The sequence below is a fragment of the Streptosporangium oxazolinicum genome (genome assembly GCF_039537505.1).
GTDB classification, from domain to species: domain Bacteria; phylum Actinomycetota; class Actinomycetes; order Streptosporangiales; family Streptosporangiaceae; genus Streptosporangium; species Streptosporangium oxazolinicum.
On sequence record NZ_BAABAQ010000001.1, the window covers coordinates 963,291 to 1,017,757 of the forward strand.

Genomic DNA, 54,467 nt, shown 5'->3' on the forward strand with positions numbered 1-54,467 from the left:
TGCTCACCGACCCCGCGGGCTGGCGCGCGGAGCCCGTGGGCGAGTGGCCCCAGGAGGTCACCTCCGCCCTCGCCGTCCCGCTCCGGCCCGAGGCGGGTCCGGGCGCGGGCCTGGGAGCGGGTTCGGGGGCGGGTTCGGGCTCCGGTCCCGGTCGCGGCGCGGGCCCCGGTGAGGGATCAGGAGCGGGCGCGACCCCGCCGGGCGCCACGCCGGTACGCCGCGGACGCCGCGGCCTGCGCAGGAAGACGGTGATCGTCGCCGCGGTCGCGGGGTGCGCCGCCGCGGTCGGGCTGGGCGCTCTCGCGACCCGCGAGCTGGCGAACCGGCCCGGTGACAGCGAGCCGGGAGAGCCGGTCGTACGGTCGAGCCCGGCCACCACGTCACCGACGGCCCGGCCGACGAAAAGCAAGCCCTCGACGAGCAGACCGCCGCTCTCGCCGACGAAGTCGGCCCGCCCCTCGGTCACGCCGTCGGCTACGGTAAGCACATCGGCCACGCCCACCGCAAGGCCGAGTACGTCGCCACCGCCCAGCCCCAGCCCGACGACTCCCACCCCGACACCCGCCACCCCGACGGTGACACCGAGCCCCACACCGAGCACGACTCCTGAACCAGGTGACACAGACCCGCCGAATGAGGAGACGTGATGCGGCAACGGGTCGATGATGGACACCGGTGGCCCAAGAGCTCACCGGCACCCAAGATGAACGGTAAGGGACAGTGCAGGAAATGACTCAGCCCCGACGCCTCGGCGATCGCTACGAGCTTGACGGCGTCGTCGGGCGTGGCGGCATGGCCGAGGTCTATCGCGCCCGAGACATCCGGCTGGATCGGATCGTCGCCATCAAGACCCTCCGCGCGGACCTGGCCAGGGACCACATCTTCCAGGCTCGCTTCCGCCGGGAGGCGCAGTCCGCCGCGTCACTGAACCACCCGTCCATCGTCGCGGTCTACGACACCGGCGAGGACGTCTCCGAGGGCGCGCCGGTGCCCTACATCGTGATGGAGTACGTCGACGGCCGCACGCTGCGCGACCTGCTCCGGGCCGACCGGCGGCTGCTGCCCGAGCGCGCCGCCGAGCTGGTCGACGGGATCCTGCGGGCGCTGGACTACAGCCACCGCGGCGGCATCGTGCACCGCGACATCAAGCCCGCGAACATCATGATCACTCGCAACGGTGACGTGAAGGTCATGGACTTCGGCATCGCCCGCGCGATGGCCGACTCGGCCGCGACCATGACGCAGACCGCCCAGGTGATCGGAACCGCCCAGTACCTCTCGCCGGAGCAGGCCAGGGGTGAGCGGGTCGACGCCCGCAGCGACCTCTACTCCACCGGCTGCGTGCTGTACGAACTTCTCACCGGGCAGCCGCCGTTCACCGGTGACTCCCCGGTCGCGATCGCCTACCAGCACGTGCGCGAGGAGCCGATCCCGCCGTCGCAGATCGACCCCGACATCCCCCAGTGGGCCGACGCCATCGTGCTCAAGGCGATGGCCAAGGACCCGGCGCACCGCTACCAGAGCGCCGGGGAGATGCGGGCCGACATCCAGCGGGCGATGTCCGGCATCCCGACGGACGCCCAGACGATGGCGCTGAGCGCGAACCACAACTACGCCCCGGCCACCCGGACGATGCAGGCTCCCGGGCCCGGTGGCCCGGCCACCCAGCGCACCACCGCGGTCCCGGCGTACCAGTACGGCGAGGAGGGCGGGGGGCGCGCCGGCGGGGGCGGCCGGCGCCGGCAGCAGAGCGGCGGGAACACCGCGGTCAAGACCGCGGCGTGGATCCTCATCCCGCTGCTTGTCATCGGAGCCTTCATCGGCGTCGGCTACATGTTCCTCAGCTCGCCGGGCACACCCACCGCCGCGAGCAAGGTGACGATCCCGCCGCTGGCCTCGCAGACCGAGGAGGCGGCGACCAAGGCGCTGACCGCCCTCGGCCTGAAGGTGAAGACGGCCCAGGAGTACAACGATGAGATCCCGAAGGGGTCGGTGATCGGGACCGACCCGGCGGCCGACACCGAGGTCGAGAAGAACGCCGAGGTGACGCTCACGGTCTCCAGGGGCATCGAGAAGGTCGAGGTGCCCGCCGTGCTCAACATGACCGCGGACGACGCCAGGAAGGCCCTTGAGGACGCCGGCTTCGAGGTCAGCCTGCAGACCAAGGCCTCCAGCCGCAAGCAGGGCATCGTCTTCGAGAGCGTGCCCGAGGCGGGCAAGAAGGCCAACAAGGGCAGCACCGTCCGGATCTACGTCCCCAAGGAGGCGGTGGAGGTCCCGGGCGTGGCGAACCTCACGGTCGAGGACGCCACGAAGGCGCTCAAGGAGGCGGGATTCAGGGTGAAGACCTCCGAGCAGCCGAGTGACCTGCCCAAGGGCACCGTGCTGAGCCAGTCTCCCGAGGCGGGCGGCAAGTATCCCCCGTTGACGACGATCACGCTGATCGTGTCGAGCGGGGCACCGCCCGAGCCGACCGAGCAGCCGACCTTCCCCGAGGAGCAGCCGACCGTTCCCGAGGAGCAGCCGGAGGAGACCTTCCCCACCCAGCCCGACGACGGCACGATCTTCGACGAGTCGCCGCAGGACGGGACCTGACCTTCGACGAGACACCGCCTGACCTGAACACCTGACGAGAGGCCCCCGCGACCGCGCGGGGGCCTTCCTCGTTTCCCGCCGCTCACGGATCTGGAAGACGGGGAGGCCCCGGAAACGGGGAAGAGTCCTTCCGCCACTCGGGGGCGATGGCGGAAGGACTCTCACTGGTCAATCGCCCAGGACGGGTCCCGCGTTACAACAATCTTTCGAGCCAGTTTCCGAGCAGCCGATGACCGTGTTCCGAGATCACCGATTCGGGGTGGAACTGCACGCCCTCGACGGGAGCGCCGCGGTGGCGCAAGCCCATGATCACACCGTCCTCGGTGGTCGCGGTGACCTGGAGGATCTCGGGAACCGTTCCGGGCAGGACCGCCAGCGAGTGGTAGCGCGTCATGGTCACCGGCGACGGCAGGCCGGCGAAGACGCCCTGCCCGTCGTGCTCGATCGCGCTGGTGCGGCCGTGCACCAGCTCGGGTGCCCGCCCCACGGTCGCCCCGTGGGCGATGGCGATGGCCTGGTGCCCCAGGCAGACGCCGAGCAGCGGGATGCCGTGGGCCTCGCAGTGGCCGACGAGCGGGACGCTCACCCCCGCGTCCTCCGGGGTGCCGGGGCCGGGGCTGATCAGGACCCCGTCGAAGCCACGGGTGTCCTCGACCGCGACCCGGTCGCGCGGGCGCACGTCACAGGTGGCGCCGAGCTCGCGGAGATACTGGACGATGGTGTGGACGAAACTGTCGTGGTTGTCGACGACGAGGACGCGGCTCATCGGCCCACGACGGCCGGGTCGAGGGAGATGCGGGGTTCGATCCAGGGGAACACGACATACCAGAGTACGGCCGCGACCAGCCCGGCCAGCACCAGGGCGGTGAACGCCCTGGTCACGAGGTTTCCGGGAAGCATCCGCCAGATCCAGCCGTACATGGGACCCACCTTCCTGCCGATCCTGTCATTCGAGCCGTACGGGGTGTCTCTCACGCCCTTCCAGCTCACCGGAGACGATGAGCCGCTGGGCGGCCGAGTACTCCGGATGGCAGGTGGACAGGGTGATCAGCGCTCTGGTCGGCTCGCGGTCCGGCCGGTCGGGGACCGGGGCGACCACGCCGATCTCGGCGGGGTCGACGACGCGCTGACCGGTGACGCGGTAGGTGTAGCGGACCCTGCGGGTGTCGACGAGGATGTGATCGCCCTGGCCGAGCTCGTCGATGCGGTTGAAGGGCGCGGCGTAGGTGGTCCGATGGCCCGAAAGCACGAAATTACCGATTTTTCCTGGCATGGCGGTTCCGGGGTAGTGCCCCGGGCCCATCCGCAGCCGATCCTGGTCGACACCCTCCACGATGGCGTACCGGTAGTCGTCACCGAGCCTGGGTATCGTCAGCATCGCCACCGCACCGCCCAGCCGGACCGGCCCGCCGTGCCGATATCCGGCCTCTCCGCCCGGCGGGATCTCCCGCAGAAGTTCTCTCCGCAGCAGCACCTGCTGATCGGCGGTGTAGGAGCCGGTGCCCCACAGCAGATAGGCGCAGAAGAGAAGGACGACCAGCCCCGTGGTGACGCTCAGGTCTCCCAGAACCCTCAGCGCTGCTCTCATGGGGGCAGGGTAGTGACGAAAAAGGCTTTAGCGGCGGGCCGGAACACCGGCCCGGCATAACATTTGCCACAGGATGGTGCCCCGCGGAATCGCCATGGTCCACCTGCGCGGACTATCCTTACACGGGACTTCACCCACTAGCGACTACGCTAATCGATACGGCCTGCGCACGATCCAGATCGCGCAGGGTTGACGCAGGAGAAGAACCCCAGTGCCCAAGCCCAAGACTCGCAAGAAGCCGGTCTACACCCCGCCGCAGACGACACAGCAGGTCAAGATCAGCCCGCGCTGGCTGGCGCCGGTCATGGTGACCTGCTGGATCGTCGGCATCCTGTGGATCGCCGTCTACTACGTGGCGCCCAACGCGCCCCTTCTCGGCGACCTCCAGAACTGGAACCTGCTGGTCGGGTTCGCGTTCATCATCCTCGGGGTGGTCCTGTCCACCCGGTGGCGCTAGCTTTTCCACAGGCGCTGTCCACACCCTGGGGAAGCATCAGGGTGTGGATCAACCGAAGATCCCGAGTTCGGCCTGGACGGCGAACGGCGGCAGCCCCAGCACGAGCGCGACCAGGACGACCAGCACCGCCGCGCAGCCTCCCCACTGGATTGCGCTGCGGTTCCTGGCGGGAGCGAAGGCGAAGATCGCGGCGACCAGGGTGCCGGTGATCAGGCCACCGAGGTGTCCCTGCCAGCTGATGCCGGGGACCACAAAGGTGATCAGGGCGTTGGCACCGATCAGCCAGAGGACGCCCTGGGCGTTGTAGCCGAGCTTCTTGGCGAGCACGAACAGGGCGCCGAACATGCCGTAGATCGAGCCCGAGGCGCCGACCGCGGCGATGCCGAACAGGTAGATCGCGACGGACCCGCCGAGCGCGGCGAGAAGATACAGCGCCAGGAACCTGGCCGACCCGAGGCGCCGCTCCAGCTCGGGGCCGATGGCGTAGAGCGCCCACATGTTGAACACGATGTGGGTCAGCGCCCAGCTGGAACCACCCAGCGGCTGGTGGAGGAAGGCGCCGGTGATGAGGCGCCACCACTCGCCGTGATAGCCGACCTCGTAGGCGTTCATCGTGAAGTTGGCGAGCACCCAGTTGGTGCTCACGGTCTCGGCGGCGTACGCCAGGATGTTGACGATCAGTAGCGCCCAGGTGACGCGGGGCGTGGTGACCGCCCGGCCGCCGAACACCGACCGCGCCTGCCGCATGCCCATGTTGCCCTCGGCCACGCACTCGGGGCACTGGAAGCCCACCGAGGCGTCGCGCATGCAGTCGGGGCAGATGGGGCGGTCGCAGCGCTGGCAGCGGACGTAGGTCTCACGTCCCGGATGCCGGTAACAGGTGGGGACAACGGTGTCGGGCTCGTTGGACGGCTGGGTGGTCATGTGTGTGGCTGGCCCCTTCGAGCGTGCTGTTATCCCACAGACTGCCAGCCTATTCACGATCCCGAGCACCCGTACACCCGCGAATGGCGGTCGCGCCCCCCGGACGGGGCGAGCCCAGGGCGTCCTCTGGCTGATCGGGACCGGAGAGGAGCCGGGGCCGGGGTGGAGGAGCGAGGCGGGGGCGGGAAGGCGCGGGGACGCGAACGGCGGCCTCCGGGGAGGCCGCCGGGCGAGAGATCAGCTCTGGACGCGCTCGATGGTCACCGACTCCAGGACCACGGGCTCCGTGGGACGGTCACGGGCGTCGGTGTCGGTCTTGGCGATGGCGTCGATGACATCCTGGCCCTCGATCACCTCGCCGAAGATGGTGTGCTTGCCGTTCAGGTGCGGCGTGGGCACCACCGTGACGAAGAACTGCGAGCCGTTGGTGCCGCGGCCGAACTGGACACCGGCGTTGGCCATGGCGAGCAGGTACGGGCGATTGAAGTAGAGGTCCGGGTGGATCTCGTCGTCGAACTTGTAGCCGGGGCCGCCGACGCCCTGACCCAGCGGGTCGCCACCCTGGATCATGAATCCCGAGATGACCCGGTGGAAGATCGTGCCGTCGTACAGCTTGGCGTTGGACTTCTGGCCGGTCTCCGGGTGCACCCACTCGCGGGTGCCCTCGGCGAGCTCGACGAAGTTTCTCACGGTCTTGGGCGCGTGATCCGGGAAGAGCTGGATCTTCACGCTACCGCGGTTGGTGTTGAGGTTCGCGATCAACTTCTCAGCCATGATCGGACTGCCCCCTTCAAGGTCGTAGGCAATACCTGTGCAACGTATTGCTTTTATGGCGCTTTGACGATTTCGGCCGTGGCCGCATCCCCAAGCATCCTCCCATGGGCCGTCATGATTGAGCCGCCATCGAGCGGGAAGGGGTGGCGACGGGGCCCCAACGAATGGGGAGGTTGTTGTGCCTCTAGCACTGTTTGGAAAGCGCCACATCAAGATCGTGGCTCCGGAAAGGCGGCTGCGCCACGTGAAGGCTCAGGCCGTCCGAGCCGCGGATCGGGTCGGCCCAATGGCCAGCCATGCCCGTGACGCGGCCAGTCATCACGCACATGACGTAGCCGTCCAGGCTCGCGACGTGGCCGGTCACGCCCGCGAGATGGCCGGTCAGGCCCGTGAAGTGGCCGGTCAGGCTCGCGACGTGGCCAGTGAGAAGATCATCGTGGCACGTGGGTGGGCGGCACCGAGGCTCGACGCCGCCGCGCACTCGATCGAGGAGCAGCTCGCGCCGAAACTCAGCGCCGCGCTCTCCCAGGCCGCCGCGAGGATCGATCCCACTCCCGCGAAGTCCAGGAAAACGCCGATGCTCCTGCTGTTCGCGGGCGTCGCGATCGCGGCGGCGGGCTACGTCCTGTACCGCAGGAACGCCGACCAGTGGACGGACACGCTGAAAGAGAGCGCCTCCGACGCGTCCCAGTGGGTTGGCCAGAAGACGGAGGCGGCGGCCGGGAAGGTCTCCGGCGCGGCGGACGACGTCGCGACGAAGACCGGCGAGCTCGGCGCCAAGGCCGACGCCAGGGCGGAGCACACGTCGCACACGTCCAAGGGGCAGCCCTAGGAGCCGGGTGCGCCGCCGGGTGAAGTGGGTTCCGATCGGCCGAACGAACGTCGAACGGACACGACGTACGACACCGGCCGTACGGCACCGGCACGGAAGTACGGCCCGCACCGCGAAGGTGCGGGCCGTACTTCCGTGCGGCGGCACATCGGCCGATGGCCGCGCTTCCCCGCCCGGGTTTCCCGGATCGCTCCCGAGGCCGTGCTGCGAACCGGCCAGGGTCATTCCCGCACGGATGCCCCGGCCGGTTCGCAGGTCTTTCCGGGGGCGCCCCCGCTCTCAGGGGCGCGCCCGCGATGTCACTCCCCCTCGGCGTTCTTCGCGCAGGTGACGGTGGGCGCGCCGCCTTCGGAGGACTTGCCCGCGACCCTGACCTCGGTGACCGAGGCCCCCTCGGGAGCGGGCACGGCCAGGGAGAGCGTGGCCGCGTCCGATGGCTTCCCGGCCTCCACGGGAGCGGGTGCTGTCATGATCTTGATGTCCTTGGGCGGGGCGGGCGGCTCCGCGCCCGGCCGCACCGCCTTCAGGTCCTCGGTGATCATGACGCGGCCGGGCTCGGCCTTCTTGAACTCCCCCTTGACCTCGCCCTTGACCTCACCGCCCTGTCCGGGCTTCCTGAGCTCACCGTCCTGCCCGAGCGGCAGGGCGGGAACGGCGGGCACCGCGGGAGCGACCCCGGACTCCTTCATCTCCTTGAGCTCGGCCTCGGTGAGCGAGCGCGTCACCAGGGTCACCTGGCCGCCGCCCTCGCAGGCGATGAGCACGACGCCGTTTCCGGGAGTGAGGGTGGGGACGGGAGCGGGAGTGGGTGTGGCGGCGCTGGCGGCTCCGGTCAGCGTGGCCATCAGAGCCCCCGCGGTCACCACGGCGACGGCGAGCGTGCGAATACGCATGTGTTCTCCTTGTCGGACGAATCGGTGAACGGATCGGCAAGCGGACCGGTAAGCGGACCGGCAGGTGGTTTCGCGGATCACAGGTTCCCGCCCGTTGCCTGAACCCAGGCTGAAGACACCGGAAATCGTCTTCAGGTTGGCTTTAGGCGCGGTACGGCACGCTGGACGGCATGCGCGTGCTGCTGGTTGAGGACGAGAAGCGCCTGGCCCATCTCCTGAAGGAGGGACTGGCGGGCGAGGGATTCGCCGTCGACGTCGCCTACGACGGGCGCGACGGGCTGTGGATGGCGACCGAGAACCCGTACGACGTGATCGTGCTCGACGTCATGCTGCCCCGGATGAACGGCTACACCGTCTGCGCCAAGCTCCGCGACGCGGAGAACTGGACGCCGATCCTGATGCTGACCGCCAAGGACGGGGTGCACGACGAGGCCGAGGCCCTGGACACGGGCGCGGACGACTTCCTGTCCAAACCGTTCTCCTACGTGGTGTTGCTCGCCCGGCTGCGCGCGCTGGTACGCAGGGGCGGCGGGGCGAGGCCGGTGTCCATCGTGGTCGGTGACCTGACCGTCGATCCGGCGGGGCTCCGCTGCCGCCGGGGCGATGTGGAGATCTCCCTCACGCCCAAGGAGTTCGCGGTCCTGCACGGCCTGGCGCGCAGGCAGGGCGAGGTGGTCTCCAAGAGCGAGTTGCTGGCCCAGGCGTGGGACTTCTCCTACGACGGCGACCCGAACATCATCGAGGTCTACGTCAGCGCGCTGCGCCGCAAGATCGACTCTCCGTTCGGCCGCTCGTCACTGGTGACCGTGCGCGGCGCCGGCTACCGGTTGGAGGCCTGAGATGGCGTCACGCCTGTCCGTACGGCTCCGGGCGACCCTCGCGGCCACCGCCATCGTCGCGGTCGCGCTGGGGGTGGCGTCGGCGGTGCTCGTCGGCGTGCTGACGGGAAGCCTGACCCGGAGCGCCTCCGACGAGGCCGCCCGCCGCGCCGGCGCGACCGCCGACGTGCTCGCCGGCGGCGGGATGATGCTCGACATTCAGGCGTTGGACGCCACACCGGCCGCCGTCCCGGAGCACGCCACGGCGACGATCGGTGCTCCGCCGGTCAACGTGGTGACCGTCACCGGGCCGCGGGACAAGACCGCCCAGCTCTCGGAGCCGGCCCTCCTCGACCCCGACATCAAGATCTTCACGCGTCCCGTGTGGACGGCGCCCCTCGGCCCGGCGTACAGCGGGAGGGCAGTGGCGTTGCCCACGACGGTGGCCATGAAAGGCGTGGCGGGCAAGGCGGTGGTCCAGTCGGCCGAGACGGCACGATGGGCGCCGGACGACTCCTTCGCCCTGGCCACGATGCCCGTGAACACCGCGAACGGCACGCTGTTCGTGCAGGCCAGGGCTTCGCTGGAGCCCACGGGGGAAGCCCTGAAGTCCCTGCACGGCCTGCTGCTTCCCGGTATTCCCGCGCTGCTCCTGCTGGTCGCCGCCCTGACCTGGCTCGCCGTCGGCCGGGCGCTGGCACCGGTCTCGGCCATCCGCGCCGAGATGGCCGACATCACCGCCAGCGACCTGCACCGGCGGGTCCCCGTACCGAGGTCGCGCGACGAGATCGCCCGCCTCGCCGAGACCATGAACCGCACGCTCGACCGCCTGGAACTCGCCGTCAGCCGGCACAAGCGCTTCGTCGCCGACGCGGCCCACGAGCTTCGCAGCCCGCTGGCCATCCTGCGGACCCGCCTGGAGCTGGCCCAGCCGGGGCCGCTCGCGGCCGAGGCGCTGACCGACGTGGAGCGGATCCAGGCGCTCACCTCCGACCTCCTCCTGCTCGCCCGCCTCGACGCCGGTGAGCCCGGCTGTCACGAGGAGGTGGACCTCGGTCAGGTGACCGCCGAGGAGGCGGCCAGGTCGCGTCCCAGACCGGAGATCAGGGTCACGCTGGAGGTGGCGGCCGACACCGTGGTCCTCGGCTCCGCCGGGCAGTTGCGCCGCCTGGTGGCCAACCTGGTCGACAACGCCGTACGTCACGCGAGTTCCGCGGTCACCGTCCGGCTGGCCGCCGAGGGCGGCGAGGCGGTGCTCGACGTGCGCGACGACGGGCCGGGCATTCCCGCCGAGCACCACGAGGCGGTCTTCGACCGCTTCACCCGGCTGGACGAGGCCAGAGACAGGGACGCGGGCGGTGCGGGTCTCGGGCTGGCCATCGCCAGGGACATCGCGGTACGGCACGGTGGTGGCCTGCGGGTCGCGGGGAAGGATCGCGAAGCCTGGCTACAGGCCCGTTTTCCTGTGATGTGAACCCACACACGTTATCTGTCACTCCCAGGAGGCCCGCCATGCCCGCCCAGGGTGCTCTCGTGGCGGGTGTCTCGTACGGGCCCGAGCGGCTCGCGCGGGCCGCTCCCGTGGCGGGTGCCACGCGAACGGCCCGCGGGTGAAGCGGGGTCGGCAGCGGGGTCAGCGAGCCGTGAAGACGGGGACCCAGGATTCGTCCTCCTGCTGGCTGTTCTCCCGGAAGCCGCTGAGCGGGACGGCCTCCCCGCCGTTCAGGCCGACCAGGAGCAGCCGGTTGCGGAACTCACCGCCCACGCAGTCGTCGGTGCCCTTCTGCTCGCAGGCCCAGACGACGAGCCGTTCGTCGTCCGCCCACGCCACGGACTGCTCGATCCAGTAGCCGGAGACCGGGGTGAGCGGGACGGTCCTGCCGGTGGACAGGTCCTGGATTCCGACGACCGCGCTCCGGTCGGGGCTCTCCACGGCGAGCCGGGTGCCGCCCGGCGAGAGCCCGGCCTGCTGGTAGGTCTCGGCCTCCTTGGAAGGGGCCGGTCGTGCCCTGCCCTCCAGGTCGTAGTACTTCCTGGTCACCGGCATGACGGCGTGGCTCTCCCAGACCAGCGTGCCGTCGTCACTCCACCCGAAGTCGTTACGGTGGTCGAACCCCGCGTCCGGATCCACCGCCACCGTGCGGAAGACGGACCGGCCGTCGTTCAGGTCGACGACGGTGAAGCCGATACGGCTCTGCGGCATGCCCTGCTGGCTGTTGTCCACGGGAATGTAGGACTCGTCGGGGTTGGCGGAGTAGTTCGTGAGCAGCAGCCGGGTCGCGTCCGGCGACCAGCGGACGGCCGAGGCGGGACGCTCCAGGGCGATCCAGCGAACCTCCGCGCCGCGACCGGTGAGCACCCCGACCCGCGTCGCGGGAATCTCCTCCAGGAAAGCGGCCGCCTCACCACCCCTGGCGACGTCGAGCCACGCCCACGGGGTCCGCTCGTAGACGCCCCTGTCCCTGTCGTAGCGGTTCCAGGTCAGCTTCCTGACCTGCCGATCCGCGGAGATCTTCTCCTCCTTCCAGGTGTAGTAGGAGTAGGCCGCCACCTCTCCCGCGGCCACCAGGGTCTTCGGCGGTGAGGAGTCCGGGTCCGCGGCGGTCTCCCTGGACGGGTCGGGGTCGGCGACGACCGCGATGGCCGGCGCGTCGTTCCCGAGTTGTTCCCTCCCCTGTACGAGGGCCCCCTGCACGAGGGCCGGTGCGGTGACCGCCGCCGCGATGACGGCCGCGGTCGCCCCCGCGACCACCGCGAACGTCCGCGACCGGTTCCTGCGCCGCCGCCGGAGCGCGGCCCCCGCCAGATCCCCCGGCGGTACGTTCGCCTCCGCCGACCACTCCCTGAGGGTCTGCCTCACCAGCTCGTCGATGGTCACGTCGCCACCTCCCCGAAAATCGTGTGCGGCTCCCGCAGCTCCGGGGCCAGGACGCGCAGCCGGGCCAGGGAACGATGGGCGGTACTGCGGACCGTGCCGACCGAACAGCCGAGAATCCCGGCCACCTCCGCCTCCGGCAGGTCCTCGTAGTAGCGCAGCACCAGCACCGCCCGTTGCCGGGGGGTGAGCCGGGCCAGTGCCCGGCGCATGACGATGCGCAGGTCCGCGCCGGGCGTGCCGTCGGCCACCGTTCCCTCCGGCGGCTCGGCGACCACGGTCTCCCTGCGCCTCCGCCACCACGAGACCTGCTGGCGGTACATCACCTGCCTCACGTACGCCTCGGGTGTCTCCACCCGGCTCCACCCGGCGACCGTCCTGGCCAGCGCGGTCTGCAGCAGGTCCTCCGCCGCGTGCTGGTCGCCTCCGGTCAGCAGGAAGGCCAGGCGCATCAGCGCGGGCGATCGCGCCGAGACGAACTCGCGGAAACGTCGCTCCTCTGCGGCGTCCACGATCACCTCCACTCTGCGGTTACCCCTAGGACGCTCCACGGTGGGCGCCACTATGTCTCCTCGCCACATGAATCGGCGCGAGGTCGCACGGGACCGGGTGGTCTTCCCGGGACATCGGCGAAGGTTTCACGTGAATCAATGCGCTTCGCGCGGCAGCGGGGAAGGGTTACGGGCTACGACGGATCGCGCCCGCCTCCGGAGAGAAGGATGTGAGACCGGTGAGTGACATCGTCGTGTTCCGCGTCCACGACCGGACGGCCCGCCGCTCGCGTCCCCGATGAACGGTTTCAGAAATATCTTATTGATATCGCCATATAACACCGCCTGGAAATATATACATTTTTGCCCGGGAAAAGCACCTTCAAATAACCCGTGAATCGCGCGCGGATGTATAAGTCTTACTTCCTGGCAAGTAACATTACAGGGTTGATCGCGCCTGTCGGCGGATAGACGTCACACCATGCGAAGCACCGTTCGGCAATCCCTCATCACCAGCACCGCCTTCGCCCTGGCCACAACCCTCCCCTTCAGCGTCGCGCACGCCGTGGCCGACCCCACCCCCGATTCCCAGCACGTCCCCCTGCCGGACCAATTCACCACCCTCAGAACAGGCAGCAGGGGAATCGAGGTCCACAACGCGAAGAAAAGACTCAGAGATCTGGGATTTCCCCCGGGAAATCTCAGCCCCACCTACGACTCCGCCCTGCGGATGACCGTATGGGCCTTCCAGAAGGCGAACGGATTGAAACCCGTCGACAGAATCGACCCGCCGACCTGGCAGGCCCTCCTGCACCCCCGCCGGATCAGGCCCCTGGTGGCGTACGGGGAGCGGGAGAGGACCGAGATCGATCTACGGCGCCAGCTCCTCGTCGCGTGGCGGGGCGGGAAGCCCGTGCTGGTGACCCACATCTCGACCGGTGCCCGCAGGGCGTACTGCGAGAAGGGACACTGCGGGTTCGCCTCGACCCCGATCGGCGACTACCGGGTGGGAGTGCGGGTTCCCGGCTGGTCCACCGGGATCCTGGGGGCGATGTTCTACCCCGTCTACTTCAACGGCGGCATCGCCATCCACGGTTCCACCCTCGTTCCCCGCTACCCCGCGTCCCACGGGTGCGTCCGGGTCCCGCTGCACAACGCCCTCGACCTCTACCGGTTCCTCCAGCCGGGCACTCCCGTGTACGTCCGCCGCTCGGAGGCTCCCGCCGAACGCCGCCCGAAGGCTCGCGCGGAACGCCTCTCGCGGATCCCCAAGGCACGACCTCCCGAGGCTCCGCACCGCTCGTACCGTGACTCCTCACGGCCCGGACGCCCAACCGGCGATCGAGGCAGGGGCCGCCGGTGAGCCGTGGCGACGCGACCGAGGCGGGAGGTGGCCTTACCGCCACGATTCCCGGCCGATACGGCGATCGGACCGATCCCACGGGCTTAGAACCGTGCCGCGAGGTCATGATGAAGATGTCGGCAGATCATTCCGAAGGGCGTGAACCGTGATACCAACCATGATCCTGTTCGGCCTGGTCTTCGGGCGCTGGTGGCGGGCCTCTCTCCTCGCCGCCGCCGTGTTCTGGCCCGCGGTGCTCCTGGCCGGTGACGCGATCGGGCTCGACGGGTCACTGATGATGGCGGCCGCGCTGGGAGTGCTCAACGTCTCCGCCGGAGTGGCGATCCACCAGAGCGTCCTGTGGATCGTCAGGAACACGATCACGCAGCGGCCACGGGCGAAGAATCCGTAGCCGCACGACCGCCGAAGCCCGGTTCCGCGAGTGATCACTTCAACGAAATCCCCCGAGGGTACGGGCGGCATCCGGCGATCGATGCCGCCCGCGGAGGTGTCTCAGGGCCTGATCCCCGCCAGGATCACCTCGTCGAGCACGACCGAGGCGGTCGGCTGGTCGGGCCTGTCGTACTGCCCCGCGGTGACGGCGACCACCAGGTCCAGCGCGGGCGCCACGTAGATCCGCTGGCCGCCGTTGCCGAACCCGCCCGTCCACGTGTCACCCGAGTACCAGTGGTAGCCGTAGCCGGAACCCTCGTCGATCCGCACGTGCGGGTGCAGCGCCGCCTTCAGCCAGGACGAGGGGACGACGCCGCCGCCCCCGTCGAGCACGAGCCGCCCGATCGCGAGAAGGTCGCGAGGGGTGAGCCGCAGCCCGGCGGCGGCCATGGCCACCCCGTCCGCGCCGGTCGACCACTCGAAGCGCGCGATCCCCAGCGGCTCGAACAGCCTGGCACGCGCGTAGTCCGCCACCCCCCGCCCGGTGCCCTTCTCGATGAGCCGCGCCACCAGCGCCGTGGCGCCTCCGCAGTAGGACCACCGGCTGCCGGGCTCGTCCACGATCCGCTGCCCGAGGACGTAGCGGTATCGGTCGGGGGCCAGTTCCATCGCGACCTCGCTGTTGGCCGCGCTCGTGTAGGGGGCGCTCTCGTCCCACTCCAGGCCGAGCGTCATGGTGAGCGCGTGCTCGACCGTGAGCGCGGCGCGCGGGGGATCCTCGGCGAGGTCCGGATACTCGGGAAAGTGCCGTAGCAGCGGCTCGCGCGGCTCCGGTACCTCGCCGTCCGCGAGGGCGATGCCGTACAGGAGGCCGACGACGTTCTTGGTGATCGAGCGGACGTCGTGGAGCGTGCCGGGCGTGAAGCGCACCCGGCCGAGCGGCTCGTTCAGCCTGAAGTCCTCGCCCTCGCCGTAGTGTTCAAGGATCACCCGGCCGTGGCGGACGGCGACCACGCCGTGGAGGTCGGGCACCCGGCCCCGCTCCACGGCCAGGGTGAGACGGTCGGTGAGTGTGTCGCTGCTCATGATCCTGTTCTACGTCCTGCCACCGTGTCAGGAGCGACCCGGCGGGGAGACGGCCGTCCTGACCTTCGGCCCACCCCGGTCCTCAGTCCGTGCCGCTCGTCAGGCCGTCCCGGTCCTCAGTCAGTGCCTGTCCTCAGGCCGTCCTGGGGAAGCGGTCGGAGTGGTCGGCCTGGATCCAGCCGGGGTACTCGACCGGGAGCGCGCTGGCGGCGTCCAGTTCGGAGAGGTCCCGTTCGGTGAGCTCCAGGTCGACGGCGGCGAGGTTCTCGGCGAGCTGCTCCGGGCGCTTGGCGCCGATGATGACACTGCTCACGCCGGGTCGCCCGAGCACCCAGGCCAGCGCGACGCGGGCCACGCCGACCTCGTGGCGGGCCGCCACCTCGCGCAGGACGTCGATGACGTCGTAGGCGCGCTCCAGGTTCACCGGCGGGAACTCGAACCGGGTGCGGCGGGCGTCCCCGTCGCTCGTGCCGGTGCGGTCGAACTTCCCGGACAGCAACCCGGCGGCCAGCGGGCTCCAGACCAGCAGGCCGAGCCTCTGGTCGTCGACCAGCGGCAGGATCTCCCGTTCGATGTCGCGCGCCGCGAGCGAGTACTGGGACTGCAGGGAGCTGAACCGCGCCCATCCCCGCCGCTCGGAGACTCCGAGGGCCTTCATCGTCTGCCAGGCGGTCAGGTTCGAGGCGCCGATGTAGCGGATCTTCCCCTGGCGTACGGCGTCGTCGAGGGCGGCGAGGGACTCCTCGAAGGGAGTGATCGGGTCGATGTTGTGGATCTGGTAGAGGTCGATGTGGTCGGTACGGAGCCTGCGCAGGCTGTCCTCCAGCGACCGCATGATGTGCAGCCGGGACTGGCCGACGTCGTTGGGGCCGGGGGCCGTGCGCGCGGTCATCTTGGTGGCCAGCACCACGTCGCGGCGGCGTGCCCCGAGCACCTGCCCGAGAAGCTCCTCCGACTCGCCCCCGCCGTACACGTCGGCGGTGTCGATGAGGTTCACCCCGTGATCAAGGGCGGTGCCCACCAGGTGGTCGGTGTCCTTCACATCCAGCGCGCCGACCGCCTCCCAGACCTGGGAGCCGCGCCCGCCGAAGCTCATCGCCCCCAGCGAGACGCTGGAGACGAAGACTCCGGTGGAGCCGAGCTGTGCGTACTTCATCTTCCTCCTCCTTCTTCTTCCAAATGAGGGGGGCGCTGGAACGCTACAACCGGCTATCTGGACAATCCATAAGAAAGAGTCCGACATATATGCGAGATCGTCCGGAGTCACCCATGGACCCCCTGTCCGATGTCCTGACCCTGCTGAACATCCGCAGCGCCTTCTCCTCGCGCTTCGAGGCCGGTGGCCGCTGGGCGTTGCGCTTCCGGAGCTACCGGCACATCAAGATCGGCTCGATCCTGTCCGGCGCCTGCCTGCTCACCGTCGACGGCTCACCCTCGCTGCGGCTGTCGGCGGGGGACTGCTACCTGCTCACGGGCGGGCGGCCGTACGAGGTCGCCAGTGACCCGGGCATCAAGGCGGAGGACGGCCACGCCGTCTACCTCGACGCCCCCAACAGCAGGAATGTGCGGTACGGCGACGCCTCGGATCCGGAGCCGACCGTCATCATCGGCGGCAGCATCACCCTCGACGACATGACCGCGACGCTGCTGCTCGACTGCCTGCCCCCGGCCGTGCGCATCCCCGCCGACAGCCCTCCGGCCCGGACCCTTCGCCCGGTGCTGGGGATGTTGACCCACGAGACCGCGACCGAGCCGCTCGGGGCGACGGTGATGATCGAGCACCTGACCCAGATCCTGTTCGTCCAGGCCCTGCGCGCCCACCTCTCCGGCGAGGAGGACGTCCCCGGCTGGCTGGGGGCGCTGAACGACCCGCGGATCGGTGCCGCGCTCACGCTGATGCACCAGCAGGCCGCCCGCCGCTGGACGGTCGCAGACCTCGCCGCCGAGGTGGACATGTCCCGCTCCAGCTTCGCCCTGCGTTTCAAGACCCTCGTCGGGCTGCCGCCGCTGGACTATCTGCTGCAGTGGCGCATCCGGTCGGCGGCCGAGACGCTGCGTGCCGGTGACCGCACGGTCGCGTCGGTGGCCGCCGAGTGGGGGTACGCCTCGGAGAGCGCCTTCAGTAACGCCTTCAAACGGGTCACCGGCCAGCCGCCGGCCCGGTACCGGACCGCGAAGCCGCCCCCGCCGGCCGCGCCGCCCGTCCACGAATGACGACGCCCGCGACCCGCTCACGCGTGACCCGCCCCCTCCTGCCGGGCCGGGCCGGCCGGGGTGGACGACCGTGCCGAAGCTCCCGGGGGAAAGCGCGGGCGCGTCTCCGCCGGTATACGAGTTGACAGACGCGCTCAGAAACCGGTCCGATGAACGACGGAAGACGTGGCCGGTCCTCCCGTCTCGTCGCGCCGCCCGTGTGTCACGCGGTGGTCCCGCTCCCGGTCAGGAAGGTGATCCATGCGCGCCGGCAGAATGCACGCCGATGAGGTGGAGCACGATGTGCCCCTCGTCCGCCGGTTGGTGGCCACGCGGTTCCCGCAGTGGGCGGACCTTCCCGTCGAGCCGTTCGACTCTTCCGGCACGGACAACGCCATCTACCGGCTCGGCGACGACATGGCCGTACGCCTGCCCCGCAGGGCCGGTTCCGCGGCGCAGGTCGAGAAGGATCTGCGGTGGCTGCCGAGGCTCGCCCCGCTGCTCCCGGTGCCGGTTCCCGTCCCGCTCGGCGCGGGGAGACCCACCGAGGACTACCCGCTGCCCTGGTCGGTCTACCGCTGGCTCGACGGTGAGAACCCGTCCGTCGGCCGCCTGACCGAACCGGTCCCGCTCGCGAGGGACCTGGCGGCGTTCGTCGCCGCGTTCCGCCGGATCGACCTCCCCGACGGGCCGCCCGCCTACCGAGGTGGGCCGCTGGCGACGCTGGACGCCCCGACGCGCATCGCGATCGACGACCTGCGCGGGATGATCGACACCGACGCGGCGACCTCGGCGTGGGAGGCCGCCCTCGAAGCTCCCGGGTGGGCGGGTCCGCCCGTCTGGATCCACTCCGACCTGATGCCCGGGAACCTGCTGCTCGTCCGGGGGCGGCTCGGCGCCGTCATCGACTTCGGCACCGCGGGCGTGGGAGACCCCGCCTGCGACCTGATCGTCGCGTGGAACCTCCTTCCGGCCGGCGTACGCGACGACTTTCGCGAGGCCCTCCGGGTCGACGACGCGACCTGGGCGCGCGGGCGCGGCCGGGCCCTGTCCATCGCCCTCATCGCGCTCCCCTACTACCGGGACACGAACCCGGTGTTCGCGGCGAACGCGCGGCACGTGATCCACGAAGTCCTCGCCGACCACGAGAACGCCGGGTGACAGGACCCCCGGACGGCCTCTCCAGGTGAGACGGGCTCTCCAGGTGATCGGGGCGAAACCACCGGGTCGCGACGCGGCCTCGGCGAGCGCACGCGCCCGGCCGGGCCCACCGGGCGACGACACGGGTGCGTCCGCTTGCGGATAATCCAGAACGGTACCGGTTGGCTATGGTAGGGGGCATGACCGCCATGGCACCCGCCCGTACCGAGCCGGATCTGTCGTTCCTGCTGGACCACGCCGGTCGTGTCCTGAGGACCCGGATGGCGGCGGCGCTCGCCGAGATCGGGCTGACGGCACGCATGCACTGCGTGCTGGTCCACGCCCTGGAGGAGGAGCGCACGCAGATCCAGCTCGCCGAGCTCGGTGACATGGACAAGACCACGATGGTGGTCACGGTCGACGCCCTGGAGAAGGCGGGGCTCGCCGAGCGCCGCCCGTCCAGTACGGATCGGCGGGCCCGGATCATCGCGGTCACCGAGAAGGGCGCGGAGGCCGCGCGGCAGAGTCAGGAGATCGTCGACGGCGTGCACAGAGCGGTGCTGGACGCGCTGTCCGGCGACGAGGGCGAGGTGCTCGTGCGGGCCATGAGCCGCCTGGTGACGGGACATCTGGCCGTCCCGGTGGAGGCGCCGCAGGGGATCCGGCGGGCACGGCAGCGCACAAAGTAAATCCATAGAGGATCGTCTACAACAAAACTATCTGCTACGGTCGCTCCTGTTCCCCTTCGAACAGGAGGCGGCCCCATGTCGCACACCGCATCTTCCCCCCGTCCCTCCCGGCCACCCGGCACCGGCACGTCCCCGTCGCGATGGCTGGCGCTCACCGTGCTGTCCGCCGCGATGCTGATGACGATCCTGGACGGCAGCATCGTGACCGTGGCGATGCCGGCCATCCAGGCGGACCTGGGCTTCTCACCCGCCGGGCTCAGCTGGACCGTCAACGCCTACCTGATCGCCTTCGGCGGGCTGCTTCTCCTGGCCGGCCGGTTGGGTGACCTCATCGGCCGCAAGACCATGTTCCTGGCGGGGAACGTGGTCTTCACCGCCGCGTCGCTGCTGGCCGGAGTGGCCACCGGGCCCGGCATGCTGATCACCGCCCGGTTCCTGCAAGGTGTCGGCAGCGCGATGGCCTCCGCCGTCGTACTGGGCATCCTGGTGACGCTGTTCACCGAGCCCGGGGAACGGGCGAAGGCGATCGGCGTCTTCAGCTTCACCGGAGCCGCCGGGGCCTCGATCGGCCAGGTCCTGGGCGGGGTCCTCACCGACGCGCTCAGCTGGCACTGGATCTTCTTCATCAACCTGCCGATCGGGCTGGCCACGATCGCCCTCGCGATCTGGGCACTGCCGGGCGAGCGCGGGATCGGGCTCGCCGCCGGAGCCGACGTCATCGGCGCGGTGCTGGTCACCGGCGGCCTCATGCTGGGCATCTACACGGTGGTCAAGATCGAGGAGTACGGCTGGCTCGCGGCCCACACCCTCGGCCTCGGCGCTGTCTCGCTCGCCCTGCTGACCGCGTTCGTCATCCGCCAGGCGACCGCCGCGACCCCGCTGATGCCACTGCGGATCTTCCGCTCGCGCAACGTCTCGGGCGCCAACCTGGCCCAGATCCTGACGCTGTCGGCCATGTTCGCCTTCCAGATCATCGTCGCGCTCTACATGCAGAGGGTCCTCGGTTACGGCGCGCTCGACACCGGCCTGGCGATGCTTCCCGCGGCGGTCGCCATCGGCGGCGTGTCCCTGTTCCTCTCCGCCCGGCTCAACACCCGCTTCGGCGAGCGCGCCGTCCTGCTGGTGGGCCTGGTGCTCCTGTTCGGGGCGATGAGCTGGCTCACCCGCGTACCGGTGGACGCGAACTACGTCACCGACCTGCTCCCGGTGATGCTGCTCGTCGCAGGCGGCGGGCTGGTGCTCCCGGCACTCACCGCGCTCGGCATGTCCGGCGCCAGGGCCGACGACGCGGGCCTGGCGTCCGGGCTGTTCAACACCACCCAGCAGATCGGCATGGCCGTCGGCGTCGCGGTGCTGTCCACGCTGGCCGCCCGGCGTACCGAGGAGCTGCTGTCCTCGGGAGAGAGCGGGACAGCCGCGCTGGCCGGCGGCTACCACCTGGCCTTCGGCATCGCGGCCGCTCTGCTCCTGGCCGCCTTCACCGTCGCGCTCGTCGTGCTGCGGCAGCCCAAACCGGACACCACCGCCTCGGACGCGACCCCCGTCACGCCGACGGCCCAATCAGAAACCACCTGATCACGTACGGAAAAGAGCCGGGTGCCGACCTCGCGGTGACCGCCCTCTTCGGCGCGGTCGTCTCCCCCCAAGATTCCGACCGCCGGCGCACCACGGGGGCCCGGCGGTCAGAAGAGGGTCAGCGGCTCGGTGGGCATGGGCTCGGGCAGCGGCTCGACCTCCGGCAGCAGGACCCGTACGTCGTCGTGAAAGCGACGGGCGAGCGTGGGCGCGTCGGCGTTGTCGGGGGTGTGGATGAACACGGTCGGCGAACGGCCTTCGCGCAGCCAGCCGGTGACCGTGCCGACCCAGTGCCGCCAGCCCTCGATCGTGCTCGCCGTGTCGTCCCTGCCGAGGTAGCGGACGATCGGACGGTCGGTGAGGGCGACCGACCGCAGCGGCATGCGCGGCTTCTTCGCCCACGCCTCCCGTTCGCTGTCGCTGGTCGGGGGACTCCGGAAGAGGGTCGTGGTGTCGAAGGGCACCCACTCGGCGCCGACACCGGCGAGCACCCCTTCGAGAAGCCGCGCGGATCGCGCGTCGTCGAAGAACGCGCGGTGGCGGACCTCGACGGCGTACCGGTGCGAGCGGGGGAGCCGGTGGAGAAAACCGGCGAGGGTGCCGAGGTCGGTCGGGGCGAACGACCCCGGCAGCTGGATCCAGAGGGCGTGGGCTCGCGGCCCGAGTGGCTCGATCGTCTCCAGGAAGGATCGGACCTCCTCGTCGACGCCGGTGAGGCGGCCCTCGTGGGTGATCGACCTGGGCAGTTTGACCACCAGGCGGAAATCGGGCGCGGTCTGCCGCGCCCACGACTCCACCGTGCTCCTCGCCGGTGTCGCGTAGAACGTCGTGTTGCCCTCCACCGCGTTGCACCAGGTCGCGTAGGACCGCAGGCGCTCCCCGGGAGGGAGCGGATGAGGCAGGAGACGCCCCTGCCATGACTTGAGGGTCCACATCGCGCATCCCACATGAAGCCGCATGACCTCGACGCTATCCAAGGTCCGCCGGAGAGGGGGAACCGAGCGCGCCTCAGGACGGACACCCGGCCCGCCACCGGGTGGGCGCGCTTTACAGGAGCGCTACAACCCGGCGTCGTACGTTGGTTAGATCCATTGCCCAGACGGGCATTTCGGTAGATCACCGCACTCGCGACAGATGGGATGCTCCTTAATGAAGGTGACATTTCTCGTAGCAGGGGTCCTGGCCGCCCTCGTGGCGGCCCCGCCCGCAGTGGCGGCCGAGACCGGATCGGGGACCGGCGCGTCCACGATCCCTGCCTCTTTCGACAAACCGGCCTATCCCACCGAGTTCTCCCTCCCGGACGGTTTCCAGCCGGAGGGGATCGCCATCGGGCCGGGATCGGCCGCGTACTTCGGCTCGCGCGGGACCGGCGCGATCTACCGGGCCGACCTGCGCACGGGCAAGGGCCGGATCATCAACCCCGGGCCGGGCACCCCGTCGCTCGGCCTCAAGGTCGACGCGCGCGGGCGGCTGTTCGTCGCCGGTGGTACGGGCGGCGACGCCCGCGTGATCGACACCCGCACCGGCAAGGTGCTCGCGAGCTACCGGCTCGCCACCGGCGCCGCGTTCGTCAACGACGTCGTGCTCACCCACGACGCGGCGTACTTCACCGACTCGACCAACCCCGTGCTGTACAAGCTGCCGTTCGGGCGCGGCGGAGCGCTGCCGGCCGAGGCGGTGAAGGTGCTGCTGAGCGGGGACATCGTCTACACGACCGGCATCAACGCCAACGGCATCGCCCCGACCCCCGACCGCAGGGCCCTGCTCGTCGTGCAGTCGAACACCGGCAAGCTGTTCCGCGTCAACCCCTCGACCGGCGTCGCCACGCTGGTGGACCTCGGCACCGAGTCCCTGGCCAATGGTGACGGCCTGCTGCTGGAGGGCCGCACCCTCCACGTCGTGCAGAACCGCCTGAACACCCTGACGTCCTTCTCCCTGAACCGTGGCGCCACGTCCGGGAAGGTGGTCCGCAGGCTCGTGGACGACCGCTTCGACGTCCCCACCACCGTCGCCTCCTTCCGCGACCGCCTCTATCTCCCCAACGCCCGCTTCACCACGACCCCCACCCCGACGACCCCGTACAACGTGGTGGCCGTCAAGCGCCACTGATCGTTCTCTCATGACCGGTCGCCGCTGACCGGGATGCCCGTACGTCCGTGATCCCGGGTCCGCACCGGGGAGTGCCGGGGAGTCCCGCCGCTCTCCGAGGACCCGGGATTCTCGCCGTACGGCGGCGGGTGTGCTCGTCCGGCATAGCGGTCACCGCTCTCCCAGCCCGGCGACCCGGCCCCGGACCACTTCGGGACAGCATCGCCCTCCCCGCCCGGCGACCTGACGCCGGGATCACCTCGGGACGGCATCGGCGCCGTCCCCAGACGGTCCCGTCCGCGTCACACAGGCGTCAGGACGTGCCGCCGAAGTCGACGTTCTTGGTCTCGGCCGTCCCGGCCGTCCGCCCCGGCGCCGCGTGATAGGTCCAGTACAGGTTCGTGTGCGCGATGACCTGGGCCGGCGGCGGCGCTCCCCATTCCGTCTGGTCCTCCGTCGTGTGGGCGTCGCTGACAAGGGTCGCGTCGTACCCCCTGACGAACGCGCCGTGGAGCGTCGCGCGGACGCACTCGTCGGTCTGCGCTCCGACGACGACGAGCCGCCCGACGCCGAGGCCCGCCAGCACGGTCTCAAGGGTGGTCTCCTCGAAGGAATCGGCGTAGCCCTTCTCGACGAGCGGCTCGGCGTCGTCCGGGGTGAGCTCGGGGACGATCCGCCAGTCGTCACTCCCCCTCACGAACCGCTCGTCCGTTTGCTGGACCCAGACGACGGGGACCCGCTCCCGCCGCGCCCTCTCGACAAGGCCGCCGATGTTCGCGACGACCACATCGCGCTCGTGAGCCCCCTCGACGACGCCGTTCTGCACATCGACGACGAGGAGTGCGGTGTTCGGCCGGTTCTCAAGTGTGGTCATGGGCTTCCCTCGCTCACGCTGAACTCCTGTGCCCGCCCACGGTAGACACCCCCACCGACAAACCGGTCTCCCGCGTTGCGACCTGAGCGTTTACCGGCGTCGGCACCCGCGAGCCCGCGGGTGGCCGCCCACTACGCCTCGTCGGCGGGATCGGCGATGCGGTACCCCACCCCGGGCGTCGTCGTGATGATCGGCGGGCTCCCCAGTTTGCGACGCAGCCGTCCGATGGTCACGGTGACGGTGTTGGTGAACGGGTCGGCGTTCTCGTCCCAGACCTGTTCGAGGAGGTCCTCGGTGCTCAGGAAGGCGGGGCCGGCGCGCAGGAGGGTTTCGAGGAGCGCGAACTCCTTGACCGAGAGGTCGAGCTGCCGGTTGTCGCGGGTGGCCGTGCGGCGTACCGGGTCGAGCTCGATCCCGGCCGCGCGCAGTGTCCGTGCGCGGGAGGACGGCCGGCGGCGGGCCAGGGCGAGGACGCGCAGGATCAGTTCGGGAAAGTGGAAGGGCTTGGCGAGGTAGTCGTCGGCTCCCAGGGTGAGGCCGCTGACCCGGTCTCCCGGGGAGCCGGCCGCGGTCAGCATCAGGACCATCGCGCGGTCGTCCCGCTCGGTGATCATCTGGCAGAGGGTGTCGCCGTGGATCCCGGGCAGGTCACGGTCGAGGACCACCACGTCGTACGCGTTGAGATCGAGCTTCGCCGCGGCGGTCAGGCCGTCGTGGGCGACGTCGACGGCCATGCCCTGGTCGCGCAGGCCCTCGGCCAGGATCTCGGCGAGCGGGCGCGCGTCCTCCACCACCAGGATCCTCACCCGGCACCGCCTTCCGGTGCGGGCGCGAGCGGCAGCGAGACGGTGACGCGCAGGCCGCCTTCCGGCCGGGCGCGCAGGTCCAGGACGCCGTCGTGCGCGCTGACGACGGCCGCGACGATCGACAGGCCGAGGCCGGAGCCGGTCTCGGAGCCGGTCCGGTCGGCGGCGAGCCGCCGGAAGGGTTCGGCGAGCCGGGCGACCTGCGCCGGGTCGAGAATCGGCCCGTCCGTCTCCACGGTCAGCCGCGCCGAGTCGTTCCCGGTCCTGGTCGCGAGCCGGATCGAGCCACCGTGCCGGTTGTGGACGACCGCGTTGGCGATCACGTTGTTCACCATGCGGGACAGCAGGGTCGGGCTGCCCCGGGTCCACGCGGTGTCCTGAGCGAGGACCTCGACGGTCAGGTTCCTGCGCGCGATGTCCGGCGCCCAGGTGGTCAGCGATTCGAACACCAGGGCGCCGAGCGAGACCGGGGCGCTGTCCCGGAGCTCGCCGTGCTGCGCGCGGGCGAGGTCGAGGAAGCCTTCCATCAGGTTGTCGACCCGGTCGAGTTCGGTACGCAACCGGTCGGCGAGCGCCAGCGTCTGCGGTGGCACCGGCCGCGGTTTCGCCACGGCCACGTCCAGCGACGCCCGCATGGTCGTGAGCGGTGTCCGCAGTTCGTGGGAGGCGTTGGCGACGAATCGGCGCTGGGCGGCGAAGGACGCCTCCAGGCGTTCCAGCAGCCCGTCGATGGTGTCCGCGAGGTCCTTGACCTCGTCGGCGGGGCCCCGCACGGCCAGCCGTTCGTGCAGGTTGTCGGCCGAGATCCGCCGGGTCGCCGCGGTGATCGTCCGCAGGGGGCGAAGCACCCGGCCGGCCACGGCCCTGCCCAGCGGGAACGAGATCGCCGCCATCACGACCAGCGCGATCACCGAGCCCACCAGGAGCTGGCGTGACTGGATCGCGTGGACGTCCGAGAGCTGCGCCTCAAGCTGGTGGACGCGATCCTGGACGGAAGGGGGACGGTCGGGTACCGGCTGGGTCACACTCACGCCGGTGGCCAGCAGGTTGGTCAGGGCGAGCAGCCCCAAGCCGGACAGGAGGAACAGGACGGCGTACAAGATGGTGAAACGCTGCCGTACCGTCCGCCTCGATGACGCGGGGTGTCGCGGCTCGTTCATCGGTCCTCTCCCGTTCGCGTGCGGCCCTCCAGGATCTCCCGGACGTCCAGGACCTCCAGGATGCGATGCCCGACCTAACAGCGGCATGACGGGGGTGGTTCGGGCCGTGTTATGACCGGATCCGTAGAACCGGCCCCATGCGAGAAACCAGCAGAACCACCGCCGAGCCGCCCCTGACCGCACGGGTGCGACAGGAATGGGGAAAGTTCCGCACCCGGGGCCGGATGACCGCCATGGCGGCCGCGATCCTCGTCACCGTCCTGTTCGGGCTGCTCTCCGCGATCGCACTCGGCGCCGGCTCCCATTGCAGCCACGGCCCGGTGGAGGTCCCCTGCCCCACCGATCCGGTCGGGCCGCACGGCCAGGCGGTGAGCGACACGTTCTACTTCGCGCACCAACCCCTGGGCGAGAACGGCAGCATCACCGTCCGCATGACGTCCATGACGGGCATCATCACCTACCCGCCGCCCGACCACGACGAGATCGTCCCCGGCCTCGTGCCCTGGGCGAAGGCCGGAATCATCATCAAGGACGGCACCACCCAGGGCTCCTCCTACGCGGCGCTGATGCTCACCGGCTCGCACGGCGTACGGATGCAGCACGACTACACCCATGACACGGCCGGCCGCGCGGGCGGCGTCTCGGCGGAGACACCGCGCTGGCTGCGCCTGACCCGCTCCGGCGACACCATCACCGGCCACGAGTCGGCCGACGGCACGCGATGGACGAAGGTCGGCACCGCCCACCTCACCGCGCTGCCCGAGACGGTACGGGTCGGGCTCTTCGCCGCGTCCCCGGGTGACCTGACGCTCACCCCCGTCGCCCTCGGCGGAAGCCTCCCGGCATCGCGCTTCACCCAGGCCAGCGCCACCTTCGACCACGTCAGCGTGGAGGGCGGCACGCCCTCCGCCGAGTGGAGCCGCGGCAGCGTGGGCGAGATGGGCCACACCGACTGGGAGAGGTATCACCGGGCGGCCGGGCTCGTCGAGTCGAACGGCACGTTCACCGTCACCGGAACCGGCGACATCGGGCCGGCCGGTACCGCGGGCGGCCGCCCCGTGGAGAGCACCCTCGTCGGCCTGGTCATCAGCCTGATCATCGTGCTGGTGGTGGCCGTGCGATTCACGACCGCCGAGGACCGGCCCGGCGGAACCGGCACCGAACCGCCCATGACCGCCGGGTACCGATCCGGCGAGACCGGTGCCGAACCACTCATGACCGCCGAGGACCGGCCCGGCGGGAGCGATGCCGAACCGCTCACCCGCCGGACGCTGGCGGCGAAGGCCCTCGTGATCGGCGCGGTCACCTTCCTGGCCGGACTGGTCTCCGCGGCGGTCATGGTGCCGGTCGGCCCGGCGCTGCTGCGCGCCAACGGCCTCGGCGTCAGCCCGGCACCGGCCCTCACGGGCCTGCGGGTCGTCGTCGGCGTCGCGGCGATGCTCGCGGTCGCCGCCGTCCTCGCGCTCGCTCTCGGCGCGCTGCTGCGGCGGACGTGGACGGCGATCCTCCTCACGATCACGGTGGTCGTCCTCCCGTACCTCCTGGCGGCCCTGCCGCTCCTGCCCGACGAAACGGCCAGGTGGCTGCTGCGCGTCACACCCGCCGCCGGCTTCGCCGTCAAACAGACCCTCCCCGAGTATCCACAGGTGGTCGCCCACTACGCGCCGTCGGCGGGCTACTACCCGCTCGCCTGGTGGGCCGGGCTCGCCGTCCTCTGCGGCTACACCGCGGTCGTATTCGCCCTGGCCCGCTCCCGGCTGCGCCACCTCACCTGAGGCGACGGTAACGCGGGTTCGGGTCCCCGGGCCAGGCCGTACGTCCGGGACCGCCGCCGATCCGGAGCTCCGGCCCCCACGGGATACGGTCCGGCACACCAATTTGGCTGGGTCCGTGGTGTATGCGATATATTTCACCTGTAAGACGTTTCTTACAGGTGAAGGAGTGTCATGACAGGGGTCGCGCCGACCGGTGACGAACTGGTCGTGATGCTCGCGGCGCTGGCCAACCCGCTGCGGCTGCGCATCGTCGCGAGGCTCGCCGGTGGGCGTGACTACGTGAGCCGCCTGGCCCGCGACATCGGGATCAGCCGCCCTCTCCTGCACATGCACCTGCAACGGCTGGAGGCGGCCGGGCTGGTCGTCGGCAGCCTTGAGCTCTCGGAGGACGGCAAGGCCATGAAGTACTACGAGGTCACGGACTTCCACCTGCGCCTGACCGCCTCGACCGTGGCCGAGGCGGTCCGGACCCTCACCCGATCGGACCCGGAGAAGGGTCCCGCACCCAAGGAGCAGCCCTGAATGGACACGACGACCTGGCCGGGCACGGTCCTGATCCTGGGCCTGTCATTCCTGGCCCTGATCCTGCTCATCGGCACCGCGGCGACGGTCCTGGAGTTCCGCAAGCTGAAGCTGTCCGCCACCGTGCAGGAGGACCTGCGCCGGCTCGTACGCCGCTACGAGCAACTCGCCGAGAACACCATGGACGCCCAGCAGCGGACGTCGAACGACCTCTCCGAACTACGAGCGCGCGCGGCCTCGATCGAGCAGATCCTGCGAACCGTCGAATGAGAAGGACACGATGAAAGCGATCGTCCAAGAGAGGTACGGCTCCGCCGAGGTCCTGGGACTCGGTGAGGTCGACAAGCCGGTGCCCGGCGACAACGAGGTCCTGGTACGCGTTCACGCGGCGTCGGTGACCCACGGCGACCTGGTGATCATGACAGGTCTGCCCTACCTGAGTCGCCTGGCGTTCGGGCTACGCGGGCCGAAGCAGAAGATCCCCGGCCGGGACATCGCCGGAGAGGTCGAGTCCGTCGGTAAGAACGTGACGCGCTTCCAGCCGGGCGACGAGGTGTACGCCGAGGTCTCCGCCGGGGGCTTCGCCGAATACGTCCGCGTCCCCGAGGACCTGACGTGCCCGAAACCGGCCAACCTGACCTTCGAGCAGGCCGCGGCCGTCCCCTACGCGGCGAACACCGCGTTGCAGGGTCTCCGCGACCGGGGTGGGATAGCGGCGGGGCAGAAGGTCCTGATCAACGGGGCATCGGGAGGCGTGGGCACCTTCGCCGTACAGATCGCCAAGTCGTTCGGGGCGGAGGTGACCGGTGTGTGCAGCACGAGGAACACGGAGCTGGTCCGCTCGATCGGCGCCGACCACGTCCTCGACTACACCCGGGAGGATTTCACCAGGGGCGACCGGCGCTACGACCTCGTTTTCGACCTGGCGGGCAACCACTCGTTGTCCGGCTTCAGACGCGCGTTGAGCCCCGGGGGGACCCTCGTCCTGTCCAGCTCGAAAGGCGGCCGGTGGCTCGGGCCGATGGGCCGGCTCGCGGGGGCGGTGGCACTGTCGCCGTTCGTACGGCAGAGCCTGCGCCCGTACACGGCGAAGCGAAGCCAGAGGAACCTCGCCGACCTCAAGGAGATGATCGAGTCCGGGCGGATCACACCGGTGATCGACAGGACCTATTCGCTGAGCGAGGTCCCCGAGGCGATGCGGTACTTCGGCGAGAAGCACGCACGAGCGAAGATCGTCATCACCCTGTGAAGCCGAGGTCCGCGCCCCGCGAAGGGGAGTCCGGGCTCCTGACCTCCCCATTCGCGAAGACGCGCAACCGATCTTCTCGGCGAGCCGGGTGAACTCGGGGCAGGCCCGTTCCCTCCACAGGTGGGGGCAAAAGCGACAGAATGCGCGGGGCCCGATATATGTACAATGACCGCGAAACCAGCTGACCTTCCCGATCGGAAGCAGGGCGAATGACAGGGCTGCCCCCAACCGCACTGGTGCCGATTCTCGTCCTGCTCCTGGCCTTGGGGATCGACACCTGGATCTACGCCGACGCCAAGGAGCGGCTGAGGCAGGGCAATCCCGCCTCCTTCTCGTTCGGGTCCCTCAGGATAGAGACGCCCCAGGCGTGGTTTTTGGGATCCCTGATCCTGTGGGTCGTCTTCTTTCCGCTCTACCTGACCGCCACGGGGCGAAACCCTTTCCGGTGACCGTCGGCGGATCGGTGGCGCACGACGCCGACCCCGGCGAGGAGGCCGCGCAGGAAGGACCGGACAGAAAAGACCGGGCACTGACGGCGCGGCTCGTGTGAAGATGCTCGGTATGTCCAGTCGCGCACTGAGCTTCGGAGTGATCGCGGAAGCATACGAACGATTCCGGCCGGGGTATCCCGCGGAGCTTTTCGACATGGTGACGGCGTACGCGGCTCGGCCGGTTCGGACCGCCCTCGAAATCGGCGCCGGGACCGGCAAGGCGACCCGCCTGTTCGCCCGGCGAGGGATCGCGGTCACCGCGACCGAGCCCGATGGGGCCATGCTCGCCGAGCTGCGCAAGCACGTGCCGGAAAGCGTCAGGACCGTACGGGCCGCGTTCGAGGACTTGCGACCGGGCGAGAGGTACGAGCTGGTCTACGCGGCAGCGGCGCTGCACTGGACGGATCCGGAAGATCGGTGGTCGCGCATGGCCGCGCTACTGGAGCCGGGTGGTGTGTTCGCCTCGTTCGGCGGGCAGATCCAGCCGGCCGACCCGGCCGTGGAGGTGGCTGTTCGCACGGCACGGTCACCGTTCATGGCCGACGACGAGATTCCGTCTCCGGATGGGACGCCTCCGGAGAATGACATGCAGTGGCCGGGTACGGAGCTCCAGCGGTCCGAGTGGTTCACCGATGTTCGGCAGGCCGTGGTCGAGCGGCGCTTGACGATGAGTGCCCGCGACTATGTCGGCCATCTCTCGACCGTCTCGGCCTATCTCATCTTGCCGGCCCTGGAGCGAGAGGAGGTGTTCAGTCGGATCATGCGGATTCTGCCCGCGACGGTCGAGATCACCGCCGACATCACCGCCCATATCGCGCGTCGGCGCCGCGAGTAGTGCCTCGATGGTCAGACGTCCACCTCCGCGAGCGTTCCCCGCGACATCGGGCACGCGACGGGCACGCCGGCCACGGTGCCCAGCGGGCCGGGGCTGGGGAACGAACTGCCGGACCGTCAATCACCCCAGCCCCGTACGGAGATCGGTCACCCTCAAGTGATCGTGAGGCCGAATTCCATGACATAACCTGCGACGGCGAATAAATGGTCTTAAAGGTAGGGGCGAATGGTGATCGGGATGACGGGCTGGCTCGCACTGGCGGCCTTCTGGCTGATTATCGGCCTGATTCTGTTCTTCATCATCTATGGAGCCGTGAGGCTGGCGCTCAAGCATGACCGCCGAAGCCAAGGGCGCTGAGGCGACGAAGCGCGGAGCGGCTGGCGCGATCACGTTCAGCACAAACCGCTCCGAGAGGCGAGTAAGTGATCGGCCCTCATCCCGCGCTGATCGTCCGCAGGAGATGACGAGCTTCCTCGATCACACGACTGCCGCCCTTGCGCGCGGCCGTCTCCGCCAGCCCCGGCACATCGGCCCGCGCCCCCGCGAGAGCGGCGGCCTTGACCGCGACGGCCAGGAGGTCCGCCAGGCCTGTCAGCGGTCGTTCTCCGGTGCCGGGCAGCAGAGCGGGAAGCGCGTCGACCAGGATGGCCCACGTCTCGTGATGCGCCCCTGACAGCGCGAGCTCCTCCAGGGCCGGTGTGACCCGGTTGAGCTTCACGGCGTCCGCGCGGAGCCGGGAAACGACCCGACCCGGGTTACGCGAACCTGGTCGGTGAGGCCGGGGAGCCGATCAGGGTCGTCCCGGACCCTGCTTCCCTCGTCACCTCGCACGCGACAGCCCCCACGAGGTCAAGCCATGAGATCAAGCATCCCTCAGCAAGGAGCGCACCAGCTCAGTGATCTCCGCGGGAGCGGTCTTCGGCGTCCCGGCGTCGAACGGTGGCTCCGGCGCGTACTCCAGCCCGAGCTGGATCGCCATGGCCATACCCTCGCCCGCCAGCAAGGACGCGAGGTAGAGCGCCATGTCGATGCCGGCCAGCACGCCGCCCGAAGTTATGATCTTGCCGTCCCGGACGAAGCGCTCGTTGACCGGCCGCGCCCCGAACCCCGCGAGCAGGTCGTGGGCCACCCAGTGGGTCGTCGCCCTGACCCCCTCCAGCAGACCTGCCGCGCCGAGCGCGAGCGAGCCCACGCAAACCGAGGTGGTCCATGTGGTGGCCGGGTGCACCGCCTTCACGTAGCGGATCAAATCCTGGTCCGTCATGCTCCGCTTCACGTCCTTGGTACCCGGCACCACCAGGACGTCGGGTCTGGGCAGGTCGGCGAAGGAGGCGGTGGCGGTCAGCGTAACCCCCTCGTCGGCGACGACGCCTGGCCGCTCCGCCACGAAGGTGACCGTCGCGCCGGGAATGTTCCTGAGCACGAAGTACGGTCCCAAGGCGTCCATGGCGTCGTAACCCGCGTACAGGGGAATCGCGATGTGCATGTCAGCTCTCCTTGTCAGGGAATCCGCTTGTCGTGGAATCTGCGCCGGTACTCTCCCGGCGAGACCTTGAGGTGGCGGCGGAAGACGCGATAGAGGGTCTCGGGCGTCCCGAGTCCGACCCGGGTGGCGATCCGGTCGAGCGGCTCGTCGCTGCTTTCCAGCAGTCGTCTGGCCGCCGCCGCCCGTGCCCGCTCGACGTACCGGGCGGGTGACACACCGACCTCGGTCCTGAACACGCGTGAGAAGTGGCGGACGCTCATGTTCACGTGTTCCGCGAGGGCCTCCACCGACAGGTCGGCGTTCAGGCTCTCCTCGATCCACCCCTGGAGGTCGCGCAGGGGTTCACGCTTCGGTGTCCGCGCGCTCAGCGGCGTACTGAACTGGCTCTGCCCGCCTGGTCTCTGCAGGTACACGACCAGCCAACGAGAGATCTCCCTGGCCAGGTCGTGCCCGTGGTCGTGAGCGACGAGGGCGAGAGCGAGGTCGATCCCCGAGGTGACCCCCGCCGAGGTCCACACGTTGCCGTCGCGCACGTAGATGCGATCGGCGTCCACCCGCACGTTGGGATGCTCGCGGGCGAGCATGTCCCCCACCGCCCAGTGGGTGGTCGCCCGCCTTCCCTCCAGCAGGCCGGCCTCGGCCAGCAGCCACGTGCCCGAGCAGATGGATCCGACACGGCCTGACTCCCCGGCGAGCCTGCGTACCTCCGGCACCAGTGCCGCCGTGTCGGCGACAGCCGTACGGGCCGGGAGGCCGCCGACCACCAGCAGCGTGTCGATCGGGCCTTCCACGCTTCGCAGTGGCGTCTCGACGACCACGGTGACGCCGGACAGGGAGCGTACGGCCCCCGCCTGAACGGCCGTGACCTCCACCCGGTAATCGGCGCCCGGATCCAGCAACCCGGCCGCGGAGAAGACATCGGCCGGGCCCGCGAGATCGAGCAGCTGGAAGCCGTCGAAAAGGATGATGACCACGCGTTGCGACATGTCGCCATACTTGGCCCCGCGCGGCTATGGCCGCAAGGACACATACCTTGCAGATTCAGCCACGGTTCAGCATGGCGGAGCGCTGTGACCGCGTCGTTCCGGTCACCACCGAAGTCGCGAAGGAGCAGGGGCGGCCGAACACCCCCCACGGCGGACGGTTTGATCGCCGCGACGGCCGGGGGGATGGACGGCCCCTGACCGGCGGGAACGTCAAGGGGAGTCACGAACAGCGGCCCGCCTCTGAAGCGCCCCCGCCGGAGGCTTCGGTGGCTCTCCTCTCCTACCGTTCGTACCGTGGAGAACTGACCCGAGGGGAAGGTCGGAGCATGGGAAACCAGACGTGGCTTCGACCCGGGCGTCGAGAGGCTCCTGGCGCACGCCCGACGCTTTCGAGCAGGCTTCCGCGCTGTGGCTATTTGCCGGCTTCGGTTCGACGGAGCTGTGGCTGTTTACCGGCTTCGGTTCGACGAACGATCTCGTCGACGACGTGTGCGAGCGGTGCGGTGGCGTCGATCGAGATGCCGTTCTTCGGAATGTCTTCTTTCGTTCGGTGCAACCGCACGATGAGTTCTCGTTCCGCCTGCTTGCCACCCCACTCGTCTTCCGGCCGCTGGTCAAGCCGCCGGTTCAACGTGTCGAGGTCGACGTCCAGGACGAAAACACCGTCAAATAAATCGACGAACTGATAAAAATTCCTGGAACCACCGCAGAAGAACGTTACCGCCTCATCCTGGCCGGCGACCAGGGCTCTTACCCTGTCTACCTGCCAAATGTGGTGCTCGTGCGTCGCGCCACTCGTTGGTATCCCGGTTTCCGGATCGCCTTGATAAGCCAGATCGGTGTCACCGTTGATGGCGTGGTAGCCGCGTCGCCGCAATTCTTTGCAGACCGACGTCTTGCCGGTGCCGGAAACTCCCTCGATCAGATAGTTTCTGATTCCCATTGCCAGAGGATAACCGAGGACGTGTCCGTCCTGCTCGACGTCGTCATGGTTGACGGCGTTGGGAGAGCGGTGTCGCCGCCGAGAATTCGTGGCTCGCCATGGCGCACAGGGCTGTGAGCGGAGCCCCATCGGCGCGGTCGGCCGGTTACCGGTTGTCCCAGCCTTCGTGGCCGTACCAACGGTGGTCAACGCCGCCGGAATGCGCGGCAACGTTCGGGGCGGGCGGACGGCTCACGGGCGCTCGCGTTCCACGAGGCGTCGTCAGGATGCCCGGACCTGCCCAAGCGGGCCAAGCGGGACACCACCCTCGGCCGGACCTTCATCGCCCCCGATGGCAGGGTGTAAGGAGTGCCGGGGGCTATCACGGAAAGCCCTGTACGCTTTCACACCACTACTTCCACCACTCAAGCCCCATACCTTTTCAAGTATCACAAAAGGATATATCTCCTGCTCAAGGCACATACCCGGCCTTATTCGCTGGATGGAAAAAAGCGAAATAACACCTCCGTCTTGACGAAGACGTCGGATGGCGTAAGCATGGAAGCTGTTGTTCATTTTCTCATGTATGGAAACAACAGATTCGGTCAACAATTATTCGCGGGTGCGGTTTCTCGCCCGTGACACGAGTAGGGTGATGAGTGCCGATTCCCGTTCCAGGAACCAGCGACCCGAAGATCATGTCAATGAGCTGAACGGAACCGTGCTGGGATCGGCGATCCAGGCCAGGGACGTCCACGGCGGGATCCACCTGCATCAGGCGTCCACCCCCCTGCCTCGGCCGACCCAGCTGCCGGCCGGCGGCATCCTGGTCGATCGTGCCGAGACGCTCGCCCTGCTGGACGCCGTGCGTTCCGGCCCGGGAGGGACGGGGGTGCCCAAGGTCGCTGTCGTCAGCGGCCCGGCGGGCATCGGCAAGACCGCGGTGGCGTTGCACTGGTCGCACCGGGAGCGTGGCGCCTTCCCGGACGGTCAGCTCTTCGCCGACCTGCGTGGGCACGCCGTGGACGCCCCCGTGCAACCGGCGGAGGTGCTGGGGCGGTTCATCCGCGCCTTCGGGGTCGCGCCCGGACGGATCCCCGGTGACCTGGCGGAGCGTTCGGCGCTCTACCAGTCGCTGGTGAGCGGGCGCCGTCTGGTCGTCGTGCTGGACGACGTCCTGTCGGCGGCCCAGGTGAGCCCGCTCCTGCCGGCGTCCTCGGACAGCTTCGCGATCGTCACCAGCCGGTGGCGGCTCGCGGGTCTGCTGATGCGCGGGGCGAGGGGGGTCCAGCTGGACCGGCTCAGTCCGGCCTCGGCGCTGACGCTGCTGGAACGGACCGTCGGCGAAGACCGGGTGCGCGACGAGCCGGAGGCGGCAGACGAGCTGGTGGAGCTGTGCGCGCGACTACCGCTCGCCCTGTGCGTGGCCGCCGCCCGGCTGGCCACCAGGCCACACTGGCCGCTGTCGGAAATGGTGGAGGCCCTCAGCCACGAGCGGCGGCGCCTCAGCGAGCTGTCGGTGGAGGACGACATGACGATCCGGGCCGCTCTCACGCTCTCCTACCGGGGACTCTCCCCGCAGGAGGCACGTGTCTACCGGCTGCTCGGGCTCTTCCCCGGCACCACCTTCGACAGCCGGGCGGTGGCCGCGACGGTGGGGCTCCCGCTTGTCCAGGTCCGTCACCTGCTGGAGGTCCTGACGGACGCCAACCTGCTCGACGACGTGCCCGGCGGGCACTACCGCCTCCACGACCTGACCCGGCTGCACGCCCGGGAGCTGGCCGAGCAACTGGATTCCGAGGCGACCCGTGAGGAGACCGCGCGCAGGGCGCTCGACTGGTTCCTGTACACCACCTGGAGCGCGAGCCAGGTCGTGCTGCCGTACCGTCGGGTCTCCCGGGAGGCGGTGATCCACGAGCCCGCCGAGCCGGTCGTCTTCACCGGCCCGGCGCAGGCGCTCGACTGGCTGGAGGACGAGTTCGCCAACCTCAGGGCCGCCGTCCGTGTCGCGTTCGAGCGAGATCTGTTCGACGTGGCCTGGCAGCTGGTCGACGGCATCTGGCCGCTGTTCCTGTATCGCGGTCATCACGCGGAACGGCTGGAGGTCGACAGGCTGGGCCTGGCGGCGGCGCGCGCCTGCTCGGACTCCCGGGGCGAGGCCAAGATGCTGAACCGGACCGGCCTGGCGCTGCGCACCCTCGGCCGGTTGGACGAGGCCGCCGACGACTTCCGGAAAGCGCTGGAGATCTGGCGTCGCGAGGGAAACCGGCAGCGGGTGGCCGGCAGCCTGCGCCGGTTGGGCCTGGTGGAGAAGGACCGGGGGCGAATCGACGAGGCCCTCGCGCTCTTCGGGGAGGCACTCGACGGCTACCGCGCGATGGGCGGTTCACGCAAGGTGGCTCTGACGTTGTGCGACCTCGGTGACGCGATGACCGGGAGCGGTCGCCATGCGGAGGCCGTCGAATGCCTGACGGAGGCGCGACAACTCCTCGCGCCGGAACCCGACCCCTACAACCAGGCACGCGTGCTCGTCCTGCTCGGCCGCGCGCGGGCCGGAGGACCTGCGGCGGCGGCCGATCTCCTGGAACGGGCGCTGGAGGAGATGCGGCGGATCGGCTCGGACAGCGGCGAGGCCCAGGCCCTGGAAGCACTCGGAGACCTCGCTCTGGAGAACGGTCAGCGGGACGACGCTCGTGAACATTACGAGGAGGCGCGGCGGATCCTCGTCCGGCGGGGGGCCCGGAGCGGAAGGCTGGACGATCGGCTGTCCCGGCTGGGCGGAGACTGACGGCCGGGTGGTGCCTGACGGTCGAAACCGCCCCGGCGGGATGCCGGGGCGGTCCCGGCGATCAGGCCGTCCCGGCGTCCCAGCGTCCGGTCACGACGTGCGGCGAACACGCCGCTCCCAGCTTCGACAGTTCCTCACAGGTCAGTGACGCCGTCACCGGAGTGCGGGAACCGATCTTCCAGCCGGCGTGCACCACCGCCGCCCGCAGGGCCCGTACCGGATCGCCGGTGTTCCGCCAGACGTGCAGGAAGGTGGCGAACAGCGCGTCACCGGCTCCGGTGGTGTTCACGACCTCCCGTGACGTCACGGCCTCCGCCCTGACGAGCAGCCCGTCCCTCGTCCCGAGCACCGCCCCCCGCTCGCCGAGCCCGACGCCCACCACCTGGCAGCGCGGGTAGCGACGGAACATCTTCGCCATCCACCGCTCGGGCGGACAGGGAAGGCGTTCGTGGCTGCAGAAGACGATCCGCGCGGCCTCCAGCCACGGACGGTTGTACTCGCCGTCGAGATCGTGGATGAGGTGGACGTCCACGGCGATGGGAACGCCGAGCCGAGCCGCGGGCCGTACCAGATCCCGGACGAACTTCGCGTTCGTCAGGACCAGCAGGTCCGCGCCACGGGCCTGCTCCTCGAAGAGGTCCGGTGAGTACGCGACCCCGTTGACGGGCGCCAGATGCGGGAAACCCATCCGACGGCCGTCGGGCGTGACGAGTGTCACGCCCGACGACGACTCGGCGCTCTCGACGATCCCGGGTCCGAGCAGGCCCGCACGACCGAGCTCGGTCGTTATACCCGCGCCGATGAGATCCCGGCCGACCACGGTGCACAGACGCACGTCGTCGCCGAGCGTCTTCAGGGTCCGCGCGATGTGGCCCGCGGCCCCCGACACGCCGGCGCATGACCAGCGTGGCGACGACGTGGGGGCGTACCGGATCGGGAACTCCCTCACCCCCACGGACATGTAGAAGCTGACGGCACCGGCCACGAGGATCGCGCGGGTCATGCGGACATCCCTCCGGTGTCGTACGTCCGGAGGTGGGCGGGTCTGACCTGTGTCCTGCCCGCCACTTCGAGCGTTCCGATCCGGGCCGCCGAGGAGTCGGCGTACCGGCCCACGATCACCGAGGCGGTGGCCAGACTCTCGAACGGCATTCCAGCGATCCGCCAGCCGTACAGGAACGACCCGTAGACGGCGGGCCAGGGGGCGGAGCCGCCGGGAAGACCTCCCACCTCGGTGATCGCGGCGAGCCGTCCGTCGCGCAGCCCGGCCAGGAAGCCGCCTCCGGCCTCGTGCCCGCCGACCGCGACCTCGCAACCGGGATACCGGTCAAGGAGACCGGAGATATCGCGCTCTGGAACGTTCCATGAAGTCTCCTGGCTTACGAGGACGTCGGCGACCTCACACCAGATCCGGCCCAGGGGGTCGTCGAGGGTGGCGACGATGTGCGTGCCGTCGAAGACGCGCCTGCCGGGCGGCAGGCCGCGGTGGTGTCCCGCCGGAGACAGGATCATGAGGTGCGGGGCGCGGAGCGGGCCCTCGCGGGGGATCACCAGGATCGCCGGGTCACTCCGCCGCGACGCGGCGGTTCCGCGCGTGGCGGAGGTCCGCGACGGGACGGTGATCCGGGACGGAGCCGAGGATCCGGGTGGAGCGGGAGTCGCGGGTGGGGGTGGGATCCGGCGCAACCTGAGCGCGTGTTCCACCCGGAAGAGGTGAACTGAGACGAGTGTGCCGAACACGTCGATTCTCCGATCTGGGGTCTACCTGACGAGAAAGGGCGCCGGAGCCGGTGCGGTCACCGGGATGACCGAGGGTTGCCGCAGGTCCAGCGACCGGTAGATGAGCCGGCGCATGTTCCGGTCGAAACGGCCCGGCGCGGAGGTGATGCTTTCCGCGACGGCCCGGTAGTGGCCGGGCTCCACCTCCGTGGCGATCCTGACCAGCTGCTCTCGCAGCGAACCGCGAGGAGAGAGCCGGGGGGCGACGGCGGCGAGCCCGCCGAGGGCGGACGCCGGGTCGACGTCGTCCCGGGGGAAGCCGGCCAGTACGACCGGCGCCCCGGTGACCGTCCCGTACAGGGTCGCCGATCCGTGGTCCCCGATGATCCAGTCGGCCGACGCGAGGACCGCGTGCCAGTTCGCCTCCGGTGGCACCAGGCTCAGACCGCGCCGCAGGGAATCGGCGAACCAGGCTCTCACCTGCCAGATGCCGTGCCCGAACCAGATGTTGGGGTGCAGAAGCAGCACGACCCGATACTCCTGCCGGGGCAGCTCGGTGACCAGGCGGTGCAGCAGCCGGGGCCATCGGCCGAAGAGCGACGCCGGCCCCCAGGTCGAGCTGACCACGACGAGCTTCTGCTCCGGCTCGACGGCCAGCGCGCGGCGGTACAGATCTCGGTGCGGCAGGCCGGCGGCCAGCCTGTCGTACGACGGGTCGCCGACGACGGTGGCCACGGGGAGCGCGTCCGGGCAGGTCCGGGCCAGCCGTCCCAGCTCGGAGGAGTGGGAGAGCGCCACCGCCGAGGGCAGTACGGCGCCGTCGTGCAACAGGCGCTGGGGATCGAGCCCGTACGCCACACGACCGCCCACGGCACGCACACCGTCTCGTACGGTCACGAGCTTGTTGAAGCCGGCACCGTGCGGAATGACGATCAGTGGCGCGTGGATCTCGTGGAGCGCGCCCAGGCTGGCGGCGATGGCGAGATCGAACCGCTGGTTCCTGGCCTGCTCCCAGGGCAGCACCACCGCCCCCAGGCCACCGACGAACTCCGCGACCCCGTTGCTGAAGACGTCCGGGGCGATGGTGAACACGACCTGGATTCTCAGGTCGGATTCCACGAGACGCACGGTGTCCATCAGGCGCTGTCCCGACGTGACGGTGTGGACGACCACCAGCACCACTTTGCAGTCCCTGCGCGTCACCCATCGGCGAGAGTCGAGCCCGATAGGAACCCTGCTCCATTCGTGATCGGACATTTGCCTGTATCACCCCTGACCTGTTCCGGCGGACGGGCGAGGTTCGTCGCCCTCTCTAGAGAATTGCCGCCGAAACTTGCGGAAACCCTTGCGGCAATCCTGTTGCCAGCCAGGAAGATTGAGGATAAATAGGTCATAGGGCTGGTCGAATCACTTACTGCTCAGTTGACTCTGGCCAGTTAAATGCGTCAGACGGGAAGACCACTCACCCCGGGAAGGGGAATCGAATGGAATTCCGTATTCTCGGCCCAGTCGAGTTTTGGTCTCGGGGTCAACGCCGTGACCTGGGGTGGGCCAAGGAACGTCATGTTTTGGCCGTCCTTTTGATGACACCGGGCAAGCCGGTTTCCACCGAGTCGCTCATCCGCAAGGTGTGGGACGAAAGTCCACCGGCCAATGCCCGCAATAGCCTGTACAGTCATGTCGCCCGGCTCAAGAGCCGCCTCCACGGCGCCGGAGAGGACGTGCGGCTGAGAGGTGGTTCGGGGACGTATTCCCTTGAAACAGATCCGGAGAACATCGACTACCATCACTTCCGCGCGCTGTGCTCGCGAGCCCGTTCGGTAACCGAAAACGGCGACGTCGACGACGCTTTCCGGTTGTATGGCGAAGCGGGTCGCCTGTGGCGGGGAGAGCCGCTGTCCGGACTCTCCGGTTCCTGGGTCGTCCATACCCGCCGAAAGCTCGAAAACGACCTTCTGACCGGCACCGTCGAACGCGTCGAACTCGAACTCCTTCACGGCTCGAACACCGACCTCGTGCCGGAACTGTACGACCTGGTCAACCGATTTCGATTCCACGAGAAACTGGTCGAGCTGCTCATGCTGGCGCTCTATCGCGCCGGTCGGCAGGCGGAGGCCCTCGGCGCCTACCGTCAGGCGCACAGGCGTCTCGTCGGAGAGCACGGCGCCGAACCGGGACCGGGGTTACGGGCACTGCACCAGCGCATCCTCCAGGGCGATCCGGCACTGCTGCCCGAGTCCTGGCGCGGCACCCCGGGAAGCTGGCGCGGTGCCTCGGGAGGTTGGCGCGGCGCCTCGGGAAACACGCCGCTGACCAGCCTTCCTCGCGACGTCCGCACCTTCGTCGGCAGGACGCCCGAGATCAACCGGCTGATCGACGAGCGGATACGGGAGGACGCGGTCACCGTTCTCGCGATCGACGGCATGGCGGGGGTCGGGAAGACGGCGCTGGCCGTGCACCTGGCCCACCGGCTCGCCGACGACTACCCCGACGGCGTGCTCTATCTCGACCTGCTGGGCTACGACGCCGAGCACGCGTCGATGGACCCGGCGACCGCCCTCGAACGTCTCCTGCGCCTCCTCGGCATTCCGGTCCCCGGCGACCTGGACGAGCGGGTGGCGAGGTGGCGCACCGCGCTCGCCCGCCGCAAGGTGCTCCTGGTCCTCGACAACGCCATCGGGCATGATCAGCTCGGTCCCCTCCTGCCGGGGGCACCCGGCTGCCTTGTCTTGATCACCAGCCGTCGGCGGCTGGCGGGGCTGGACGACGTTCACTCGCTCTCCCTGGAGGTGTTGCCACCGCAGGAGGGGGCCGCCCTCTTCGGCCGCGTCGTGGATTCGCGGCGCGCGCTCAACGCGGACGACGTCGCGCGGGTCGTGCGGCTCTGCGGCCATCTCCCCCTGGCGATTCAGCTGGCCGGTAGCCGGCTCCGGCACCGGCCCGCGTGGAGCGTGGCCGACCTCGCCGAGCTGCTCGGCAGGAACGACCGGCGGCTGACCGAGATCCGGGCGGGGAACCGCGGGATCACCGCGGCGTTCGAGCTTTCCTTCAACGGCCTGGACGAATGGCAGCAGCAGGCGTTCTGGCGACTCGGACTGCACCCCGGGGCGGACATCACCGCGGACTGCGCGGCGGCACTACTGGAGACGGACCGGGCCGAGGCGGAGAGGCTGCTCGACGATCTCCTCGACCATCACCTGATCGGGGAGCCCAGGCGTGGTCGCTACAGATTTCATGACCTCATCGGCGAGTACGCCCGCCTGTTATCGAGCCGGGAGCCGGAGAGCGCGCGAGCCGAGGTGCTCCGCCGGGTCCTCGACCACTACCTTCGCATGGCCGACACCGCCGACCGGCTGCTCTACCCGCACCGCACCCGCGGCCCCGCCGAGATGTCCGGCGCGTCGGGTCCCGGAACCGGCATCGCCACCGAGGAGCAGGCCCTCGCCTGGATGAACGCCGAAGCGGACAACCTGCTCCTCGTCACGCGCTACGCCGCCGATCACGGGTGGACAAGGCACGCGGCACTGCTTCCACGCGTCCTCGGCCGGTATCTCGACGTGTGGGTCCGCTGGGCGGAGGCGGCCGAGCTCCACACGCGTGCCGTGGAGGCGTGGCGCGAGCTGGGGAACTGGTCGGGGACCGCGTACGCGCTGGCCGACCTCAGCGTGGTGCGGCGGCAGACCGGCCGGCATGAGGAGGCGCTCCGGCTGGCGGACGAGGCGCTGACGATCCAGCGTGCCCTCGACGACGAGCGGGCCGTCGCCGACCTGCTCGACAGCAGGGGCCTGGTGTACTGGCAACGTTCCGAGTTCGACGTCGCCCTGGACTGCTTCGAGCGGGCGCTGCGACTGCGCAGGGCGCTGGCCGACCGCCACGGTCAGGCCGCCAGCCTCACCCATATCGGGATCATCCACTCGTATCGGGGAGATTACCCGAAGGCTATCGAGTACCTGCTGGGGGCGCTCGGGCTGTACCGGCAGGGCGGCGACCGGCGCGGGCAGCAGGTCGCGTTGAACAACATCGGCGAGATCGAGTTCAAGCTGGGCAACTACACCACCGCACTGGGTCACTACGAGGAGGCCGGGTCCGTCTACCCCGACATGGGCCCGCAGAACAAGGCCATCTGGCTCAACAACGTCGCCAACGTCTATCAGCTCCTGAACCGGCACGCCGACGCCCTTGAGTGCTACAGACAGGCACTGCAAATCCACAGTAATATCGGCGACCGGCGGCACGAGGTGGACGCCCTCAACAATATCGGAAATTGCTACGCGCGCATGGGCAGGGACGAGGACGCGCTCGTCCATCACCAAAAAGCATTACGTATTTCTATCGAGATATTGGATCGCCGCGAGGAGAGCCAGGCCCTTCTCAGTATCGGCGGAATCCATCATCGCGCGAATCACCACGACGCCGCCCTGGCCCATTTTAAAAAGGCCCTCGCCGTGGCACACGCCATCGGGGACGTCCACCAGGAGGCCCGCACGCTCGACGAGATGGGCACCGCGCTTGCCGACACCGGCGAGAAGGCGCGGGCAGAGGAGTGCTGGCGACGGGCGCTCGGCCTCTACGAGTCTCTCGGCGTGGTGGAGGCGGAACTCGTCCGGGCAAGACTCGCCAGGTAGAACCGACGGGGACTCGCCATGATCCATCCTGCTGTATGATCATCTACAGCTTCCAGGGATAGCCAAAGCGGTCATATCGCTCTTCTCGCCAATTTGCCGCTTTTGCTCTCACACCTTCCACAAGAGGTCATAACCATGTGGAATGAATGGCGTTTTAGGGCTATCCTGTAACCAGATTTCGGCCTGGTCCAAATTTGAGACCGAAGGCTTTTTCACCTTCACGAAAAGGTAAAACAGCATGGGGTTCTTCTATCACGCTGCCATCTGCGCAATTCTCACGGTTGGGGCTTTTATGATTTATTATATTAACATGGTACCGGCCGGCTATTTTCCGGGAACGGGCGCCTGAATATTGCATTGTATAGCAGGAGGCGGCGTACGCCGCCTCCTTTTTTGTTGGCCTCGGGGTCTCGCACCCACGGCCATGGCGAAACCGAGCAGCGGCCGGACACGGAGTTCGTCCGGAAAGAGAAGACGGGCGGGCAGGCCGGTCCACCGTGATGCTTCCGGACCCGGCCACGACGCGTGGCTCCGGTACCGTCACATACGGCCCGCACAGGAGGCCGACGCGACGGCGACGGACGATCTCTTCGGAGGCGCGCGAGGGTCGGTGTTAATCATGCCTCGCGAGGGCCGCTCCTCCCACCCCTCCCAGCCTCCCGGGCCGCCATCGGATCCATCCGAAACCTGCATAACCGAACGACCGCTTGCCCTCGCACGTCCTGACTGTCGGTGGTTAGGCTCGAAGGGCTTCGTTTCACGAAAAGGCCCCGCCCTCCCCCCGGAAGGGAGAGCGGGGCCGACGTGTTACTGGGACGGCTAGCTGTCGAACTCGCCAGCCTTCACCCGGCGGATGAAGGCGCCCCACTCAGGGTGGTCGAAAGCGAGCTGCGGGCCGCCTGGGTCCTTGGTGTCTCGCACGGCCCAACCGCCGCCGTCGAGGGGCGCCCCTTCGACGCAGTTGTCGCCTTGAGCGGAGAGACTGCTCTTCCGCCAGGCGGCTGTGGTGCTTCGTTCCACGTTTCGCCTACCTCTGCTGTAGATCCCTGACCATGGACTGCATGCGCTGCGCCGACTCTTCCGTGGACAGTGCCAGCGCCTGCACCGTGCTGAAAATTACGGTATACCGATGGAGGTCCGGAGGCTTTTCGCGGTAGAGATCGTCCGTAGGGGTCTCCGTGTAGACCAGTGACGGGGATGCCGCGTCCTCAAAGTCCAGGATCACGAAGCCGCCAGCCATCGCTGGGTGTGCGCCCGCACTGAAGGGCAGTATCTGGATGGTGACGTTTGGTCGCTCACCCATTTTGGTGAGGTGCTCCAGCTGAGCGAGCCGGACGTCGGGCCCGCCGATGAGGCGGTGCAGGGCAGCTTCGTCGATCACCGTCATCAGCTGGGGAGGATTCGCCCTCTCCAAGATTTCCTGCCTAGCGAGCCGCGCCTCGGCGTGACGTTCGATGGCGGGCTCGTCGAGGCCGAACCCGGCGCGGAAGACCGCCCGCATGTAGTCCGGCGTCTGGCACAGGCCCGGGATGTTGGGGTCATAGGTGCGTAAGGCGACCGCCCCGGCTTCGAACGCAGGCAGTCGACCGCGGAACACGTCCTTGTAGTCGGCCCACCATCCGCGTTGACGGGCCTGTTTGGCGAGGTCGATGAGCGCCGCGCGTTCACCCTCGTCGGTCACCTCGTAGGTGTCGAGCAGATCGCGGATGTCTCGCGGATTCGGAAGCTTCCAGTCGTTGCGCTCGATGCGGGTGAGTTTGGACGGTGTCCAGCCGAGACGCTTGGTGACTTCGGCAGCGGTGAGCTTGCGTTCCTTCCGGAGGTCGAGCAGCGCCATGGAGAGTTGCCTCCGCTTGACGGTGGGGCTGTGTTCGGTCATGTGCCGTCCTTGTTCCCGCGAGGCGACAAAGGGTGCATATCTAGACAATATGAAATTTCTGATTTCAGTATTGCCTTTTTCTGATACCCATACAACCATGAGGGTAGAACCCGTCACGGGGAGTGAGGCAAGCATGACGCCATTACCGGCGAGCGCCAAGACGCTGCGCGAAGAGTTCCCCAGATGGGCTCTGCGAGAGTCCGGCGCCCACCGCCACTGGGCCATCCGTACGGACCGGCCGACGACGCCGCAGATCAAAGTCGGAGCGAAGCTCTACCTGTCCAGGGAGACCATCACCGAACTGGCCGAACGTCTGCGCGCCGAGGAGCGGCTGCTGGCGGAGGTCACGCCATGACGCTACTCATCATCCTGGGCGGGCCAGTCGGACTGGGGGCGGACGAAGGTCGCGACGCCGTGCTCAGCACGGACGTATCCCTCGTCGGCCAGTTGGTCGATCACCTTGCGGATCGTATTCTTCGCGGCCCCGAACTCCTGGTGCAGCTGGTTGAGGCTGGGGATGGGGTATCGCGGCTTGTACTCGCCATCCCGGATGCGGCGGCGCAGCTCATCGGCGAGCTGCTTCCAGCGGGCACGGTCGGTCTCCCAGACGACCTCCCCATCCACCTTTTTGATCATGGTGGAGACGGTAGAGCGTCACACTCTTGCCCGCCTAAGCAGGGAAGTGCAGGCAATAGACTGCTACAGCATGCAACAGCATGGCACAGTAAGGATCATGCTTCCTTCCTGGGCGGAAACCCGGGAGAGGTGAGAAACGAGTGCGGCCGCCCCTCGCGATGGATTCGCGGTCGCACCCTCAACGTGCACCCCCGGCCGAACCCCGGTCGGCGGATGCACCGGCAGCCTCCGGCCATGCCCCTCCGGGTAGGGCATGGCCGGAGACTCAGCCTGGCGGTAACCCCATGAGCGACCGTGCCGAGGTCACCGCCCAGGACCTTCTCACCACCGCGTTCCCCGACTGGCTGATCTGGCGCAGCGACACCGGCCACTGGTACGCGACCCGCCGCACCCGGGTCACCGAGGCGCAGGGCCGTACCGGCTGCAACCGCATGGTGGACGCACCTACTCCAGCTGACCTGTCTCAGAAGCTTGTCGAGCAGGAGCAGCGGGCCGCGAAAGCAGCGGTGACGCCGTGACCCCGGAGGACCTCGACCGGATGCATGCCGAAGCAGTGGCAGCTGGCGTGGACCCTGAAAAGTTGGAACGGCAACGGCGCGAAGCCCTCCAGGAATGCGGCAGCCCGGAGGAGATGGCCCGCTGGGCTGACTTCGACCAGAGACTCGCCACCTATTGGTCGACCGTCCGAGGTCGCCCCTCACCCTGATCTTCCACCCGGGCGTTCGCGCGCTCCCCTGGCTGGTGCCTGTCAGGGGAGATCCGGGTGAAGTCGGCGCCCCCGCCTCTGGAGGGACGGCGGGATCGTCGAGGCCAGGGCCCCGCCCACCATGAGGGGCGGGGCCCACCACACACCGACCTGGAGGAACCTGATGAGCAGCCCCGACGAGTCGGCCGACACCAGCACCCCCCGCGCAGCGGGCCAGAACGAGGCTGACATCACGTACGGGGTGCGGTGGACCCCCAGCCACAGACGCGAACCGACCGTCATCCCCAGCCGCGACGCCGACGCAGCTCACCACCAAGCCCGCCGGGTCCGCGCCCTACAGCGAACGTTCGACAACACCGCGGATGCTGCCGCTGTCTATCGGACGGGTGACGGCGAGTGGATGATCCTGCTCCCGACCGCCGCCGAAAGGCTCATCGAAGAGTTTCAGACCTGGTTGCACAACCAGACCACCGCTGAACCCGGCCACCTGCCAGAAGCGCCAGAGCAAGGTCAAGGCGCGCGGAGGCTGCCCTACGCGGACTAAGGGTCCTTGGGCTGGTGCTTGCCCGCTTCCCAATCCTTGATCGGTTGCGTCCACGGAGGTGGTGTACGAGTTTCCCCAATTGGTGAGGTCAGCGGATATGTCCAGCCTCTGCGGAGCCATGTGCGCGGCCTCCTGCGGTTTGTTGCATTCGTAGGAGCAACGACACGGGCAATGCATTAAATCAGTCCCCTCTAACGAGGAGAGGGGGAGCATTTAATACATGGGCACTCCTGCGCACTCACGCCTCGAAGGGCGTTTGGCCGCGCTCCCTCCCACATTCACGGTGGTCATGAGAAGCAGGACCACTCATCCAGCACAGGCCATCATGACCTGATCAGCAATACACCGGTCGCAGAAGCGGGAAACGAACGAATCAAGAGAAAGCCAGATTGGGAAAGACATCCCGCGAACTCTCAAAGATCCTTCTGGACCCAACCGTATGATCTCCCATATTCCTCCCGCGAGAGACGACGAAGATCGAAAACATGAAGAAGACCAGGCTGAAGACAGGCCGGTTCATCAACGACCCGCATGTCGAACCGCCTTAAGTCCTCCTCGCGTCTCCGCTGGTGCTGTCGGCGAGCCCGGTTCTGCGGCGCTCCCCGCTGGAGTGCCGACCGGTCGGGACGCCTCCGCGAACCAGCCGTTCGGGGCCAGGCGTCCGTTCATCCTCGGGGCGTACTGGTCGTAGAACACCTTGGCGGTGAGCTCGCGGCGGCTGCGCACGCCGGTCTTGTCGAAAATGATCTTGAGATGGTCCTGGACGGTGTGGGCGGACAGATGGAGGGTCGCGGCGATCTGGCCGGTGTCCAGGCCCTGCAGAACCAGCCGGACGACGTCCTGTTCGCGCCGGGTGAGGCCGAACGCGGCGATGACCAGCGGGACGATCTCGGGCGGACGGGCCTCCTCGATCGTGACCACGATGTCGCTGGTGGAGCCGTCGCGGGAGCGGAGCGGCGCGGCATGGGCGACGAGCCACTGACCGGACAGGGTGCGCAGACGCGTACGGGGTACGGCGGGCCTCCCGGATCGAGCCGCCTGGGTCAGCGCGCGCAGCGCGACCGGGAGCAGTGAGCCGTGCAGTGGTCCGGCGCCCAGGTCTGCGGCCAGTTCCTCCGCGCCAGGTCCGGCCTGGACGATCTGGCCGTCGCCGTCGACGATCAGAACCACCGGGGCGTCGAGCGCGCCCTCGGTGACCGCGGTGGCCAGCAGCCCGGCGCGCAGGCCGACCGCCAGCAGCGGGGCGACCACGCTGACGAACTGCTGGTCGGCCAACGTGAAGGCGGAATCGTCGTGGCGGTAGAGAGCCAGGTATCCCCAGACGTTGCCGTCGTCGGCCCGCAGGGCCGCGCGCAACTCGTCTCGGAAGCCCCATGCCGGTCGCAGGTAGCGCCGGAAGCGGGCCGACCGCTCCGCGTGGTCGCCGGTCTCCACCCGCAGTGAGGTGACCTGGCCGGGCCGCTGAGCCACGTCGCGGAAGTCGTAGACGTCGGGGACCAGGTACTCGAAGCGGGCCCACTCCTCGTCGGAGGCGTCGCCCAGCTCACCCCATTTGGTGGTGCCGGTGAGAATGTTGGTGGCCGGGTCGGCCGTGGCCATGCAGGCCGAATCGAACGGGACGGCTCGGACGAGAAGCGCGAGGGCGGCGTCGGTGAAGGCGCGGACGTCCAGCCCGGCGGTGGCCAGCTGCACGAGGTGTGCCCGGATCCGGTCGGCATGTGTGGTGGCCATGGCTCCAGTGTGGCTCGGCTCGGATCCGTGCTGTACCCCAGATCGCTGGGATACCGGCTCGGCCGGCGATTGGCGATCGTGGAGTCATGAATCCGTACAACCTGGCATTTCCCGTAAATCCGGCAACTCACGTATCCGCCGGCGGTGTCGAGGACATCGTCGCCGCCGTCCAGCAGGCGCGTCGGCAGGGGCGGCGCGTCAGCGTGATGGCGACCGGGCACGGCCTGAACGCTCCGATCGAGGACGGTGTGCTGATCACCACCGAACGGATGCGCGAGGTGACGATCGATCCCGCCGCGCGCACCGCCACACTCGCCGCCGGGGTGAGGTGGGCGCAGGTCATCGAGGCGGCCGCGCCCTATGGACTGGCCCCGGTCAACGGCTCCTCCGCACGCGTCGGCGCGGTCGGCTACACGCTCGGCGGCGGGAGCGGGCCGCTGTCGCGTGCGTACGGATTCGCCGCCGACCACGTGCGGCGGGTGCGGCTCGTCGACGGCACCGGCCAGGTCCGTGAGGTCGACGCGGACTCCGACCCCGAGCTGTTCTGGGCGGTGCGCGGCGGCAAGGGCAACTTCGGCGTCGTCACCGAGATGGAGATCGGGCTGATGCCGGTGGCCACCCTGTACGGCGGTTCGGTCTACTACCCGGGCGAGGCCGCCCGCGACGTCCTGCACGCCTTCGGCGAATGGTCGGCCGACCTGCCCGACCGGGTGGCGACCACCTCGGTGGCCGTACTGCGCCTGCCGCCGCTGCCGGAGCTGCCCGAGGTGTTGCGCGGTCAGCTCGTCGTACAGCTGCGTTACGCCCATCTCGACGGAGTCGAGGCCGGAGAGAAGGTGCTCGCCGGGATGCGGTCGGTGGCCGGGCCGCTCCTCGACACCGTGCAGGAGCTGCCGTACACCTCGGTCGACTCCATCCACCAGGACCCGCCCGAGCCGATGCCGTTCTGGGACGGCGGCGCCGGGCTGGCAGGATTCCCGGCCGAAGCGGCCGATGCCCTGCTCGACCTGGTGGGCCCGGGTCAAGACGTGCCGATTCCGCTCGTCGAGGTGCGGCTGCAGGGTGGCGCGATGGCGCGCCCGCCCGTGGTGCCCAACGCGGTGACGGGCCGCGACGCCGCCTATGCCCTCTCCGCCGTCGGTCTCATGGCCGGCGACGCCGCTCGGGTCGTGCCGGCCCTGATCGCCGAAATCGTGGCCGCCGTGGGCCCGTGGCGCAGCGCGTCGGACCTGTTCAACATGATCGGTCCGGTCGGCCCGGAGCGCGTCGCCGCCCTGTGGACCGAGGCCGATCGTGCCCGGCTACTCGCCGTCAAGCAGCGCGTCGACCCCGCGGGCATGTTCGGCGGGGCGCACACCATCGGCCGAACCTCATGAGCAGTGTCTTCTCCCAGATCATCAAAGGTGAGCTGCCGGCGCACGTCATCTGGAGGGAGGACGACGTCATCGCCTTCCTCACGATCGCCCCGCTGCGGCCCGGACACGCGCTCGTCGTGCCGCGCCAGGAGATCGACCTCTGGACCGAGGCCGAGCCGGAACTGCTGAACGGCCTCATGGCCGTCGCCCAGGCCGTCGGCAGGGCACAGCGACGTGCGTGGGGTGCGCCTCGCGCCGGTCTCGCCATCGCCGGCTTCGAGATTCCGCACCTGCACGTCCACGTAACCCCGATCTGGGATATGTCGGACCTGGATCTCACGAACGTCGATCACGAGCCGAACCAGTCGGCGCTCGCCGACTCCGCCGGCCGTCTCCGCGCCGCCCTCCGGGAACTGGGGTACGGCATGGCCGTACCTACAGGCTGATGACGATCTTGCCCACGCCCGCGCCGCTGTCGAAGTGGCGCGTCGGGAAAGTAGCGGCCGTGCACCAGGGCCAGGTCGCGGTAGTTCAGCGACACGGCGCGAACCCGGACGACCACTTCACCCCGCTGGGGCCAGGGCATCGCCTCCTCCCGCAGCGTCAGGTGGTCGATGCTGCCGCGCTGGGCAAGTCGGTAAACCATCATCATTCTGTCCATCTCCTAATGGCGGATCACGACTTTGCCGACGCGGCCGGGCGCCGAGAAGTGCGCCCAGGCCGCAGTGGCGTCGTCGAAGTCGAAGATCCGGTCGATGACCGGGTGGATCTCGCGGGCGGCAACGACCCGCAGGGCGTCCTCCAGGTCGCTCCGGCTGCCGACCGGGATGGACCGGAGGACGGCCTGCTTGCCGAAGAAGGCCGCCAGGTCCAGCCCCGCGCCGGCCGCGCCGAGCAGCCCGACCTGTGAGATCGTGCCCCGATAGGCGAGCGCGGCGATCGACTGCGCGATGGTCGACTGCCCACCGAGCTCGACGACGAGATCGGCGCCGTGCCCACCGGTCGCCGCGAGCACCTCGGCGCCCCACTCGGGAGTCGCCCGGGAGTCGATGACGGCGTCCGCCCCGAGCTTCTCCAGCAGCGCCACCTTCGCCGGGTCGGAGGTCGTCGCGACGACCTCCGCGCCGAGCGCCCGGGCGAGCTGCACCGCGAACAGGGCCACCCCACCGGTCCCCTGCGTCAGCACGACGTCACCGACGCCCGCGCCCCGGACCGCGTTCCACGCCGTCACCAGGGCGCACGGCAGCGCCGCCGCCTCCTCGAAGCCGAGATGGGCGGGCACGGCGACGAGCGCGTCCTCGTCGACGACCTTGTACTCGGTCAGCCAGCCGTCGCGGGTCGTCACGTACATCTCGGGCACCTGGCGGAAGGCGCCCCCGTACCAGGTGGGGAAGAAGGTGCTGGCGACGCGGTCACCGACGGCGAAGCGACGGGCCTCCGGGCCGACGGCGGCGATCTCACCGGCGCCGTCCGCGAGGGCGACGCGTTCCGGCTCCATCGGGTACGGGTAGTGGCCGGACGCGAGCGCGGGGTCGCGGTAGTTGAGCGAGCTCGCCCGCACCCGGACGAGCACTTCGCCCCGCCCCGGCGCCGGAACCGCCTCCTCGACGAGACGGAAAGGGATGTCGGAACCTGGGATGTTCATGCGGTACGCCTTGGTCGTAGTCATGACGGCAACGCTAAGGACATTTGTCGGACGATATGATGTTCGTCGTCCTTATTTCCTGACATATCGTCCACGGGAGCACGATGCGCGACGCACTCGACGACCTGCTCGGCCGCATGCACGTCGAAGGTTCCTGGTACGCCGCACTCAAAGCCCTGGGCCCCTGGGCCGTCACCTTCGAGACCGCGCCCCTGGCCCGCCTGGTGATCGTGGTCGAGGGCACCTGCCTTCTGACCTCGCCCGACGTGGAAGCGCCGATGGAACTGTCGGCGGGCGACTGCATCGTCGTCCAGCCCGGGATCGGCTTCTCCCTCCAAGACCGCCTGGGCCGCCCGGCGATGCACTGCGAGGCGGTCTTCGCCCGTGCGATCGGCCGCGAGGCGACGGTCGGCGAGAGCGGCCCGGTCACCGCGATCCAGAGCGGACGTTTCTCCTTCGACGCGGCCGCAGCCGAACCTCTCATGCCCCTGCTGCCCCCCATCCTGCGCATCCGCCTGGACGAGGAACGCAGCGCGGCGGTCCGGGCGACCCTGAACCTGATGGCGGCCGAATCGGACGGCGACGGCATGGGCGCCGGCTCGATCATCGACCGCCTGGCGGACGTCCTGTTCATCCAGGTGCTGCGCGCCTGGTGCGCCGCCGACGACGGCCCCGGCGCCGGCTGGATCGCCGCCCTGCGCGTTCCGTCCCTGGCCGTGGCGCTGCGCGCCCTGCACAGCGACCTCGCGAGGCCGTGGACGGTGGCCGACCTCGCCCGCGAGGCGGCGATGTCACGCTCGGCCTTCGCCGCGCTGTTCCGGGACGTGGTGGGCGAGCCGCCACTGTCGTATCTGACGTCGTGGCGGGTCTACCGCGCGAAGGCCCTGCTGAAGGAGACCCGCCACTCACTGTCGGAGATCGCGGTGAGCGTCGGCTACGACAGCGACACGGCCCTGAGCAGAGCTTTCCGCCGCTTCGAAACCCTGCCCCCGGGCGCCTGGCGCCGCGCGCAGACGGGCGGCCCCCGGCCCAAGGATCAGAGGTTCTGACCGCCGGAGACCTCGATGTCCTGGGCGGTGATCCAACGCCCTTCGTCGGAGACGAGGATGGCGATGACAGCGGCGACGTCCTCAGGTTCGCCGATCCGTCCGAGGGCGAAGGTGGCCGCGAGACCGGGCTCGATCTCCGGATGCCTCTCCAGCACGTTGTCGGCGAAACGTGTCCGGGTCGCGCCGGGCGCCACCGAGTTGACCCGGATGCCACGCGGACTCAGCTCCTTGGCCAGATAGCGGGTCAGCACGGTCATCGCGCCCTTCAGCGACGCGTACACCGACCAGCCCGGCCCGGTGACGTTCGCCCGATTCGCGTTACTGGTCAGATTGACCACGGCCCCGCCGTCGGCGATCAGCGGCAGCAGGATCTGGGTGAGGAAGTACGGACCCTTGAACAGGATGCCGGTCTGCCGGTCGAACGACTCCTCGCTGGTGTCCCCGAACATCGACATCTCACCGAAGCCCGCGTTGTTGACCAGACCGTCGAACGTGTCGCGCTGCCAGGTACCGCGCAGCGTGCGGGCCAGGGCGTCGCGGAACGCCGGGAAGGCGGCGGTGTCGCCGGTGTCCAGCCGTAGCGCGACGGCCGTGCCGCCGTCCTTCTCGATCTCGGCGACCACGTCCTGGGCCCGCTCCCGGCCGGTGTTGTAGGTCAGCACCACCCCGGCGCCCCGCTTCGCTATCTGGATCGCCGCGCTCCGGCCGATACCGGAACTGCCACCCGTGACCACAGCAATCTTCATCGAACTTCTCCCGTCTGGAATGGTGGCGGACTTCCGCCGTTACGGCATCGAGCCTCGACGGCCGGACGCGCCCCAGCCAGACACGGCCCGCGCGTACCACCGCGCTGCCTACCACCGGCAGGGGCAGGCTCACGGGCGGGCCAGGAGGGATACTGGAGCGTATGGACCAGCGGCGTACCGAGCTCGGCGAGTTCCTGCGCACCCGCCGCGCCCGCCTCAAACCGCAGGACGTCGGCCTGCCGGACCACGGCCGACGGCGCCGGGTGCCCGGCCTGCGCCGCGAGGAGCTGTCCCAGCTGGCCGGCGTGTCGGTGGCCTACTACACCCGCCTTGAGCAGGGCGAGGCCGGCAACGTGTCGGCGGAGGTACTCGAGTCGATCGCCCGTGCCCTGCGGCTGACCGACTCCGAGCACGCCCACCTCATGCACCTGGCGAAACCCCGGCAGCCCAGGCGCACGTCCGTCGCCCGCCCCCAGCGGGCACGGCCCGGCCTGCTGCGGCTGCTCGACGCGATCACCGACATCCCGGCGTACGTCACGGGCCGCCGGGCCGAGATCCTCGCCTGGAACCCCATGGCCGCGGCGTTGTTCGGCGACTGGTCCCGGCTACCACCCGCCGAGCGCAACTGGGCCCGGATGATCTTCCTCCGGCCGGAGTACAGAGAGCTGTTCGTCGACTGGGAGCAGAAGCAGATCGACGCCGTCTCCGCGCTTCGCATGGAAGCAGGAACCCACCCCGACGACCGCGGCCTGTCGGCGCTGGTCGGTGAGCTGTCGGTGAAGAACGAGGACTTCCGCCGACTGTGGGCCACCCACGACGTCAAGGAGAAGCAGAGCGGAGTCCAGCGCCTGCGCCACCCCCTGGTCGGCGACCTCACACTGCACTACGACTCGTACAGGCCGGCAGGCGACACCGAACAGTGCCTGGTCACCTACTACGCCGAGTCCTCCGGCCCGGCGGAGGAGGCGCTACGCCTCCTGGCCTCCTGGGGCGTCGACGCGACACGTGCCGGGGACACCGGCAGCCTCTGGGTCGGCCACGTTGGACAGGCTCCGCCCTCAACCCCGTCGGCCGGATGACGATCCGTCGACGAGGACGCGGCGCCGTCTTCGTTCTCAGCGCATAGCGAATAGGGCTCGGAAGGAAGCCGCCTTAGGTCAAGTGAGACGATGGAGCTGACGTGCC

Annotated in this window: 56 protein-coding genes (1 of these 56 only partly in view); 29 read left to right on the top strand and 27 right to left on the bottom strand. The window is 69.4% G+C overall.

Annotated elements, in window-relative coordinates; genetic code table 11:
* On the top strand, positions 1-647 hold the end of the coding sequence (locus ABD817_RS04520) for a serine/threonine-protein kinase (protein WP_344915232.1). 835 nt of this gene lie to the left of the window's left edge; 647 of the gene's 1,482 nt are visible here — the last part of the coding sequence; the start codon falls outside the window, past its left edge; the stop codon is at positions 645-647.
* An 82-nt stretch (positions 648-729) separates the two neighbouring features.
* On the top strand, positions 730-2,595 hold the full coding sequence (gene pknB / locus ABD817_RS04525; protein WP_344915234.1) for a Stk1 family PASTA domain-containing Ser/Thr kinase: 1,866 nt from the start codon (positions 730-732) through the stop codon (positions 2,593-2,595).
* A gap of 193 nt (positions 2,596-2,788) precedes the next feature.
* Here the strand turns inward: pknB and ABD817_RS04530 are convergent, their stop codons facing one another.
* The 3 genes from ABD817_RS04530 to ABD817_RS04540 are packed head-to-tail and all read right to left on the bottom strand — an operon-like array spanning position 2,789 to position 4,183.
* Positions 2,789-3,361, bottom strand: coding sequence for an anthranilate synthase component II (locus tag ABD817_RS04530; RefSeq protein WP_344915236.1), 573 nt, complete (start codon positions 3,359-3,361; stop codon positions 2,789-2,791).
* Entirely contained in the window at positions 3,358-3,516 is a 159-nt protein-coding gene (locus ABD817_RS04535) for a hypothetical protein (protein ID WP_344915238.1), read from the bottom strand. The genes ABD817_RS04530 and ABD817_RS04535 overlap by 4 nt, the downstream gene beginning before the upstream one ends.
* Before the next feature lie 25 nt (positions 3,517-3,541).
* Positions 3,542-4,183, bottom strand: a complete 642-nt coding sequence (locus ABD817_RS04540) for a class E sortase (RefSeq protein WP_344915240.1) — start codon at positions 4,181-4,183, stop codon at positions 3,542-3,544.
* A gap of 211 nt (positions 4,184-4,394) precedes the next feature.
* On the opposite strand from ABD817_RS04540, the gene ABD817_RS04545 reads away from it, so the two are divergent.
* Complete coding sequence (locus ABD817_RS04545; RefSeq protein WP_344915242.1) at positions 4,395-4,640, top strand: cell division protein CrgA; 246 nt, start codon at positions 4,395-4,397, stop codon at positions 4,638-4,640.
* Between the two features lie 48 nt (positions 4,641-4,688).
* Here the strand turns inward: ABD817_RS04545 and ABD817_RS04550 are convergent, their stop codons facing one another.
* Positions 4,689-5,564: a rhomboid family intramembrane serine protease gene (locus ABD817_RS04550; protein ID WP_344915245.1), complete on the bottom strand. Its 876-nt coding sequence runs from the start codon at positions 5,562-5,564 to the stop codon at positions 4,689-4,691.
* A gap of 237 nt (positions 5,565-5,801) precedes the next feature.
* Positions 5,802-6,338, bottom strand: a complete 537-nt coding sequence (locus ABD817_RS04555) for a peptidylprolyl isomerase (RefSeq protein WP_344915247.1) — start codon at positions 6,336-6,338, stop codon at positions 5,802-5,804.
* Positions 6,339-6,690: 352 nt separating this feature from the next.
* Between ABD817_RS04555 and ABD817_RS04560 the strand changes: the two genes are divergently transcribed.
* Positions 6,691-7,170, top strand: coding sequence for a hypothetical protein (locus tag ABD817_RS04560; RefSeq protein WP_344915249.1), 480 nt, complete (start codon positions 6,691-6,693; stop codon positions 7,168-7,170).
* A gap of 299 nt (positions 7,171-7,469) precedes the next feature.
* On the opposite strand, the gene ABD817_RS04565 is transcribed toward ABD817_RS04560, so the two are convergent.
* Positions 7,470-8,063 (bottom strand): hypothetical protein, encoded by a 594-nt coding sequence (locus ABD817_RS04565; protein ID WP_344915251.1) that lies wholly within the window; start codon positions 8,061-8,063, stop codon positions 7,470-7,472.
* A 170-nt stretch (positions 8,064-8,233) separates the two neighbouring features.
* Here ABD817_RS04565 and ABD817_RS04570 point away from each other — a divergent pair, with 170 nt between their 5' ends.
* Together ABD817_RS04570 and ABD817_RS04575 are read left to right on the top strand one after the other, a co-directional pair.
* The gene (locus ABD817_RS04570; RefSeq protein ID WP_344915253.1) at positions 8,234-8,902 is read left to right on the top strand and encodes a response regulator transcription factor; all 669 of its coding nucleotides are present in this window, start codon (positions 8,234-8,236) and stop codon (positions 8,900-8,902) included.
* A gap of 1 nt (position 8,903) precedes the next feature.
* Entirely contained in the window at positions 8,904-10,355 is a 1,452-nt protein-coding gene (locus tag ABD817_RS04575; RefSeq protein ID WP_344915255.1) for a sensor histidine kinase, read from the top strand.
* A 159-nt stretch (positions 10,356-10,514) separates the two neighbouring features.
* Here ABD817_RS04575 and ABD817_RS04580 read toward each other — a convergent pair whose 3' ends face one another.
* Both ABD817_RS04580 and ABD817_RS04585 read right to left on the bottom strand, forming a co-directional pair.
* The gene (locus tag ABD817_RS04580) at positions 10,515-11,759 is read right to left on the bottom strand and encodes a hypothetical protein (protein WP_344915257.1); all 1,245 of its coding nucleotides are present in this window, start codon (positions 11,757-11,759) and stop codon (positions 10,515-10,517) included.
* Positions 11,756-12,268, bottom strand: coding sequence for a SigE family RNA polymerase sigma factor (locus ABD817_RS04585; RefSeq protein WP_344915259.1), 513 nt, complete (start codon positions 12,266-12,268; stop codon positions 11,756-11,758). Before ABD817_RS04585 ends, ABD817_RS04580 begins: the two co-directional genes overlap by 4 nt.
* 460 nt (positions 12,269-12,728) lie before the next feature.
* Here ABD817_RS04585 and ABD817_RS04590 point away from each other — a divergent pair, with 460 nt between their 5' ends.
* Both ABD817_RS04590 and ABD817_RS04595 read left to right on the top strand, forming a co-directional pair.
* A complete protein-coding gene (locus ABD817_RS04590; protein ID WP_344915262.1) occupies positions 12,729-13,610 on the top strand; it encodes a L,D-transpeptidase family protein in 882 nt (293 codons plus the stop codon).
* A gap of 145 nt (positions 13,611-13,755) precedes the next feature.
* Positions 13,756-14,001: a hypothetical protein gene (locus ABD817_RS04595; protein ID WP_344915264.1), complete on the top strand. Its 246-nt coding sequence runs from the start codon at positions 13,756-13,758 to the stop codon at positions 13,999-14,001.
* 101 nt (positions 14,002-14,102) lie between these two features.
* Here the strand turns inward: ABD817_RS04595 and ABD817_RS04600 are convergent, their stop codons facing one another.
* Together ABD817_RS04600 and ABD817_RS04605 are read right to left on the bottom strand one after the other, a co-directional pair.
* Positions 14,103-15,068, bottom strand: a complete 966-nt coding sequence (locus ABD817_RS04600; RefSeq protein WP_344915266.1) for a serine hydrolase domain-containing protein — start codon at positions 15,066-15,068, stop codon at positions 14,103-14,105.
* A 133-nt stretch (positions 15,069-15,201) separates the two neighbouring features.
* On the bottom strand, positions 15,202-16,224 hold the full coding sequence (locus ABD817_RS04605; protein ID WP_344915268.1) for an aldo/keto reductase: 1,023 nt from the start codon (positions 16,222-16,224) through the stop codon (positions 15,202-15,204).
* A gap of 113 nt (positions 16,225-16,337) precedes the next feature.
* Here ABD817_RS04605 and ABD817_RS04610 point away from each other — a divergent pair, with 113 nt between their 5' ends.
* The 4 genes from ABD817_RS04610 to ABD817_RS04625 all read left to right on the top strand — a co-directional run bounded on the left by ABD817_RS04610 (position 16,338) and on the right by ABD817_RS04625 (position 20,665).
* On the top strand, positions 16,338-17,282 hold the full coding sequence (locus tag ABD817_RS04610; RefSeq protein WP_344915270.1) for an AraC family transcriptional regulator: 945 nt from the start codon (positions 16,338-16,340) through the stop codon (positions 17,280-17,282).
* Positions 17,283-17,522: 240 nt separating this feature from the next.
* A complete protein-coding gene (locus ABD817_RS04615) occupies positions 17,523-18,422 on the top strand; it encodes an aminoglycoside phosphotransferase family protein (RefSeq protein WP_344915272.1) in 900 nt (299 codons plus the stop codon).
* A 179-nt stretch (positions 18,423-18,601) separates the two neighbouring features.
* Positions 18,602-19,090 (top strand): MarR family winged helix-turn-helix transcriptional regulator, encoded by a 489-nt coding sequence (locus ABD817_RS04620; RefSeq protein ID WP_344915274.1) that lies wholly within the window; start codon positions 18,602-18,604, stop codon positions 19,088-19,090.
* 75 nt (positions 19,091-19,165) lie between these two features.
* The gene (locus tag ABD817_RS04625; RefSeq protein ID WP_344915276.1) at positions 19,166-20,665 is read left to right on the top strand and encodes a DHA2 family efflux MFS transporter permease subunit; all 1,500 of its coding nucleotides are present in this window, start codon (positions 19,166-19,168) and stop codon (positions 20,663-20,665) included.
* Between the two features lie 107 nt (positions 20,666-20,772).
* On the opposite strand, the gene ABD817_RS04630 is transcribed toward ABD817_RS04625, so the two are convergent.
* Positions 20,773-21,624, bottom strand: a complete 852-nt coding sequence (locus ABD817_RS04630) for a DUF72 domain-containing protein (protein WP_344915278.1) — start codon at positions 21,622-21,624, stop codon at positions 20,773-20,775.
* Positions 21,625-21,814: 190 nt separating this feature from the next.
* Between ABD817_RS04630 and ABD817_RS04635 the strand changes: the two genes are divergently transcribed.
* Entirely contained in the window at positions 21,815-22,774 is a 960-nt protein-coding gene (locus ABD817_RS04635; RefSeq protein ID WP_344915280.1) for an NHL repeat-containing protein, read from the top strand.
* A gap of 292 nt (positions 22,775-23,066) precedes the next feature.
* Here ABD817_RS04635 and ABD817_RS04640 read toward each other — a convergent pair whose 3' ends face one another.
* From ABD817_RS04640 to ABD817_RS04650, 3 genes are all read right to left on the bottom strand, one after another.
* The gene (locus tag ABD817_RS04640; RefSeq protein WP_344915282.1) at positions 23,067-23,627 is read right to left on the bottom strand and encodes an isochorismatase family protein; all 561 of its coding nucleotides are present in this window, start codon (positions 23,625-23,627) and stop codon (positions 23,067-23,069) included.
* A 131-nt stretch (positions 23,628-23,758) separates the two neighbouring features.
* The gene (locus ABD817_RS04645) at positions 23,759-24,433 is read right to left on the bottom strand and encodes a response regulator transcription factor (protein WP_344915284.1); all 675 of its coding nucleotides are present in this window, start codon (positions 24,431-24,433) and stop codon (positions 23,759-23,761) included.
* Positions 24,430-25,593 carry a sensor histidine kinase gene (locus tag ABD817_RS04650; protein WP_344915287.1) on the bottom strand — a complete coding sequence of 388 codons (1,164 nt, stop codon included), beginning with the start codon at positions 25,591-25,593 and terminating at the stop codon, positions 24,430-24,432. Before ABD817_RS04650 ends, ABD817_RS04645 begins: the two co-directional genes overlap by 4 nt.
* 137 nt (positions 25,594-25,730) lie before the next feature.
* On the opposite strand from ABD817_RS04650, the gene ABD817_RS04655 reads away from it, so the two are divergent.
* The 7 genes from ABD817_RS04655 (at position 25,731) to ABD817_RS04685 (ending at position 30,822) form a co-directional block, all read left to right on the top strand.
* Positions 25,731-27,368: a DUF1349 domain-containing protein gene (locus tag ABD817_RS04655; protein ID WP_344915289.1), complete on the top strand. Its 1,638-nt coding sequence runs from the start codon at positions 25,731-25,733 to the stop codon at positions 27,366-27,368.
* Positions 27,369-27,539: 171 nt separating this feature from the next.
* Entirely contained in the window at positions 27,540-27,890 is a 351-nt protein-coding gene (locus tag ABD817_RS04660) for an ArsR/SmtB family transcription factor (RefSeq protein WP_344915291.1), read from the top strand.
* Complete coding sequence (locus ABD817_RS04665) at positions 27,891-28,160, top strand: hypothetical protein (RefSeq protein WP_344915293.1); 270 nt, start codon at positions 27,891-27,893, stop codon at positions 28,158-28,160.
* A 10-nt stretch (positions 28,161-28,170) separates the two neighbouring features.
* Positions 28,171-29,139, top strand: coding sequence for an NAD(P)-dependent alcohol dehydrogenase (locus ABD817_RS04670; RefSeq protein ID WP_344915295.1), 969 nt, complete (start codon positions 28,171-28,173; stop codon positions 29,137-29,139).
* A 209-nt stretch (positions 29,140-29,348) separates the two neighbouring features.
* Positions 29,349-29,588 carry a hypothetical protein gene (locus tag ABD817_RS04675; RefSeq protein ID WP_344915297.1) on the top strand — a complete coding sequence of 80 codons (240 nt, stop codon included), beginning with the start codon at positions 29,349-29,351 and terminating at the stop codon, positions 29,586-29,588.
* Positions 29,589-29,691: 103 nt separating this feature from the next.
* Complete coding sequence (locus ABD817_RS04680; protein ID WP_344915612.1) at positions 29,692-30,465, top strand: class I SAM-dependent methyltransferase; 774 nt, start codon at positions 29,692-29,694, stop codon at positions 30,463-30,465.
* Between the two features lie 225 nt (positions 30,466-30,690).
* Positions 30,691-30,822, top strand: a complete 132-nt coding sequence (locus ABD817_RS04685; RefSeq protein ID WP_344915299.1) for a hypothetical protein — start codon at positions 30,691-30,693, stop codon at positions 30,820-30,822.
* Between the two features lie 76 nt (positions 30,823-30,898).
* On the opposite strand, the gene ABD817_RS04690 is transcribed toward ABD817_RS04685, so the two are convergent.
* From ABD817_RS04690 to ABD817_RS04705, 4 genes are all read right to left on the bottom strand, one after another.
* On the bottom strand, positions 30,899-31,183 hold the full coding sequence (locus ABD817_RS04690; protein WP_344915301.1) for a hypothetical protein: 285 nt from the start codon (positions 31,181-31,183) through the stop codon (positions 30,899-30,901).
* A gap of 144 nt (positions 31,184-31,327) precedes the next feature.
* Positions 31,328-31,951 carry a DJ-1/PfpI family protein gene (locus ABD817_RS04695; protein WP_344915303.1) on the bottom strand — a complete coding sequence of 208 codons (624 nt, stop codon included), beginning with the start codon at positions 31,949-31,951 and terminating at the stop codon, positions 31,328-31,330.
* A gap of 14 nt (positions 31,952-31,965) precedes the next feature.
* Entirely contained in the window at positions 31,966-32,937 is a 972-nt protein-coding gene (locus ABD817_RS04700) for a GlxA family transcriptional regulator (RefSeq protein WP_344915305.1), read from the bottom strand.
* A 412-nt stretch (positions 32,938-33,349) separates the two neighbouring features.
* Positions 33,350-33,880, bottom strand: coding sequence for an AAA family ATPase (locus ABD817_RS04705; protein WP_344915307.1), 531 nt, complete (start codon positions 33,878-33,880; stop codon positions 33,350-33,352).
* A 634-nt stretch (positions 33,881-34,514) separates the two neighbouring features.
* Here ABD817_RS04705 and ABD817_RS04710 point away from each other — a divergent pair.
* A complete protein-coding gene (locus ABD817_RS04710) occupies positions 34,515-36,647 on the top strand; it encodes an ATP-binding protein (protein ID WP_344915309.1) in 2,133 nt (710 codons plus the stop codon).
* Between the two features lie 61 nt (positions 36,648-36,708).
* Here ABD817_RS04710 and ABD817_RS04715 read toward each other — a convergent pair whose 3' ends face one another.
* From ABD817_RS04715 to ABD817_RS04725, 3 genes are all read right to left on the bottom strand, one after another.
* The gene (locus ABD817_RS04715; protein WP_344915311.1) at positions 36,709-37,650 is read right to left on the bottom strand and encodes a carbohydrate kinase family protein; all 942 of its coding nucleotides are present in this window, start codon (positions 37,648-37,650) and stop codon (positions 36,709-36,711) included.
* Complete coding sequence (locus tag ABD817_RS04720; protein ID WP_344915313.1) at positions 37,647-38,198, bottom strand: hypothetical protein; 552 nt, start codon at positions 38,196-38,198, stop codon at positions 37,647-37,649. The genes ABD817_RS04715 and ABD817_RS04720 overlap by 4 nt, the downstream gene beginning before the upstream one ends.
* A gap of 210 nt (positions 38,199-38,408) precedes the next feature.
* A complete protein-coding gene (locus ABD817_RS04725; protein WP_344915315.1) occupies positions 38,409-39,623 on the bottom strand; it encodes a hypothetical protein in 1,215 nt (404 codons plus the stop codon).
* A 326-nt stretch (positions 39,624-39,949) separates the two neighbouring features.
* Between ABD817_RS04725 and ABD817_RS04730 the strand changes: the two genes are divergently transcribed.
* Entirely contained in the window at positions 39,950-42,991 is a 3,042-nt protein-coding gene (locus ABD817_RS04730; RefSeq protein ID WP_344915614.1) for an AfsR/SARP family transcriptional regulator, read from the top strand.
* 819 nt (positions 42,992-43,810) lie between these two features.
* Here the strand turns inward: ABD817_RS04730 and ABD817_RS04735 are convergent.
* Entirely contained in the window at positions 43,811-44,011 is a 201-nt protein-coding gene (locus tag ABD817_RS04735) for a DUF397 domain-containing protein (RefSeq protein ID WP_344915317.1), read from the bottom strand.
* Between the two features lie 7 nt (positions 44,012-44,018).
* The gene (locus tag ABD817_RS04740; RefSeq protein ID WP_344915319.1) at positions 44,019-44,870 is read right to left on the bottom strand and encodes a helix-turn-helix domain-containing protein; all 852 of its coding nucleotides are present in this window, start codon (positions 44,868-44,870) and stop codon (positions 44,019-44,021) included.
* 133 nt (positions 44,871-45,003) lie between these two features.
* Between ABD817_RS04740 and ABD817_RS04745 the strand changes: the two genes are divergently transcribed.
* Positions 45,004-45,225, top strand: coding sequence for a hypothetical protein (locus ABD817_RS04745; RefSeq protein ID WP_344915321.1), 222 nt, complete (start codon positions 45,004-45,006; stop codon positions 45,223-45,225).
* Positions 45,226-45,227: 2 nt separating this feature from the next.
* Here ABD817_RS04745 and ABD817_RS04750 read toward each other — a convergent pair whose 3' ends face one another.
* Positions 45,228-45,506: a GntR family transcriptional regulator gene (locus tag ABD817_RS04750; protein WP_344915323.1), complete on the bottom strand. Its 279-nt coding sequence runs from the start codon at positions 45,504-45,506 to the stop codon at positions 45,228-45,230.
* A 284-nt stretch (positions 45,507-45,790) separates the two neighbouring features.
* Here ABD817_RS04750 and ABD817_RS04755 point away from each other — a divergent pair, with 284 nt between their 5' ends.
* Positions 45,791-46,024 carry a hypothetical protein gene (locus tag ABD817_RS04755; RefSeq protein WP_344915325.1) on the top strand — a complete coding sequence of 78 codons (234 nt, stop codon included), beginning with the start codon at positions 45,791-45,793 and terminating at the stop codon, positions 46,022-46,024.
* 351 nt (positions 46,025-46,375) lie between these two features.
* Positions 46,376-46,756, top strand: a complete 381-nt coding sequence (locus tag ABD817_RS04760) for a hypothetical protein (RefSeq protein ID WP_344915327.1) — start codon at positions 46,376-46,378, stop codon at positions 46,754-46,756.
* A 519-nt stretch (positions 46,757-47,275) separates the two neighbouring features.
* Here the strand turns inward: ABD817_RS04760 and ABD817_RS04765 are convergent.
* Positions 47,276-48,487: a LuxR C-terminal-related transcriptional regulator gene (locus tag ABD817_RS04765; protein WP_344915329.1), complete on the bottom strand. Its 1,212-nt coding sequence runs from the start codon at positions 48,485-48,487 to the stop codon at positions 47,276-47,278.
* An 86-nt stretch (positions 48,488-48,573) separates the two neighbouring features.
* Here ABD817_RS04765 and ABD817_RS04770 point away from each other — a divergent pair, with 86 nt between their 5' ends.
* Together ABD817_RS04770 and ABD817_RS04775 are read left to right on the top strand one after the other, a co-directional pair.
* Complete coding sequence (locus tag ABD817_RS04770) at positions 48,574-49,863, top strand: FAD-binding oxidoreductase (protein WP_344915331.1); 1,290 nt, start codon at positions 48,574-48,576, stop codon at positions 49,861-49,863.
* Complete coding sequence (locus ABD817_RS04775) at positions 49,860-50,288, top strand: HIT family protein (RefSeq protein WP_344915333.1); 429 nt, start codon at positions 49,860-49,862, stop codon at positions 50,286-50,288. Before ABD817_RS04770 ends, ABD817_RS04775 begins: the two co-directional genes overlap by 4 nt.
* Before the next feature lie 218 nt (positions 50,289-50,506).
* On the opposite strand, the gene ABD817_RS04780 is transcribed toward ABD817_RS04775, so the two are convergent.
* Entirely contained in the window at positions 50,507-51,511 is a 1,005-nt protein-coding gene (locus ABD817_RS04780) for a zinc-dependent alcohol dehydrogenase family protein (RefSeq protein WP_344915334.1), read from the bottom strand.
* 80 nt (positions 51,512-51,591) lie between these two features.
* On the opposite strand from ABD817_RS04780, the gene ABD817_RS04785 reads away from it, so the two are divergent.
* Positions 51,592-52,536, top strand: coding sequence for an AraC family transcriptional regulator (locus ABD817_RS04785; protein ID WP_344915336.1), 945 nt, complete (start codon positions 51,592-51,594; stop codon positions 52,534-52,536).
* Here the strand turns inward: ABD817_RS04785 and ABD817_RS04790 are convergent.
* Positions 52,524-53,282, bottom strand: a complete 759-nt coding sequence (locus ABD817_RS04790; RefSeq protein WP_344915338.1) for an SDR family NAD(P)-dependent oxidoreductase — start codon at positions 53,280-53,282, stop codon at positions 52,524-52,526. The genes ABD817_RS04785 and ABD817_RS04790 overlap by 13 nt on opposite strands.
* 161 nt (positions 53,283-53,443) lie before the next feature.
* Here ABD817_RS04790 and ABD817_RS04795 point away from each other — a divergent pair, with 161 nt between their 5' ends.
* Positions 53,444-54,361, top strand: a complete 918-nt coding sequence (locus ABD817_RS04795; RefSeq protein ID WP_344915340.1) for a helix-turn-helix domain-containing protein — start codon at positions 53,444-53,446, stop codon at positions 54,359-54,361.
* Positions 54,362-54,467 lie beyond the last annotated feature (106 nt).

What these genes read in the sequence shown, in the direction of transcription:
- pknB (WP_344915234.1), top strand. Translation starts at nt 730, where the DNA reads ATGACTCAGCCCCGACGCCTCGGCGATCGCTACGAGCTTGACGGCGTC.
- ABD817_RS04530 (WP_344915236.1), bottom strand. Translation starts at nt 3,361, where the DNA reads ATGAGCCGCGTCCTCGTCGTCGACAACCACGACAGTTTCGTCCACACC.
- ABD817_RS04535 (WP_344915238.1), bottom strand. Translation starts at nt 3,516, where the DNA reads ATGTACGGCTGGATCTGGCGGATGCTTCCCGGAAACCTCGTGACCAGG.
- ABD817_RS04540 (WP_344915240.1), bottom strand. Translation starts at nt 4,183, where the DNA reads ATGAGAGCAGCGCTGAGGGTTCTGGGAGACCTGAGCGTCACCACGGGG.
- ABD817_RS04550 (WP_344915245.1), bottom strand. Translation starts at nt 5,564, where the DNA reads ATGACCACCCAGCCGTCCAACGAGCCCGACACCGTTGTCCCCACCTGT.
- ABD817_RS04555 (WP_344915247.1), bottom strand. Translation starts at nt 6,338, where the DNA reads ATGGCTGAGAAGTTGATCGCGAACCTCAACACCAACCGCGGTAGCGTG.
- ABD817_RS04565 (WP_344915251.1), bottom strand. Translation starts at nt 8,063, where the DNA reads ATGCGTATTCGCACGCTCGCCGTCGCCGTGGTGACCGCGGGGGCTCTG.
- ABD817_RS04570 (WP_344915253.1), top strand. Translation starts at nt 8,234, where the DNA reads ATGCGCGTGCTGCTGGTTGAGGACGAGAAGCGCCTGGCCCATCTCCTG.
- ABD817_RS04575 (WP_344915255.1), top strand. Translation starts at nt 8,904, where the DNA reads ATGGCGTCACGCCTGTCCGTACGGCTCCGGGCGACCCTCGCGGCCACC.
- ABD817_RS04590 (WP_344915262.1), top strand. Translation starts at nt 12,729, where the DNA reads ATGCGAAGCACCGTTCGGCAATCCCTCATCACCAGCACCGCCTTCGCC.
- ABD817_RS04600 (WP_344915266.1), bottom strand. Translation starts at nt 15,068, where the DNA reads ATGAGCAGCGACACACTCACCGACCGTCTCACCCTGGCCGTGGAGCGG.
- ABD817_RS04605 (WP_344915268.1), bottom strand. Translation starts at nt 16,224, where the DNA reads ATGAAGTACGCACAGCTCGGCTCCACCGGAGTCTTCGTCTCCAGCGTC.
- ABD817_RS04610 (WP_344915270.1), top strand. Translation starts at nt 16,338, where the DNA reads ATGGACCCCCTGTCCGATGTCCTGACCCTGCTGAACATCCGCAGCGCC.
- ABD817_RS04615 (WP_344915272.1), top strand. Translation starts at nt 17,523, where the DNA reads ATGCGCGCCGGCAGAATGCACGCCGATGAGGTGGAGCACGATGTGCCC.
- ABD817_RS04620 (WP_344915274.1), top strand. Translation starts at nt 18,602, where the DNA reads ATGACCGCCATGGCACCCGCCCGTACCGAGCCGGATCTGTCGTTCCTG.
- ABD817_RS04625 (WP_344915276.1), top strand. Translation starts at nt 19,166, where the DNA reads ATGTCGCACACCGCATCTTCCCCCCGTCCCTCCCGGCCACCCGGCACC.
- ABD817_RS04630 (WP_344915278.1), bottom strand. Translation starts at nt 21,624, where the DNA reads ATGCGGCTTCATGTGGGATGCGCGATGTGGACCCTCAAGTCATGGCAG.
- ABD817_RS04635 (WP_344915280.1), top strand. Translation starts at nt 21,815, where the DNA reads ATGAAGGTGACATTTCTCGTAGCAGGGGTCCTGGCCGCCCTCGTGGCG.
- ABD817_RS04640 (WP_344915282.1), bottom strand. Translation starts at nt 23,627, where the DNA reads ATGACCACACTTGAGAACCGGCCGAACACCGCACTCCTCGTCGTCGAT.
- ABD817_RS04650 (WP_344915287.1), bottom strand. Translation starts at nt 25,593, where the DNA reads ATGAACGAGCCGCGACACCCCGCGTCATCGAGGCGGACGGTACGGCAG.
- ABD817_RS04655 (WP_344915289.1), top strand. Translation starts at nt 25,731, where the DNA reads ATGCGAGAAACCAGCAGAACCACCGCCGAGCCGCCCCTGACCGCACGG.
- ABD817_RS04660 (WP_344915291.1), top strand. Translation starts at nt 27,540, where the DNA reads ATGACAGGGGTCGCGCCGACCGGTGACGAACTGGTCGTGATGCTCGCG.
- ABD817_RS04665 (WP_344915293.1), top strand. Translation starts at nt 27,891, where the DNA reads ATGGACACGACGACCTGGCCGGGCACGGTCCTGATCCTGGGCCTGTCA.
- ABD817_RS04670 (WP_344915295.1), top strand. Translation starts at nt 28,171, where the DNA reads ATGAAAGCGATCGTCCAAGAGAGGTACGGCTCCGCCGAGGTCCTGGGA.
- ABD817_RS04675 (WP_344915297.1), top strand. Translation starts at nt 29,349, where the DNA reads ATGACAGGGCTGCCCCCAACCGCACTGGTGCCGATTCTCGTCCTGCTC.
- ABD817_RS04680 (WP_344915612.1), top strand. Translation starts at nt 29,692, where the DNA reads ATGCTCGGTATGTCCAGTCGCGCACTGAGCTTCGGAGTGATCGCGGAA.
- ABD817_RS04685 (WP_344915299.1), top strand. Translation starts at nt 30,691, where the DNA reads ATGGTGATCGGGATGACGGGCTGGCTCGCACTGGCGGCCTTCTGGCTG.
- ABD817_RS04695 (WP_344915303.1), bottom strand. Translation starts at nt 31,951, where the DNA reads ATGCACATCGCGATTCCCCTGTACGCGGGTTACGACGCCATGGACGCC.
- ABD817_RS04700 (WP_344915305.1), bottom strand. Translation starts at nt 32,937, where the DNA reads ATGTCGCAACGCGTGGTCATCATCCTTTTCGACGGCTTCCAGCTGCTC.
- ABD817_RS04705 (WP_344915307.1), bottom strand. Translation starts at nt 33,880, where the DNA reads ATGGGAATCAGAAACTATCTGATCGAGGGAGTTTCCGGCACCGGCAAG.
- ABD817_RS04710 (WP_344915309.1), top strand. Translation starts at nt 34,515, where the DNA reads ATGAGTGCCGATTCCCGTTCCAGGAACCAGCGACCCGAAGATCATGTC.
- ABD817_RS04715 (WP_344915311.1), bottom strand. Translation starts at nt 37,650, where the DNA reads ATGACCCGCGCGATCCTCGTGGCCGGTGCCGTCAGCTTCTACATGTCC.
- ABD817_RS04725 (WP_344915315.1), bottom strand. Translation starts at nt 39,623, where the DNA reads ATGTCCGATCACGAATGGAGCAGGGTTCCTATCGGGCTCGACTCTCGC.
- ABD817_RS04730 (WP_344915614.1), top strand. Translation starts at nt 39,950, where the DNA reads ATGACACCGGGCAAGCCGGTTTCCACCGAGTCGCTCATCCGCAAGGTG.
- ABD817_RS04740 (WP_344915319.1), bottom strand. Translation starts at nt 44,870, where the DNA reads ATGACCGAACACAGCCCCACCGTCAAGCGGAGGCAACTCTCCATGGCG.
- ABD817_RS04745 (WP_344915321.1), top strand. Translation starts at nt 45,004, where the DNA reads ATGACGCCATTACCGGCGAGCGCCAAGACGCTGCGCGAAGAGTTCCCC.
- ABD817_RS04750 (WP_344915323.1), bottom strand. Translation starts at nt 45,506, where the DNA reads ATGATCAAAAAGGTGGATGGGGAGGTCGTCTGGGAGACCGACCGTGCC.
- ABD817_RS04755 (WP_344915325.1), top strand. Translation starts at nt 45,791, where the DNA reads ATGAGCGACCGTGCCGAGGTCACCGCCCAGGACCTTCTCACCACCGCG.
- ABD817_RS04760 (WP_344915327.1), top strand. Translation starts at nt 46,376, where the DNA reads ATGAGCAGCCCCGACGAGTCGGCCGACACCAGCACCCCCCGCGCAGCG.
- ABD817_RS04765 (WP_344915329.1), bottom strand. Translation starts at nt 48,487, where the DNA reads ATGGCCACCACACATGCCGACCGGATCCGGGCACACCTCGTGCAGCTG.
- ABD817_RS04770 (WP_344915331.1), top strand. Translation starts at nt 48,574, where the DNA reads ATGAATCCGTACAACCTGGCATTTCCCGTAAATCCGGCAACTCACGTA.
- ABD817_RS04775 (WP_344915333.1), top strand. Translation starts at nt 49,860, where the DNA reads ATGAGCAGTGTCTTCTCCCAGATCATCAAAGGTGAGCTGCCGGCGCAC.
- ABD817_RS04780 (WP_344915334.1), bottom strand. Translation starts at nt 51,511, where the DNA reads ATGACTACGACCAAGGCGTACCGCATGAACATCCCAGGTTCCGACATC.
- ABD817_RS04785 (WP_344915336.1), top strand. Translation starts at nt 51,592, where the DNA reads ATGCGCGACGCACTCGACGACCTGCTCGGCCGCATGCACGTCGAAGGT.
- ABD817_RS04790 (WP_344915338.1), bottom strand. Translation starts at nt 53,282, where the DNA reads ATGAAGATTGCTGTGGTCACGGGTGGCAGTTCCGGTATCGGCCGGAGC.
- ABD817_RS04795 (WP_344915340.1), top strand. Translation starts at nt 53,444, where the DNA reads ATGGACCAGCGGCGTACCGAGCTCGGCGAGTTCCTGCGCACCCGCCGC.